Source organism: Pseudomonas sp. Pse35, from assembly GCF_024519715.1.
Classification (GTDB): Bacteria; Pseudomonadota; Gammaproteobacteria; order Pseudomonadales; family Pseudomonadaceae; genus Aquipseudomonas; species Aquipseudomonas paracarnis.
This window is the reverse complement of the sequence record NZ_JALJRP010000009.1, coordinates 1-57,295: the sequence shown is the minus strand read 5'-3', so window position 1 is coordinate 57,295 and position 57,295 is coordinate 1. Positions and strand designations below refer to the sequence as shown.

Sequence of the window (57,295 nt, the reverse complement as noted above, 5' to 3'; positions counted from 1 at the left end):
TCGCCGACTTCGGGACGCGGAGCGTCCGGGGTGGCATTCCCACGCAGAGCGTGGGAACGATCAGCCAGCTCCCACATTGACCGGGTTTGAGCAGGAAGTCAGGCGTAGTAGTCGACGGCGCTGGAGCCGATCACGCTCTGGCTCACGGGCGCTGCCACTTCGGCCACATCCACAGGGCCACCGGCGTCGCCGCTGTCAGCGCGCCTGCCGCTGCTACTGACGCCTCGCGCCTGGCTCTGCTGTTGCTGCTGGTCCTGGCCCCGCGACTGGTCGGAGACATTCACATCCACCTGCCCCATGCCCTGCTGGGCAAACATCTCGCGCAAACGGCCAGACTGGCTTTCCAGCGCTTCACGCACCACCGCATGGCCGCTCATGAAGTTGACCTGGGCCTGCTGGTCCGCCGTCATGTTGACCTTGATGTCCAGGCGCCCCAGCTCAGCGGGCTGCAACTGGATCTCAGCCGACTTGAGGTTGGCGCTGGACAGATACATCACGCGGTTGACCACCTCCTCGGTCCAGCCGCTCTGGTGCATGGCCAGGGGCGCATTGGGGACGGGCGGCAAGGCATTCGCGGTTTTCGGCGTGGCCGCCTGGGTCAGCGCCGCCAGGCGGTTGGCGAAGTCATCCACACGGGTGTCGCTGCTGGCGTTCTTGAGGTCCTTGAGGCCGTCATCGATCAGCGCGCCGAAGGCCTTGTCGCCTCCCTGATCGGTGCTGTCCTTGGTGGCTTGCTGGTCGACCATGTTGGCCAGGCCGGCGGCAAAGCTCTGCGCGGCGGTCGGCTGGTCCTGGGTGGCAGGCGCGCCTTTCTGCGGCGCCTGGCTGCTGGCCGAGACATGACCGCCCTGCTCCATCGCCAGGCGCACGGCCGGCATCGAATCCAGCGGGTCGGCCTCAGGGTCGAAGGCCGGCTGCTTGGGCTCCTCGGTTACCGCGATGAGCGGCTGGGCGTTGTCATCTGCGGCCGTAACGGCAGGCGCTTGTACGGGCACAGGCACCGCCACAGGCGTCAAGGTGGCAACCAGCGCCGGGTCGGCAACCGGTTGCAGTGCCAGGGACGGGTCGGCAGGTGGCTCGCCTTCACTGTCAGCGTGGTCGTCGCTCTTGGCCGGCTTGGCAGGCAAGGGATTGCCGCTATCGGCAACCGCTGGCGCGCTGGCGGCAGGTTTATCGTCGCCGGCGGCCGGTTTGGCGCTGGCATCAGAAGCCTTGTCGCGCACCGGTTTGGCTGGCGCGTCGTCGCTCTTGGCCTGCGGCTTGGCAGCTTGCTTGGCAAACACTTGAGCGAAGCCAGCGCCCTTGTCCCGCGGAGCCGCAGGCGCTACGGCAGGCGTGGCGGCCGGCGCTTGAGGCTTGGCCGCAGCGGCAGCCTGAAGAAGCGAATTGGGAGCGACGGGCATAAGTAAGGGTCTCCACTGCATGGGGTCGGGAATGCAGTCTGTGGAGGTAGAGCAAGAGTCGGGCCAAGTCAGGCCGATAAAATATCAAACCCCAGAAAACCGCTCCCGTTCATGCTCATAAAGCGGCCGAACCAGCGCAAACTCACGATCAATCTGATCCACCAACGCCCCCAAGTCGGAAGCAGACTTGAAGGACTCGGTCTCCAACCGCTCACACAACGTTGCCAACCGCAGCGCCCCCAAGTTGCCACTGCTGCCCTTGAAGCTGTGTGCGATGCGCCCCAACGTCTTGGCGTCGTCCCGCGCCTTGCGCAGCGCTTGCACGCGCTCTTCAGAATCATGCAGAAAGGTGTCCAGCAGCGTGGGGTATTCGCTTTCCATGACTTCCTGCAAACCCGACAACACCTCGGGGTCCATATGAATCTCAGCCACTTGCTCGCTCCTTGATCAAGAATCGGCGGATTATGCCAGAGCCGCCCAACAAAACTCCACGTAGACAGTGCGCCCGCCATCGGACCAGCCTACAGCGCTGCTCAGTTGACGCACCAGGCTCAGTCCCCGACCAGACAGACGGTCGATGTCTAGGGGGCGCGCCAGCTCTTGCTCCACATCAAAACCCTGCCCGCTGTCTTCGAGGCGCAAGGTCAGTTTGCCGCCCTTGTCGGTGGGCACCACCTGCATATGCACGCGCACATAGCCGCTGTCCAACTGCGCCAGGCGCTCATGGCGCTGGCGATAATACTGCGCAAACCCTTGGGCATCGCGCTTGAGGCGTGAGTCCAGGCCCAGCACGCCATGCTCCAGCGCGTTGGAATACAACTCGGCCATCACACTGTAAAGCGCCCCGCTCTGCTCGCGCAGGCCGTGGATCTCCAACAGCAGTTGCAGCAGGTACGGCAGCGGGTTGTAGGTCCTGAGCGTCTGGGCGCGGAATTCGAAACTCACCGACCAATCCAGCGGGCACGACTGGCCGCTGTCGGCATACATCGGTTCTGCCGCCCGCAAGGGTTGGCCCGCCTGCAACGTGATCTCGACCATGCTGACGTCATCGCGCGCCTGGCCGCGAAAGGCCGCCAGGGCCTGCTCGATGTCCTCGAACAGGCGGTCGGGCTCGCGGTTGGCGGCGAACACCTGCTGCAAGCGCTCGGCACCGAACAGTTGATCGTTGGCGTCAGCGGTGTCCAGCACGCCGTCGGAGAGCAGGAATACCCGGTCGCCCAACGCCATGGGCCAGACCTCGGTGCTGTCATCGAACGCCTCTGCCGACAACACCCCCAACGGCAGGTGCCGCGACATCAATGGCGTGCGCCTGCCCGTGGCGACTTCATGCACATAGCCTTCGGGCATGCCGCCGTTCCACACCTCCACCGCACGCCGCTGGGCGCTCAGGCACAGCAAGGTGGCACAGCAGAACATGTCTACCGGCAGGATACGCTTGAGCTTGGCGTTCATTTCCCGCAGGGTCTGCGTGAGGCCATAGCCCTTGGCGGTCATGCCGTAGAACACCTCGGCCAGGGGCATGGCGCCGATGGCGGCCGGCAAGCCATGGCCAGTGAAATCCCCTAGCAGCACGTGCATATCGCCGGACGGTGTGTAGGCCGCCAGCAACAGGTCACCGTTGAACAACGCATAAGGCGATTGCAGGTAGCGGATGTTGGGCGCGGCGTTGATACAACCGGAATGGGCGACCTTGTCGAACACCGCCTTGGCCGCCCGCTGTTCATGCATCAGGTGTTCGTGGTGTTTGGCGATCAGGTCACGCTGTTGCAAAACCGTGGCCTGCAGGCGGCGCAGGCGGTCCATGGCGTTGATCTTCGCCGCCAGGATCAAGGGGTTATAGGGTTTGGGCAGAAAGTCATCGCCGCCGGCGTCCAGGCACTGGGCCAGGGCTTCGCTTTCGCGCAGCGACGTGAGGAAGATGATCGGTACCAGCGCCTCCCCCGCCAGTTGCTTGATCTGCCGCGCGGCTTCAAAGCCATCCATGACTGGCATCAGTGCGTCCATCAACACCAGTTGCGGACGCTCGCGGGCAAACACCTCAATCGCTTCGGCGCCATTGCTGACAGTCAGCACCTGATGGCCCTGGCGGCGGATGATGCTCGCCAGCAACAGGCGGTCGGCGGCGCTGTCTTCGGCGATCAGGATGGTCAGCGCCTCCAGGACCGGGGCCAGGGCGCTCAATTGATATCGAACAGTTTGTCGAAGTTGGAGATGGCGAGGATCTTGCGCACGTCGTTGCTGCTGTTGATCACTCTGACTTCGGCGTCATCACCGCCGGCATGATCCCGTAGCAACAGCAGCATGCCGAGGGCTGAACTGTCCATATAGGTGGCATCCTTGAGGTCGACGATATAGGTCTCGGGGACCTTGTAGAAACGCTCGTAGGCTTCCCGAAACGCCTGGTGGCTGCCGAAATCGAACCGGCCCTTGATTGCGATCGTCAACTTCTTCCCGTCCAGGGATACTTCTGACTCGACTGACATGTGACTGCTTCCTTGTCATTGCACTAGACACAAGGTGTAGCAGTTGAAGAGCATCTGAGCAACACAGTGAATCAACTGTGGGAGCTGGCTTGCCTGCGGTGGCGGCGTGTCAGCCACTGAATCTTTAACTGAACCACCGCTTTCGCAGGCAAGCCAGCTCCCACACTGGATTTGTGGTGCCGGTTAGAACTGTTCTGGGCGGGGAAGGCGCTGGGACAATTCATCGAGCAGTTTTTGCTCGCGCTTGTCTTCGATGGCTCGCGCTTCGTCGATGTAGCGCTGCACCAGCTTGCGCAGCCCCTCGACCCGGGCAAACGCCTGTTGCCAGGCCTCGCGGGCTTTGTCGAGGTTGGTCTCGTGCCAGGCCAGGCTCTGGCGTTGCTGGCCGACGGCGGTTTCAAGCTGATTGAGAAAGCCCTGGTACCCCATCAGCCACTGGCCAGAAACACCCTGGCTGCCGCGCTCGATCCACTGTTGTTGGTACTCGCCACGAAAACGCTCCAGGTCGCCCAGCTTGCTTTGGGCCAACCGCACCTGGCCCTGGAAGTAACCCAGGCGCTGTACGGCGGCTTTCTCGGCCTTTTCGGCCATGTCCACCACCGGGGCCAGGCGTGCGGCGCGGCTGTTGGCCATGGATTAGCCGCCCGGCGCCGGGGCGAAGATGGACTGCAAGTGCGACTGGCTCTCGCCCATGGTGATCTTGTCGTTGAGACCCTGGCGCAGGTAAGTCACCAGTTGCGGCTGCAAGGCGATGGCCAGGTCAGTGTCGCGGTCGCCACCGGCCACATAGGCGCCGACGCTGATCAGGTCACGGCTTTGCTGGTAGCGCGACCACAGCTGCTTGAACTGCTGGGCACGGGCCATATGCTCCGGCGTGACCACCGCCGGCATCACCCGGCTGATGGACGCTTCGATATCGATGGCTGGGTAATGCCCCTCTTCCGCCAGGCGCCGCGACAGCACGATGTGGCCGTCGAGCACGCCCCTGGCCGAGTCGGCAATCGGGTCCTGTTGGTCGTCGCCTTCAGACAACACGGTGTAGAACGCGGTGATCGAGCCACCGCCGGCTTCGGCATTACCGGCACGCTCTACCAGCTTGGGCAGCTTGGCAAATACCGACGGGGGGTAACCCTTGGTCGCGGGCGGCTCACCGATGGCCAAAGCGATCTCGCGCTGGGCCTGGGCGAAACGCGTGAGGGAGTCCATCAGCAACAGGACGTTCTTGCCCTTGTCGCGAAAATATTCGGCGATGCGCGTGCAGTACATCGCCGCACGCAGGCGCATCAACGGTGCATCGTCTGCCGGAGAAGCGACGACAACAGAACGCTTGAGCCCTTCTTCACCGAGGCTGTGCTCGATGAACTCCTTCACTTCGCGGCCCCGCTCGCCGATCAGCCCCACCACGATGATGTCGGCCTCGGTAAAGCGCGTCATCATGCCCAGCAACACCGACTTACCCACGCCAGTACCGGCGAACAGGCCCAGGCGCTGGCCGCGACCGACCGTCAATAAACCGTTGATGCTGCGAATGCCCACATCCAGCGGCACGCTGATGGGGTTGCGCTTGAGCGGGTTGATGGTGGGGCCGTCCATCGGCACCCAGTCTTCGGCCTTCATGCCGCCCTTGCCGTCCAGCGCACGGCCGGCACCGTCGAGTACGCGGCCCAGCATGCTCATGCCCATGGGCAGGCGGCCAGTGTCGGCCAGCGGCACCACGCGGGCGCCGGGAGCGATACCCGCCAGGCTGCCCACCGGCATCAGGAAAATCTTGCTGCCGGAAAAGCCCATCACCTCGGCTTCGACCTGCACCGGGTGGTAGCTGTCGTCGTTGATCACCAGGCAGCGGCTGCCCATGGCGGCGCGCAGACCCTCGGCTTCCAGGGTCAGGCCGACCATGCGCAACAAACGCCCTTCAAGAACCGGCTGGCCCGGCAACTCGGTGGCCTCGGCGTAGCTGCCCAGGCGCTTGGCGAAGCTGGTGCGATCAAGGCGCATCGGTGGCGTCCAGGTCAACGCTCAGGTCAGGCTCGGCGGGATGCAGGGCCTGTTCATGCAGTTGATCAAATAACTTGGCCATGATCTGGCTGATACGGGTTTCCACCGTCGCGTCAATGCGGCTGTGCTCGGTTTCGACACGGCAACCACCGGGCTGCAACGAAGCGTCTTCGACGATGCGCCAGGTTTCTTCATGACGCTCGCGCAGGGCTTTGACCTGTTCGAAATCTTGCGGGTTGATGTACAGCCGCACATTGCCGACGCCCAGGGGCAGCAGCTTGAGGGCTTCACGCATCACGCCTTCGATCTGGCTGGAATCGAGCACCAGCTCGCGCTGGATCACCTGACGAGCAATGTGCTGCACCAGGCCAACCATAGATTTTTCCAGCTGCGAGTCCTGTTCGGCGATAGGGTCGAACAGGTTGCCCATCAGGCGCTCCAGGCTACCCAACTTGGTGGCCAGCGCCGCTTCGGCCTCCTGGCGAACCTTGAGGGTGGTGCTGCGAAAGCCGTCTTTTTCCCCCGCCGCAAAGCCTTCGTTGTAGGCCTCTTGGCGAATGGTTTCCAACTCTTCGAGGGTCAGTGGCTGGACTTCATCCAGTGGCACTTCTTCCATCTCTGCCGGAGGTTCTTCAACCGGTTCAGGCTCGGGCTCCGGCACATGGGGGTCGAAACTGGGCAGCGACCAGATGTCGAAGCCGCCGACATCCCGCGCGCGAATCAGATCGCTGGGAGCCTCATCTTTATTCGACATGCAAGGCGCCTTAGATCATTTCTTCGCCGCCCTTCCCGCCGAGAACGATTTCTCCGGCTTCGGCCATACGGCGGGCAATGGTGAGGATTTCTTTCTGGGCGGTTTCCACGTCGCTGACGCGCACCGGGCCCTTGGCTTCCAGGTCGTCGCGAAGCAATTCGGACGCACGCTTGGACATGTTCTTGAAGATCTTTTCTTTGACGTTCTCGTCCGAGCCCTTGAGCGCCAGCACCAGCACGTCCGAGGACACTTCGCGCAGCAGCGCCTGGATGCCGCGGTCGTCGACATCGGCCAGGTTGTTGAACACGAACATCAGGTCTTCGATCTGGCCGGACAGGGTGTCGTCGATCTCGCGGATCGAGTCCATCAACTGGCCTTCGACCGAGCTGTCGAGGAAGTTCATGATGTCGGCTGCGCGCTTGATGCCACCCAGGGTGGTGCGCGAGGCGTTGGAATTGCCGGAGAACTGCTTCTCCAGAATGGTGTTGAGTTCCTTGAGCGCCGCCGGTTGCACAGTGTTGAGCGACGACACACGCAGGATGATGTCCAGGCGCACTTTATGGTCGAAGTGGCCGAGCACTTCGCCGGCCTGGTCCGGGTCGAGGTAGGCCACGACGATCGCCTGAATCTGCGGGTGCTCGTAGCGGATCACGTCGGCCACTGCCCGCGGTTCCATCCACTTGAGGCTATCCAGGCCGCTGGTGTTGCCACCCAGCAGGATGCGGTCGATCAGGCCGTTGGCCTTGTCTTCGCCCAGGGCCGAGGTGAGCATCTTGCGAATGTAGCTGTCGGAGCCGACGCCCAGGCTGGTCTGGTCGCCGACGATCTCGACGAACTCGCTCATCACCTGCTCGACTTGCTCGCGGTGCACATTGCGCATCTGCGCCATGGCCACGCCCACTCGCTGGACCTCTTTGGGGCCCATGTGGCGCAGCACTTGGGCAGCGTCGGTTTCACCCAGGGACAGCAGCAGCACGGCGGCTTTGTCGACCCGGGACAGCTTGGCCACAGCGGCTCGATCATTCATCTGCGTTAATCCACTCTTTCACGACCTGAGCCACACGGCCCGGGTCTTCTGCCACCAGACTCTTGATTGCGTTCAACTGAGCGTCATAGCCTTCGCTCGGGCTTGGCAACAGGATGCTTTGCGGGCCGCCGAGGCTGACGCGGTCGTTGGCCAGTTCGCCGTCCAGGCCGCCCATGCCACCCAACTCGACGTCACCACCGGCCAGCGCCAGTTGCTTCTTGCCGCCGCCGGTGATGTTGTTGAGCACCGGGCGCAATACGCCGAACACCAACACCAGGATGAACAGCACCCCCAGCACTTGCTTGACGATGTCCCAGAACCACGGCTGGGTGTAGAACGCCGGGTCAGCGATCACTTCACCGCGCTCGGCGGAGAACGGCATGTTGATCACGCTGACGCTGTCGCCACGGCTGGCGTCGAAGCCAACGGCGTCCTGCACCAGGCGGGTGAAGCGCGCCAGTTCGTCAGCCGTCCACGGCGCACGGGTCACCGCGCCGTCCGCAGGGTTGACCTTGACCTGGTCATCGACCACCACCGACACCGACAGGCGATTGATCTTGCCCTGCTGCTGCTTGGTGTGGCTGATGGAACGGTCGAGTTCGAAGTTCTTGGTGGACTGGTTACGCTTGTCCGCAGGGTATGGCGCAAGCATCGGCTGGCCGGTGGCCGGGTCCATGATCTGCTGGCCGTTGGCGTCCAACAGCGGCTGGCCAGGCTGGATCGCGCCAGCCGTGGCGGCGGCGCCACCGGTGGTTTGCGGTGCCGAGGCCGGCGCGGGTGGCTGGTTGCTCAGGGCGCCTGGCACACCTTGGGGGCCATTGCTGGCGGTGCGTTGTTCGCTGGTGGACTGCTCGCTGCGCAGGGCCGGCTGGTCCGGGTTGAACTGTTCGGAGGTGGACTCGACGGCGCTGAAGTCCACGTCGGCCGACACTTCAGCCTTGTAGCGGTCGTTGCCCAGTACCGGTTGCAGGATGTTATGCACGCGCTGGGTGAGCATGCTTTCCATGCGGCGGCTGTAGTCGAACTGCTTGCCGGCCTGGGTCAGCGCGGAGTTTTCGGCCATGTCGGACAGCAGGTTGCCCTTCTGGTCCACCACGGTGATTTGCGACTTGCTCAATTCGGGAACACTGGTTGCCACCAGGTTGACGATCGCCAGTACCTGGCCAGGCTCCAGGGAGCGGCCAGCAAACAGCTCGACCAAGACCGAGGCGCTGGGCTTGCGTTCGTCACGCACGAACACCGAGCTTTTCGGAATCGCCAGGTGCACACGGGCGGCCTTGACGTTATTGAGGCTGGAAATGGTGCGCGCCAGTTCGCCTTCCAGGCCACGACGATAGCGGGTGGCTTCCATGAACTGGCTGGTGCCCAGACCCTGGTCCTTGTCGAGGATTTCAAAACCAATGTTGCTGTCGGACGGCGCCACGCCAGCGGCGGCCAGTTTCATCCGCGCTCGAGCCACGTCATCGGCCTTGACCAGCAAGGCGCCCGAGTTGGGCTCCACGGTGTAGGCGATGTCGGCGGCGGCGAGGGTTTCCATGATCTGCTTGGAATCCATGCCCGACAGGCTGCCGTACAGGGGGCGGTAATCGGGTTGCTGCGACCACAGCACCACGGCAAAACCAATCGCCACGCTGGCGGCCAGGCCCACCATCAGGCCCACCTGACGCAGCATGGTCATTTCCGAGAGGTTTTCCAGGAACGACAGGCCAAACAACGGCGGTTTGCCGTCGGCCTTGGCGGGGAGGTTGTCGGAGACTGCTTCAGCCATGACTTAAATCTCGTCCTTAAACCGGCATCTGCATGATGTCTTGATACGCCTGAACCAGCTTGTTACGCACTTGGGTCAAGGCCTGGAAGGACACACTGGCCTTTTGCGAGGCGACCATCACATCGGTGAGGTCCACGCCGCTTTTACCGATCTCGAAGGCCGTCGCCAACTGGCTGGACGCCTGCTGGGTATCGCTGACTTTATTGATTGCCTGACCGAGCATGTCGGCAAAATTGCTTTGGCCCAATTCCGGCGCTGGCGCGACGGATTTCGGTTGAGCCATGGCGTCCATTTGCATGGCGCGCATATCCAACATCAACCGATTGAACTCAATACCCTGGCTCATGACCTTCTCTCTCCGACGACCCGCAATTTTTTGACACTACGCAGCGGTTACTAGGGGTGGTAGCAACAAGGGTGCCAGCTCTGTGACAACTCGTAAGAAAAGGCGACAAAGCTTGTCGAACTTGTTACCGGTCATGTGGCGAAAAGATACGCTTCCACATCCATACCGGCGTCGCGCATCTGCGCCAGCTTGTAGCGCAAGGTGCGCGGGCTGATGCCCAGGCGTTCGGCCGCTTCTTTGCGGCGGCCACGCTCGGCGCGCAGGGTGTCGATGATCATCTGGAATTCACGGCGGCGCAGGTCATCGCCCAGGGCACCGGCTGATTCCGCCTCGGCGACCACTGGAGCCGGGGCCAGGCTCGGCAACGGCGCAGCGCCATTGCCCATGGCCAGGCAGAAATCCTGGGGCTGGATCAAACCGCCCTGCTGCAAAATCAGCGCACGCTGGATCGCGTTGTCCAGCTCGCGCACGTTGCCCGGCCATGGGTAACTGACCAGGCACGCCTGGGCCTCGGGCGATAAACGCGCCTGGGCATGCTTCATTTTTTTGACGTGGTTGTTCAGCAGGCGCTCGGCCAGGGGAATGATATCCGCCGGGCGCTCACGCAATGGGCGCCAGGCCAGCGGGAACACCGACAACCGGTAGAACAGGTCTTCACGGAAGCGCCCCGCCGCCACTTCACCCGCCAGGTCGCGGTTGGTGGTGGCGACCACGCGGATATCCAGCTGGATCGGCTTGCGTGCGCCCACGCGCTCCACTTCACGCTCCTGCAATACCCGCAGCAACTTGGCTTGCAGGCCCAGGGGCATTTCCGAGATTTCGTCGAGCAGAATGGTGCCGCCGTCGGCTTGTTCGAACTTGCCGGCCTGGGCCGCGATGGCGCCGGTGAACGAGCCCTTTTCATGGCCAAACAAGGTGGCTTCCAGCATGTTGTCGGGGATCGCCGCGCAGTTGATCGCAATGAACGGTTGTTTGGCACGGCCCGATTGCTGGTGGATATAACGCGCCAGCACTTCTTTACCGGTGCCGGACTCGCCGGAAATCAGCACAGTGGAATCACTGCGCGCCACCCGCGCTGCCAGTTCCAGCAATTGCGCGCTGGCCGGCTCAAAGGCAATCGGGCCATCGCCGTCGGCTGCGGGCATCACGCCCAGGGCATGCCGGGCGACCAGTTCGATCAACGCCTTGGGTTCGAACGGCTTGACCAGGTAATCCGCCGCGCCCTGACGCATGGCATCCACCGCCCGCTCCACCGCGCCATGGGCGGTCATCAGCAGCACCGGCAGTTGCGGCTGGCGCACCCGCAGCAGGCCGAGCAACTGGTGGCCGTCCATGCCGGGCATGTTGACGTCGCTGACCACCAGGCTGAAGGTTTCCTGCTCGACCGCCTCCAAGGCTTCCTCGGCAGAGCCGACCGCACGGTAGTCATGGCCCGCCAACAGCAGCGTGTCAGCCAATGCTTCACGCAGGGCGCGATCGTCTTCCACCAATAAAACCTTGATAGCCATCATCCTCTTACTCCGCGCTTGCCGCGCTGGAAAACAGCGGCAAGGTCATCAATGCACAGGTGCCACGCCCCAGGCGCGAACGCAGCTGCAATTGTCCCTGATGGGCACGGGCCACTGCCTTGACCACGGTCAGGCCCAGGCCAGTGCCGTTGGTCTTGGTGGTAAAAAACGGCTCGCCCAGGCGCTGCAGCACCTGCGGGGCGATACCGCTGCCGCTGTCGCTGACGCACAGGCGCAGGGTTTGTCCGCGGCTATACAGGTGCACTTTCAGGCGCGCCCCGGGGCCACTGGCCTGGGTAGCGTTTTCGATCAGGTTGAGCAGCGCGCCCACCAGGGTGTCGCGGTTGCACAGCAATTCGCCCTGGTGGCTGTCGCACTGCCAGCGCAGGTTGGCCTCCTGCACATGGGTCGCCGCTGCCGCTTGCAGCGACTGCATCAAACCGGCAGGGGTAACGCGATCGGTCAGCGGCAGTTCGCCGCGGGCAAATACCAGCATGTCACGTACTTGGTGTTCCAACTCATGCAGGCGCTCCTTGAGGCGCCCGGCAAAGCGTTGGTGGGTGGCCGCTGGTAATTGCTCGTCAGTCAAATGGCTGGCGTAGATCAATGCCGCCGACAACGGCGTACGAATCTGATGCGCCAAGGAAGCGACCATCCGCCCCAGGGACGACAGCCGCTCATGGCGAGCCAACTGATCTTGCAAGTGCCGGGTTTCTGTCAGGTCATTGAGCAGCACAAGCTGGCCCGGCTCGGCGTCCAGGGAACGGGTCGCAATGGACAGCCGGCGCCCGTCCTTGAGGGAGACTTCGTGGCCGTCGTCTTCACGGGGGGCGAAACAGCGGGTGATGACTTCACGCCACAGCTCGCCTTCCAGCGGCAAGCCAAGCAGGTCGCAGGCCGCCGGGTTGGCTTCGCGAACGCGGCCTTGGTCGTCGATGACGATCACGCCACCGGGCAACAGGTCCAGCAGGTTTTGCAGACGGTTGGCCAGGCGTTCTTTCTCGGCCAGCTCCTGCATTCGCTGGGCGCTGACGACCGCCAGTTCGCCTTTAAGCTCGGAAACCCGGGCCTCAAGCAGGCTGTAGGAGTCGGTCAGCTGGTTCGACATCTGGTTGAACTGCGAGAGCGCGTGCTCCAGGCCCTGGCGGGTCGGCGGTTCTACAGGCGAAACCAGCCCCTGGATGGCAGGGGCCGAAGATAGTTGGGCGGCGTGGGGCATGATGCTCTCTCGCTTGGCTGACCGTCAGTTAAACGGAACGTTGCGAGGGCTGTAGCAATACCCGTGCCGAAAAAAATCTACCTATAAATCAAGTAGTTGAAAAACAGGCGTCAATCATCCGCCTGTTCATCACCTTCTTTGCGGCTCATCCCGTACTTGCGCATCTTCTCCACCAGGGTGGTGCGACGGATACGCAGGCGCTCGGCGGCACGGGCGACGATGCCGTTGGCATCGTCCAGCGCCTGTTGGATCAGGCCTTGTTCCAGGTTGCCGAGGTAGTCCTTGAGATCCAGGCCTTCGGGCGGCAACATCGCGCTAGCGCCGAAGTCTGGAGTATGGCCGTTGATTGCCACGCGCTCTTCCATGTCGCTGCGCAGGCTGTCCATCTGCTCGTCCTCGTCGTCGACGTAGCGGAATTTCTTCGGCAACTCGACCACGCCGATCACCCCGTACGGATGCATGATCGCCATGCGCTCCACCAGGTTGGCCAGCTCGCGGACGTTGCCCGGCCAGCCGTGGCGGCACAGGGACATGATTGCCGCGGAGTTGAAACGAATGGAGCCGCGCTTCTCGTGCTCCATGCGCGAGATCAGTTCGTTCATCAGCAACGGGATGTCTTCCACGCGCTCGCGCAGCGGGGCCATCTCGATAGGGAATACGTTGAGGCGGTAGTACAGGTCTTCGCGGAAGCTGCCGACCTCGATCATGCTTTCGAGGTTCTTGTGGGTGGCGGCAATGATGCGCACGTCCACGCTCTGGGTCTTGTTGCTGCCCACGCGCTCGAAGGTGCGTTCCTGCAATACGCGCAGCAGCTTGACCTGCATCGGCAACGGCATGTCGCCGATTTCGTCGAGGAACAGTGTGCCGCCATTGGCCAGCTCAAAGCGCCCGGCACGGCTGGTGATCGCCCCGGTAAAGGCGCCCTTCTCGTGGCCGAACAATTCGCTTTCCAGCAGCTCTGCCGGGATCGCCCCGCAGTTGACCGGCACAAAGGGCCCGTCGCGACGCTTGGAGTGATAGTGCAGGTTGCGCGCGACCACTTCCTTGCCGGTGCCCGACTCGCCGAGGATCAGCACGCTGGCGTCGGTATCGGCCACTTGCTGCATCATCTGGCGCACGTGCTGGATGGCGCGGCTGGTGCCGACCAGGCTGCGGAACAGGTTGGGTTCACGGTGACGGCCGCGCTCGCGGGCCTGGTCGTACATCTCGCGATAGACCTGGGCACGGTGCAGGGAATCGAGCAATTTGCTGTAGCTGGGCGGCATTTCCAGGTTGGATAGCACGCGGCGGCGCTGGTCTTCCGGCAGGTCCACGGAAGAAATATCGCCCATTAGCAACACCGGAAGGAACTCATCCCAGGTAGACAGTGTCTTTAACAGGCCCAGAACTGCGCCAGGAGCGTTTACCGTCCCGATCAATACACAAATGACTTCACGGCTCGACGACAACGAGCTGACCGCCTGCTGCCAATCGTGGCTGCCGCAGGGCAAATTTTCTTCACCGAGAAAATTTAAAATCACCGCTAAATCGCGGCGGCGGACGCTATCGTCATCGATCAGCAGAATTTTGGTTTCACGCCACATGCAATAGCAACTTCCCTAGTAAAACTTCCTGCCCCGGAATGAGGGCAATCAAGACGTCTGTAAGATTTCTTACCTTCTAGACGTCTGAAATCTGAAAACAGCACTAGTTAAGTCAAAAATGATGACATAGTCAAATATATGACGCGCCGTTCGGATTAACTGCGCCCTTTCAACCGAACAGATGGTAAACCTTTGACGCATTTTTCGCTTGGTTGATCTGCGACATCTCTTCGAAAATCGCCTGGCGCTCGCCGGTCGTCACCTCAAGCAACTGCTGGTAAACCGCCAACAGGCTTTCCAGCTTTCCACGCAGCGCATCCTCATCCACCGGCGCTTCGCTGAGCACCTGATCGATCACACTGCGGCAGCCCAGGTCGAGCTCGCTGATGGCATCCCAGTTGCGCGCAGCCAGCGCGTCGACCAGGGCTTCACGGGTTTCATCAATGCGTTGCAGTGCGTGGCTCATGACGAGTTCCTCAAGGCCCGTGGCCTTATTCTGCTGCGCCTTGTGGCGCGCCGATAGCATCCCAGCCTTCTTTTACGGTAATCATCAAGCGAGCGACTTCGTCGATGATCTCGGCGTCGTTTTGTTGGTTAGCCTCCATTAACCGGTTGGTCATGTACACATAAAGGCTTTCCAACTGCTGAACATAAGCCGGGTTATCACTCTTTTCAGCATCCAGGCCATCGCGCAGCCCGATAACGATGTCGATGGCCTTGCCGAGCATCAAACCCTTCTGTGCGATGTCACCACGCGCCAGGGCGCCCTTGGCCTGGGACATGCGATCCAGGCCGCCTTCCATCAGCATCTGCACCAGGCGATGCGGGCTGGCTTCGGAGATCTGTGCGTGGGAATTGACCTTCTGGTATTGGCGAAGGGCTCGCATGGGGTTCATGTTTCTACCTCGTGACAGGCGACAGCGAAAAGGATTCTAGTAACCAATATGTCGACTGGGCCGCAAAAAGCTTTAACACCGGTCGTCTTTCGGTACGAAAAGGCCAGGCAGGTTGCCTGGCCTTTTGCGTGAGTGGCGATCAGTTATTGGTTTTAGGGTTGTTCAAGGCATTGAGCGTGGTCATGACGCTGGTGCTTTGCTGGCGCAGTTGGGCAACCAGGGTGTCCATGGCGTTGTATTTGGCGGAGAGGCTGTTGGTCAGCAGTTCCATGCGCTCGTTCAGGGTTTCCTGCTGCTTTGCGATGTCCTTGAGGCTATCGGTCAACGAGGTAGAACGCGTTGCCAGAACCCCGGTAGTAGCTTTGGCAAAATCATCTGTTGCACTTTTCATGCGTGCCAACATGCCGTCTTTGCCGGTGAACATACTGTTGATATCGGCTGCATTGGTCTTGACGGCAGCGTCCCACTTTTTGTCATCGATTGTCAGCAAGCCGGTGGTAGAGCTTGTGCTCACGCCAAATTGAGCCAACGACTTGAAAGTACCAGTCCCCGAAAGCGTGTTGAATTCATTGCGGATCGCCGCCTGGAGCGAACGCATGGTCGAGTCACCGGTCAATGCCGCAGCCGTCGTGCTGCCATCAAGATTCTTGGTGACCTTGGTTTCGGCATTCATTGCGGTGATCAAAGCATTGTAGGTATCAACGAAGCCTTTGACCCCGGACTTGAGCGCCGTGTTGTTGGTACTGACGGTGATCAGCGTAGCGTTTTTATCGCCAGAGGTGCCCGTCTTGTAAGTCGAAGGCGCCACCAGCTTGATGTTCACACCACTGAGCGCTCCCTCAATACTGTTGGTCTTGGACACAGACGCAACACCATCAATGCTGTACAGCGCATCCTTGGGCAGATCGACGACCGTTGAACCCACATCCAGGCCGGAGGTGCCAGAAAGCGTAAGGTCGGAACCGGTACCCATGGTGGTAGAGGTCAGGATCAATCGGGAACCATTGGAGTCGGTCTGGATGTTGGCACTCAGCCCGGAAGTACCAAACTGGGTATTGATCGAATCCCGCACCTGCTGCAAGGTCGCGCCGGCTGGAACATTGACGCTGTAATCCTTGCCCGATTGAGAGATGGTCAAGGTGGTCGGCTTATCCGTAGCGTTCACCACGGCAGAGGTGCCGCCAGAGAAGTTCTTGCTGGATAATTTGGAAGCCTGGGCCAACTGGTCAACGATCAGTCGGAAGCTGCCGTTCGAAGCCGTATTATTGGCAGTCATGGTCGCCGTTTTTTCATCCGAGGACGAGCCGGTCAAACCAGTGAAACTACTGTCTTTGGTCATGGAGTCTAACGCACTACGAAACGCATCCAACGCCGCCTGAATCTTGCCGATCGAAGACAGCGTGGTGGTCGCCTTCTGGGACGCGGTATTGATCTGCGTCTGCTTGGGCACCTTTTCGGCGTCCACCAAGGACTTCACGATCGCTTGCGTATCGATGTTCGAACCGATACCACTTACCGTTGAACCCGCCATCATCTATCTCCTGTTCGGTGGCTGCCGTTATCTTGACTTATTACACCTCAAGACCTGACAGCAACAAATTTCATGCCAGCTCACACCTTGTCGTCAAACAACACGTTGCTTGCGCTGGAAAGGTTCTGTGCCAGTTTCAACGCCGTTTCCGACGGAATCTGACGGATCACTTCACCGCTGTCGGTGGCAATGACCTTGACCACGACCCGATGGGTCGAATCGTCAATGGAAAAATCCAGGCTGCGCTGGGCAGCCTGGACGAATTCGCGAATATCGGTTACTGCTTTTTCCAGGTCCGCGCGCTCAGGCTCTTTGCCTGTTGCCGCCACTTCCTGGGGCTTGCTGCTGCTTTGATCGGCGGTCACCTTGGGAGGCGCGCCTTGAGGGGCAACCGGCGGATAAGACTGGTTCAGCTTTACACTCATGTCCATGTCCAATCTCCTCTAAACCGAAAAAACGGAAGGGCACGTAAACGCGCCCTTCCGTTAGTTACCAAGCGCGCTGATTACTGAAGCAGTTTCAGTACAGCGGATGGCAGTTGGTTAGCCTGCGACAGGATCGCGGTGGAAGCCGACTGCAGGGTTTGTTGCTTGGTCAGTTCGGCGGTTTCGGAAGCGAAGTCGACGTCCTGAACGGTGGAACGTGCAGCGGTGGAGTTCTTCTGAATGTTCTGCAGGTTGTCTGCAGTGGTAGTCAGACGGTTCTGGGTAGCACCCAGACCCGAACGAACGCTGTCGATGGTGCCGATGGCCTTGTCGATAACCGACAGAGCGTTTTGAGCCATATCAGCGCTGGTCACGTCAGTATTGGCGATGGTGGTTTTGGTGGAAGCCGCAGTGGTGGCCGCAGCCGCACCGAACAGACCGCCAACACCAGTGCCCGACAAGGAGTAACCCTTGGAGGAATCGAGCGATACTTGGCCGGTGGCAATCATCGCAGTGGTATCAGACAGAGCAGTGCCGGTGGCAGCGAAGGCACCAGAACCATCCTTGGCCTTAATGGTGATCGCGCCAGCACTGGCAGCACCAGCTGCGACAGCACCAAACTCGATGTTCTCACCGGTGTCGGACTTGACCGAAAGCGTCTTCTTGGCTTCGTCAAAGTTGACACTGATACCCAACTTGGCGGCGTTGGACTTCAGCTGATCAGCCAAGCCAGCCTGGCTTGTTACACCAGTCATGGTGACAGTCTGACCATTGACGGTCATCGAAAAAGTCGCTGCAGCGGCAGGAGTAGCACCTGCAAACGCAGCAGCATCAACATCGAGCTGAACTTCGGTGCTTGCAGTGGCAGTCAAGCCGCCAATTGCGCCGTTCATTTTGCTGGCGATGCTTTGTGCCGAAGCGCCGACCGGAACAGTAATCGGGCTGCTCACTTGGCCGTTACCGGTGATAGTGATATCGCCAGTTGCGCTGCCAATACCGGTAGCCGAAGGCGTGATCGCTACACTTTTGATCTGCTGCGAACCAATGTTGTTAGCCGCAACGTTTTCCAGGCTCAGGTTGATAGTTTCGTTGGCGTTGGCGCCAACCTGGATAGCCTTGGTACCGTACGAACCGTCCAGCAGCTTCTGGCCACCGAAAGTAGTGGTTTGCGAGATACGGGTCAGTTCCGAAGTCAGGGCCTGGTATTCGTCGTTGTTCGACTTACGGTCGTCGGCGCTCAGGGAGCCGGTAGCCGAGGACAGGGCCAGGGTACGCATTTTTTGCAGGATGTCGGTCGAAGCCTGCATCGCGCCTTCAGCGGTCTGAGCGATGGAGATGCCGTCGTTCACGTTTTTTACAGCTTGGCCCAGGCCGTTGATTTGGCTGGTCAGGCGGTTAGCGATCTGCAGGCCGGCAGCGTCGTCTTTAGCGCTGTTGATACGCAGGCCGGAAGACAGGCGCTGCATGGAAGTGGCCAGGGCGCCGCCAGCTTTGTTCAGGTTGCCCTGAGTCGTGATGGAAGCAATGTTGGTGTTTACTGTTAAAGCCATGACGAAATCCTCGTTGGATGGATACTGCGGCTTCCGGCCCTGGCAACCGCCGGGTGTGGCCTGAGAACCTACGTAATAGTTATCGTCGTGGTAGCCGGTTGCTTGAGGGTTTTTTTGATTTTTTTTACTAGCCCTGTGCCAGCCCTTGTATTTCAACGGCTTACGCAGGCATAAAACCTCGGTTTCATTGGCTTTTCTGGCGCCAATAAAAAACGCCGATGATCATTCGATCATCGGCGTTTTTCATGAAGCCGCTAAAGCATCACGGACGATAGAGAATCGCCGAGCCCCACGACAGCCCCACACCAAAACCGCTGATTGCCACGCGCTTCCAGGCGGCGTCCATCACGTGCTTTTCCAGCAGCAACGGAATGCTCGATGACACAGTATTGCCGGTCTCGACCATGTCCTTGATGAACTTGTCCACCGGCGCTTCTTCAAAGCGACGCGCCACGGCGTCGACGATGGCCGCGCTGCCCTGGTGAATGCAGAACGCATCAATGTCATCTGCCTTGAGGTCCGACTCATTGAGCAGCTCGTGCAAGTGTGCCGGCACCTTGAGCAAGGCGAAGTTGAACACCTGGCGGCCGTTCATGAAGAACACACCATCGCTGACCTTCAAGTGCGGCGCGCCGGAACCGTCGGTACCGAACTTGGATTTGCCCAGCAACCACGGCGCGTCCTCGCCCATCCAGGTGGCGGTGGCGGCATCACCGAACAGCATGGTGGTGTTGCGGTCTTCCGGGTCGACGATCTTGGAATACGGGTCGGCGGTGATCAGCAGGCCGTTTTTCAGGCCGGCGGCTTCCATGAAGCCTTTCATCGCGTAGATGCCGTACACGTAGCCGGAGCAGCCCAGGGAAATATCGAAAGCGGCAACGTGAGTCGGCAGGCCCAATTTGTCCTGGACGATGGCGGCGGTGTGGGGCAAGCCCTCTTCATCGCCGTTCTGGGTGACGACGATCAGCGCGTCGATGGACTCGCGCTTCAAATCCGGGTTGTTGGCAAACAATGCATTGACTGCTTCGACGCACAGGTCGGAAGTCTCCTGTGCAGCTTCCTTGCGCGGCAGGAACGCCGAACCGATCTTGCCGATGATGAACTCTTCATCCTTGGCGAATTTGGCACCCTGGGCGTAGTTATCGATCCCGTCTGCCGGCACGTAACTGGCGATGCTTTTTATGCCAATCATTGTGGCTTCCCAATACTAAATAGCTGGAGAACACCCCTCGGACTACGCCGGGAGTGCTGACAATAAAGGGGATAACCCCATGAAAATCTCGCTGAAAGCCGCCCGATAAAGGCCCTGTGACGACTTATCCTTTTCACACGATACAGTGAAGATGCGCTTTATGACTCACAGGTCACTCAATTTTGCGCGCTTTGTGCAAAAACCGGCAACATTTCCAGGCCAGAAACGACAACGGCCTCCCCTGTCGCCAGGGGAGGCCGTTGTTCATTGCGACGATTACATGCGACTGAACAGGTTCAGTTGGGAGATTTTAACGAACGCCAGTTGCGAGGCCTGCAACATGGTTTGCTGCAACGTGAGGTTGATCGCCGCTTCGCCCATGTCAATGTTCGCCAGATCGCTCATGGTGCTTTTGTTTGCAGTGCCGATACTGATGTTTTCCGCCGACTGGATATCCAGTGCAGCTTCGCGGGCCCCGATGGAACCGCGCACGTTGTCGACCTGGGCCCGTGAATTGGCAAAATTACTGATGGAAGCGTCGAGCGCATCCTTGAGCTTGACCATCGCAGCCGGGTTGCCGTCGGCCGGTTGCTCCAGCGCCTTGCGCAGTTGGCTCAGGGTATCCAGCGCATTCTGGGTCTTGGCAGTGCTGGCAGCGACCGCAAACTGATCGCCGGCTTGCGGTGTGCCGCTGACATCAAAGGTCACGCCTGCTGCCGTCACGGTCGTACCGCCACCGGTGTCGCCGGTTGCGATCGCTTTGCTGTCGGCACTGTAGGGCTGGGCATAGACTTCATACGCCGTGCCACTGGTGAACTTGATCACCGCCCCGCTGTTAGCCGGGAACGTACTGGCATAGGTGGCCGGGTTGCTCACCTGCGCATTCGTCAGCTGCGCAGTGGAGGCATTACTGGGCGTGCGCGAAACACTGAAGGTGTCGGGCTTGGCAGCCAGGCTGAACGAACGGTCCTTGACCAGCGCATCGGCGTCCGGCCCCGTCGCCATATCCTTGAGATCCACCGCAATATCAAAATTCACGCCGCGCAGGCTCACGGTGGAGCCGCCTTCCTTGGTGGAATCAAAGGTGCCGTTGCCAGGGATTTCCGACGTGATGTCGTTGCCGTTCTTGTCGGAGACCTTGTACTGAGTGCTGCTGGTAAAGGTCAGCTTGTAAGGCTCGCCATCGGCGAATTTATTCGTGTAATCCGAGCCTGAAGTCACCAGGCCGGCCGACACTGAGACTTTATGATCATTGGGCACTGGCGCCGTCGCCGGCGGCACGATTGCAGGTGCGATCCAGGTCGCCTGAGTGCGGCCCGAGTTAACGGCACCGTCCATGATGCTCTTGCCGGTGTCACCGGCACTGACTCTCAGGGAATCGGAAACCTGCAGGCTCAGCGGCGTTTCATCACCCTGATAGGTGTAGGTGCCGTCGCTGTTACGGCTATAGGGCGGCGTCGAGGTCTTGGAGCCGGAAAACAGATAGTTGCCCGAGGAATCCTTGCTGTTAAGCAAGCCCAGCACCTGGTCTTCAAGCGCACCGATCTGGCCGGCAATCGACTTGCGGTCGGCATCGCTGCGCGAACCGCCCGCTTCAATGGCCAAGGTACTGGCCGCCTGCAGTGCCTCGTTGATTGCACCCAATACGCTTTCCTCGTTGGTCAACGAGTTCTTCAAACTGGTGATATTGCCGTTGAACTGCCCGAGCATGTCCTTCTGCTGTTGCAGCAACAACAACCTCGCCGCCGCCACCGGGTCATCCGCTGCGGTCTGCACGCGCACACCGGAACTGGCCTGCTCCTGGGCCTTCACCACGCTGGAATAGTTGTCCGTGTACTTGGCGGCACTGGTTTCAAAATACTGTGCAGTGGAAATACGCATCGTCCCAGACTCCCTTAAAGACTATTGATCAGCGTGCTGAAGGTTTCTTGCGCAGCCTTGATGATCTGCGACGAGGCGGTGTAGTACTGCTGGAATTTGATCATGTCGCCCGCCTCTTCATCGAGGTTGACCTGGGACACGGAGTTGCGCGCATCCTGGTTGGCCTTGAGCAAGGCGCCCGTGGCCGTGGTGTCGGTATTGGCCGACGCGGCCTTGGCCCCGACGGTAGACACCAGGCGACTGTTGGCCGCCACCAGGCTCACTCCGCCGCCACTGCCATCGGACAGGCCGACGGTAGCTTTGGTTTGCAGGTCGAGCAACGCCTGGGCGTTACGGTTATCCGACTTGCCCGAGGCGTTGAAGGAAAACGTAGTGCTGTCGCCAGCGGCGGGCGACCCGGCGACCGAGGTATCGAACTTGAAACTTTTGGCCGGCACCAGCAGCGTGCCGTTGGCATCCCGCATCGGTACATCGACCGTGATTTTGTTACCTTGGCCCGGCACGATGGTGCCGGTGCCAATCGGGTTGCCCTGGGCATCGTTGAGCGTGTAGCCCTGGGTGCCGTCGGCGGCCGGCTTGCCGAATACCATCTTCACAGGCATCGAGTGCTCAATGCCGGTACGCAGTTGCGCGGTATCGGCGCCACCATGAATATCGATAGGCAGGGTCAGGGTCGGCGGTGTAAAGGTGCCGGTACCCTGGTTGGTCTTGCTGCCCTCGCCCAGCAATGGCCCGGCGAACGCGATTTTATTGGCGTCCGTCAAAGTCGTGCCGATGTTGGTCGCACCGCTGGCGGTAGGGCTGACTTTGAAACTATCGCCCGCCGCCATCGGCCCCTTGCCATCCAGCGCCAGGGTGAACCCATCGATCACCGGCGGCGGCGCGGTATTGGTGTCGAACGCGCCCATGGCCTTGCCGTCGGAACGCACCACCGTGTAGTTGTTGCCGCTGGTAAAGGTCACTTTGTAGTCGTAGGTCGACAGCTTGCTGGTGTCCGCAATGGTCACATTCAAATTGCCGGAGCCCGTGCTGTTGCCCAGCGCGCCCTGACTGCGCTGGGCAATGGCCGCCGCGCTGTTGATGTCCTTGAACAGCGATGAGCCGAAGTCACCGTTCAAGTCCAGGCCCTGCCCCAGTTGGCTGTTGATGGTATCGGCTGTCGCCAGGGCAATACGCCCCAGGTCATTGATGGCTGGCATCAGGGCATCACTGCGATAACGCAACAGGCCGCCGATGCTGCCCCCACTGAGCACGTTGCCCAGGTCGATCGCCGTACCGCCGCCAGCATTGAGCGCAATGGTGTACTGGCTTGGGTCGCTAGCGCTCGGCACTGCCGAGAGGGTGTTGGACCGGTCGCCCAATACCAGGGATTGGCCCGTGCCGGTGCTGACGCTGAACACACCATTCTGTTCACTGGTGGTCACACCCACCAGTTCATTGAGCGAGCGCACCGCCTCGTTACGGGCATCCAGCAGGTTGGCCGGGGCGCTGTTGCTTGAGCCCTGGGCCTGGGTGATCTGCTTGTTGAGCGAAGCAATCGAGGAGGTCAACTGGTTGACCTGGTCACTCATGGTGCTCAACTGGCCATTGATCGACTCTTTCTGTTGAGTCAATTGGCTGGAGATGGCGTTGAAGCGGTTACTCAGGGTCTGGGCGCTGGTCAGCAACACTTGGCGGGCAGACACGTCGCTGGGGTTGGCCGCGGAGGTCTGCACAGCGGCAAAAAACGCGCTGAGCACCGAAGACATGCCGGTTGTCTTGTCCGACAAGGTCTTGTCGATGGCGCTGGCCTGGCTGGAATAAGCCTTGGCATCGTTATTGAGCGCCGTGCTGTTCTGGTAGGCCGCATCCAGGAACTCGTTATAAACCCGACGCACATCCGCCAGCGTGGTGCCGCTGCCAATGTACACACCGCCGTACGGGTTGTTGGCACTCGCATTCTGCGTGGTCTGCTGGCGCGAATAACCCGAGGTGTTGGCGTTGGCGATGTTATTACTCAAGACCGACAACGATCCTTGAGCGGCATTGAGCCCTGACATCCCGATACTGAGCAAACTCATGGTTCAGACCTTATAAATGTGTGGTTGCGCCAGCGGCAGCGTAGTTCTGGTAACTGTTCATGTTTTTTGCGATCTGCGAAATCTTGCTGGCGTAATCCGGGTCGGTTGCATAACCGGCTTTTTGCAACTCGCGTACAAACTGTTCCGGGTTGTCGGCTGATTTCACAACTTCTTTATAGCGATCATGGCTTTGCAGCAGGGTCACGAGGTCGTGGAAGCTGTCCTGGTAGGAGCTGTAGGAACGGAATTGCGCCGTTTCCTTGACCATCGCCCCATCGCGAAACTCGCTGGTGATCGCCCGGGCCTGACCGCCCTGCCAGCTCTGCCCGGCCTTGATGCCAAACAGGTTGTGGCTGCTGCTGCCGTCCTCGGCGCGCATGACTGATTTGCCCCAACCGGTTTCCAGTGCCGCCTGGGCCACCAGGTACTTGGGGTCGATACCAATCCGTGCGGCAGCGGCCTTGGCCATCGGCAACATGGTGGCGACAAATTCATCCTGGGAGCTGAAGGCTTTCTTGGCCGGCGCCAGCGGTGGCTGGGCAATGGCGCGGCCGTACACCTGCATGCGCCCGCTCGGCACGGCAAAGCTACGCGAGCTGCTGTTGATGACCGTGTCGTCGGCAGCGCTGTTACGCAGGGGCGCGGCTTTGGCTTCGACCGGAGCGTTCGGTACGATGCCCGCCAGCAGGCGGTCGGCCAGCTTGCTGGGCAAGGCGATACGACGCTGGTTCATCAGTTCCATGTCGTTGGCATGGGTGCTGGCGCCCTCAGGCACGGCCACGCGATACGCCCACAAAGGCCGCTGGCCATTGGAGCGGCCCAACGGGCCTTCGGCCTGGGTACCGGCGGCAATCTCGGTCGGCACATCGACTTTCTTCACCGGCGCATCCGCCGCCGGGCCTTGCAAGGTGGCGGCCTGGGCCTCCACCGGCTTGTTCTTCTGCATCTGGCGCATCAGCACATCGGCCAGGCCGATACCGCCACCTTCGCGGGACATCGACACCGCCAGTTGCTGGTCGTACATTTCCTGGTACTGCTTGGCGGCCGGGGTGTTCAGCGGGTTGTCCTTGCCCAGGGCCTCGGTGGCCGAACGCATGGACTTGAGCATCTCGTTCAAAAACAGCGACTCGAATTCCTGCGCCACTTTGCGCAGGTTGCCTTCGCTGTTTTTGTCGTCGCCCACCTTGAGCTGGTTAAGCCGGTTCAGGTCGGAGTAAGACCCCGAGTCCGCCGTGCTGCTGATACCGCTCTTGCGCATATCCATGGCCATGGCCTCAGATCACGATCAGGTCGGCTTGCAACGCGCCGGCCTGCTTCAAAGCTTCGAGGATCGCCATCAAGTCGCCGGGCGCAGCGCCCACCTGGTTCACCGCACGGACAATCTCGTCCAGGGTGGTGCCGGGGCCGAACTTGAACATCGGCTTGGCTTCTTGCTGGGCATTGACGCGCGAACGCGGCACCACGGCAGTCTGGCCACCGGACAACGGCCCAGGCTGGCTGACGATCGGGTCTTCGGTGATGGTCACCGTCAGGCTGCCGTGGGTTACCGCCGCTGGCGAGACCTTGACGTTCTGCCCGATCACGATGGTGCCGGTGCGCGAGTTGATGATGACTTTCGCTACGGCCTGGCCTGGGTCCACTTCAAGGTTTTCCAGGATCGATAGGTAGTCCACGCGCTGGCTTGGGTCCAAAGGCGCAGTGACGCGAACCGAGCCGCCGTCGATGGCCTGGGCCACGCCAGGGCCGAGCATGTCGTTGATCTTGTCGACCACGCGCTTGGCGGTGGTGAAGTCGGAGCGGTTGAGGTTCAAGGTCAGGCTGTTGCCCTGGTTGAAACCACTCGGCACGGTGCGTTCAACCGTGGCGCCACCGGGGATACGCCCGGCCGACGGCACGTTGACGGTGATCTTCGAACCGTCGCGGCCTTCGGCGTCAAAACCGCCGACCACCAGGTTGCCCTGGGCGATGGCGTAGACGTTGCCGTCGATACCTTTGAGCGGCGTCATCAGCAAGGTGCCGCCGCGCAGGCTCTTGGAGTTACCCATGGACGACACGGTGATATCCACCACCTGCCCCGGCTTGGCGAACGCGGGCAGATCGGCGCTGATCGACACCGCCGCGACGTTCTTCAACTGCACGTTGCCCGAGCCTGGCGGTACCTTGATGCCGAACTGGGAGAGCATGTTATTGAAGGTTTGCAGGGTGAACGGCGTCTGGGTGGTCTGGTCACCCGTGCCGTTGAGCCCCACGACCAGGCCATAGCCGATCAACTGGTTGGAGCGCACGCCGGAAATACTGGCGATGTCCTTCAGGCGCTCGGCCTGGGCCACAGCACTCAAGGCCAGCAAAAGCGCCATCGCCATCAGCTGTTTGAACTTCAAAATGGCCACCTAGAAAGGGAACAGCGGGCTGAGGAAGAAGCGGTCGAACCAGCCCGGCTGGCTCGCATCGGCAAACGAACCGGTGCCCGAGTAGGTAATGCGTGCATCGGCAATGCGCGTCGACGGCACGGTGTTGTCGGTGGAGATGTCATCGGCGCGGACCATGCCGGCGATGCGCACCAGCTCGTCGCCGGTGTTGAGGGTCATCCACTTTTCACCGCGCACGGCAATGATGCCGTTGGGCAATACATCGGCGACGGTCACGGTGATCGAACCGGTCAGGCTGTTGCCCTGCCCGGCCGCGCTCTTGCCGTTGGTGGCGCGGTCGCCGCTGTAGCCGGCGTCCAGGCTCAGGTCACCACCGCCCAGCGGGTTGTTGGTGTTCAGGCCGCCGCCAAACAGCGAGGTCAGGCCGATGCTGGTCTTGCTGTTCTTGCCGATCTGCGAGTTGGCGTTCTTGCTGGCCTGGGTCTTCTCGTTCAGGGTGATGGTGATGATGTCACCGACCCGGAACGCCTTGCGGTCGCTGTACAGGTTCTGCTCGAAACCGGCCTGGTAGATCGAGCCATTGTTGGCCGCCGCAGGCAGCGGTGTGCGTGGCAACACCGGCGCGTAGTACGGGTCATTGGGCTTTGGCGTGGGGGCGACACAGCCCGCAAGCACGGCGATCCCACTCAATGCCAACACACAAACATAGCGATTCATGACCCTAACCTCACGGTGTTGCAGGCCCCCTCAAGGGCGCCCCATAGACTTGATTACAGATTCTGCGTAACGAACGAAAGCATCTGGTCGGCGGTGGAAATCACCTTGGAGTTCATCTCGTAGGCGCGCTGGGTGGTGATCATGTTGACCATCTCCTCAACGGTGCTGACGTTGGAGGTTTCCAGGGTGCTTTGCAGCGTGGTGCCGAAGCCGTTCAAGCCAGGGGTGCCGATTTGCGGCGCGCCACTGGAGGCGGTTTCCAGGAACAGGTTGTTGCCCATGGCCTGCAGGCCGGCCGGGTTGATGAAGTCGGCGGTTTGCAGGTTGCCGATCACCTGGGACGCTGGGTTGCCAGCGACGGTGATGGACACGGTGCCGTCGTTGCCGACGGTGAAGGTCTTGGCGTCGGGCGGCACCACGACAGCGGGCTCCAGGGCGAAACCGTTGGCGGTCACGATCTGGCCGTTGGAGTCCAGGTGGAAGGTGCCGTCACGGGTGTAAGAAGTGGTGCCATCCGGTTGCAGCACTTGAAAAAAGCCCCGGCCGTTGATCGCCATGTCCAGGGGCTGGCCGGTTTGCTGCAGGTTGCCGGCGCTGAAGTTTTTCTGGGTGCCGACGATCTGCACACCGGTACCCAGTTGCAGGCCCGACGGCAATTCGCTGTCCTGGGTCGATTGGGCGCCCGGTTGCTTCTTGATCTGATAGAGCAAGTCCTGGAACTCGGCGCGATCACGTTTGAAGCCCGTGGTCGACACGTTTGCCAGGTTGTTGGAAATGGTCGTCAGGTTGGTGTCCTGGGCGGACAGGCCTGTCTTGGCAACCCATAGAGCCGGAAGCATGCTGTTCTCCTTCGTGCGCCGGATGGTTGGCGCTGCATTGCAAATTAGTTAATGGGCTTGGATCAGCTCACCTGCATGACGCGCGTCATGGCCTGGTCGTCTTCTTTTGCGCTGTTCATCATCTTGATGTGCAGCTCGAACTGCTTGGCCAGCGCCAGCACTGCGGTCATTTCTTCCACGGCATTGACGTTGCTCGCCTGCAGGAAACCCGAGGTCAGCCGCACGTTCGCGTCGGCCTGGGCCGGTTGGCCATCCTTGGTGTGGATGGTGCCGTCCAGGCCCTTGGTCATGTTCTTGAGGTCAGGCTGGACCATCTTGATACGGTCCACTTCCGCCATCACCCGCGGACCTTCGCCCATGGCACGGATGCTGATGGTGCCGTCCGAACCGACTTCGATTTTCTGCTGGGGCGGCACGGCGATCGGGCCACCGTTGCCCATGATCGGCATACCGTTGCCGGCACGCAGCACACCCAGGGCATCCACGTTCATGCTGGCGCTGCGCACGTAGGCTTCGCCGCCATCGGGGGTCTGCACAGCCATCCAGCCGTCGCCGCTGACGGCTACGTCCAGGTCGCGACCGGTCTCGATCATCGCGCCCGGTGAAAAGTCGGTAGCCGGACGTTCGGTCATGGCAAACGCCCGCGCCGGAAAGCTGTCACCGAACACCGGCATCGAACGCGCCTGCTCCAGGTCGCGCTGGAAACCGTTGGTGGAAATGTTCGCCAGATTGTTGGCATGGGCCTTCTGCGCCAGTGCATTCTGGCTGGCGCCGGTCATTGCCACATAAAGGTACTTGTCCACGCTCTATCCTCTTTCTGACGGACGCTTGCCGCCCACCGCTGTACTGAGGAGGCTTAAGCAATTTGCGAACCAACTTTTTAAAAGAGGCGCAAACCCAGGCGCGGCGGGGGTTTCGTGGAGGCGTGTGAAATTGGTAGGGGAGAAACAGTCGAAAAAACGGCGGACTACTGCCGCCTGCGGCAAACACCGGCCTTAAATCCGGTACAGATCAAAGCCGGCTTGCCTGCGATAGCGGTGGTTCAGTGACAGACTCATTGACTGACATGCCGCCATCGCGGGCAAGCCCGCTCCCACAGGGGATTGATGCCGGGCGCTGATGCCGTGGGCACTACCCAATCAATGTGGGAGCTGGCTTGCCTGCGATAGCGGTGGTTCAGTGACAGACTCATTGACTGACACGCCGCCTTCGCAGGCAAGCCAGCTCCCACCGTTTTAACTGCGATCGGCCTTGAGCACTTCGTAATCACGCAGTTTGTTGGCAATGGTGGTGTGTGACACCCCCAGGCGCTTGCCCAACTGGCGACTGCTCGGGTGTTCGGCGTACAGGCTTTCCAACACCGCCTTTTCAAAGCGCCCGACGATATCCTCCAGGCTCCCCTCCAGGGAAAAATCACCCAGCGGCTGACGCACGCCATAATCGGGCAAGCGAATATGCTCAACCTTGACCGTGCCGCCTTCGCACAACGACACCGCCTGGAACAGCACGTTTTCCAGCTGCCGCACATTGCCCGGCCAGTGGTAATGGCTGAGCTTGTCCCTGGCCGCAGGTGCCAGCTTGGGCAGTGGGCAACCGATTTGCCGACTGGCCTGGTCGAGAAAGTGCTCGACCAACGGTGCGAGGCCATCCAGGCATTCGCGCAACGGCGGGATATGCAACGACAGCACATTCAGCCGGTGATAAAGGTCCTGACGAAACTCACCCCGGGCGCAGAGTTCCGACAAATCTACCTGGGTCGCGCAGATCACCCGCACGTCCAGGTACACCTCCTCGTCGCTGCCCACCCGGCGAAAACAACCGTCCTGCAGAAAGCGCAGCAGCTTGACCTGCAAGCGCGCGCTCATTTCTCCCACGCCATCGAGAAACAAGGTACCGCCCGCCGTCAGCTCAAGCAGGCCCAACTTACCTTCCGCCCGCGCCCCTTCAAATGCGCCGGGGCCATAACCAAACAGTTCGGTCTCGGCCATCGACTCGGGCAACCCCGCGCAGTTGAGCGCCATCAACGGCGACTGCCCGCGCGGGCTGGCCAAGTGGCAGGCCCGGGCCAACAGCTCCTTGCCGGTGCCGGTTTCGCCTTCTATTAATAGCGGCGCATCCAGCGGCGCCATGCGTCGCGCTTCACGTACCACTGCGGCCATGACCTTAGAGCTCTGGAAGATGCTGTCGAAACCGCGCAGCTCTTGCTTGCGCACGTTATAGATACGCTCACCGACACGGTCGGCACGGTGCAGGGTGAGCACGGCGCCGGCCATGGCTTCACTGTCATCGTGCTCGGAGGATTGCAGGGGCGCGATGTCCGCCAGAAATACGTCACCCTTGACCTTGACCCGCATGCCATTGATTCGCGATTTGCTGGCGCGCACCAGTTCCGGCAGGTCGAAATCCTCGGCGTAACGCGACAGGGGAATCCCCGGCACTTCATCTACCCGTACGCCAAGCAACTGCGCCGCCGCACGGTTGGCGGCCACGATGGAGCCGCCCATATCAATGGACAGCACCGGGAATTCCAGGGCGCCGAGCAATGCGTTGAGTTCCATATGCCGCCGCTCGCTGGGCATCAGCCCTACCCGCTTGACCCCGAACACTCCGGCAATCGCCTCGAACTGCGGGCGCAACGCCTGGAACTGCATGTTCACCAGGTTGGGGCAGAACAGGTAGATGGCATTGCCGTGCTCGCCGCCGACTTCGCCCTTGGCGACGTTGACGCCGTACTCCACCAGCAGGTTGAGGATGTCCCGCAGGATGCCGATGCGGTTTTGGCAGTGCACTTTGATACGCATGGAAAGACTCGAAAAGGGAGTAGGCGCCGCGGCTTTTTGTCGCTGGGCGCAGATAGTCGTCAAGATTATGTGACAGCGCGGTGGCTTTTCCCAGCCCATAGCTGCGACGAGCGGGCCTGTCGTAACGAATACTTTACGATAATCGGTAATTTTTCCTACACAAGTCCGTTAAGGCTGATGGAATCCGGCGCCTATCCGGTTATCAATAGGAGCATCCCAGGACATAACAAGAACGAATGCCTAACAGGAGAGCCGTATGAAGCAGACGCACTACGTGGCCCGCGAGCCCGATGCGCAAGGTTTTATCCACTACCCGCCAGAAGAACATGCGGTGTGGAACACCCTGATCACTCGCCAATTGAAAGTGATCGAGGGCCGCGCCTGCCAGGAATACCTGGACGGTATCGACAAGCTCGGCCTGCCTCTGGACCGCATTCCCCAGTTGGGCGAAATCAACAAGGTGCTGGCCGACACCACCGGCTGGCAAGTCGCCCGCGTGCCGGCGCTGATCCCCTTCCAGACCTTTTTTGAATTACTGGCCAGCAAGCAGTTTCCGGTGGCGACTTTTATTCGCACCCGTGAAGAATTGGACTACCTGCAAGAGCCGGATATTTTTCACGAGATCTTTGGCCACTGCCCGCTCCTGACCAACCCCTGGTTCGCTGAATTCACCCACACCTACGGCAAGCTCGGCCTGGCGGCCACCAAGGAGCAACGGGTGTACCTGGCGCGCCTGTACTGGATGACTATCGAGTTCGGCCTGGTGGACACGCCCCAGGGCCGGCGTATCTACGGTGGCGGCATTCTGTCGTCGCCTAAAGAAAGTGTGTATTGCCTGTCGGACGAGCCTGAGCACCAGGCCTTTGATCCGTTGGAAGCGATGCGCACCCCCTATCGCATCGACATCCTGCAGCCGTTGTACTTCGTCTTGCCCGAACTCAAGCGGCTGTTCGACGTGGCGCAGGAGGACATCATGGGCATGGTGGAGCGCGGTATGCAGTTGGGTCTGCACGCACCGAAATTCCCACCCAAGCCCAAAGCCGCGTGAACCTTGCGTTTTAAGGCCAGGTGAGTCTGTTCCCTGGCCCCGCGTTGCTTTAGGGTAACGCCACTGACCTTCAATCATTCGAATTCAGGACACCTTCCATGACCACCTTGAACCAAGCCCACTGCGAAGCCTGCCGCGCCGATGCCCCGCAAGTCAGCGATGAAGAACTGCCGGTGCTGATCAAGCAGATCCCTGACTGGAACATCGAAGTGCGCGACGGCGTGATGCAGCTGGAAAAGGTTTTCCTGTTCAAGAACTTCAAATTCGCCCTGGCCTTCACCAACGCCATGGGTGAAATCTCCGAAGCCGAAGGCCATCACCCAGGCCTGCTCACCGAGTGGGGCAAAGTCACCGTGACCTGGTGGAGCCACTCCATCAAGGGCCTGCACCGCAACGACTTCATCATGGCCGCGCGCACCGACGAAGTGGCCAAGACCGCCGAGGGCCGCAAGTAATGCATTTCGATGCCATCGACCGCGTGCCCGGCGACCCGATCCTAGGGCTGATGGACCTGTATACCCAGGATGCCAACCCGAACAAGTTCGACCTGGGCGTAGGGGTCTATAAGGACGACCAAGGCCTCACGCCGATTCCTCACTCGGTGAAACTGGCGGAACAGCGCGTGGTCGACACGCAAGTGACCAAGACCTATATCGGTGGCCATGGCGATGCAGCCTTCGGCAGCCTGATCAGCCAACTGGTGCTAGGCGCCGACTCGGCCTTGCTGCGTGACCGCCGCGCTGGCGCCACACAAACCCCAGGCGGCACCGGCGCCCTGCGCTTGAGTGCCGACTTTATCGCCCACAGCCTGCCGGGCCGTGGCGTGTGGCTGAGCAACCCGACCTGGCCGATCCACGAAACCATTTTTGCCAAGGCCGGGCTCAAGGTCAGCCATTACCCTTACGTGGGCAGCGACAACCGCCTGGATGTGACGGCGATGCTGGCAACCCTGTCCAGCGTGCCCAAGGGCGACGTGGTATTGCTGCACGCGTGCTGCCATAACCCGACCGGCTTTGACCTGTCCCAGGATGACTGGCGCCAGGTGTTGCAGATCGTGCGGGAACGCCAGTTGCTGCCACTGATCGACTTTGCCTACCAGGGCTTTGGCGATGGCCTGGAGCAGGACGCCTGGGCGGTGCGCCTGTTTGCCGCCGAGCTACCGGAAGTGCTGATCACCAGCTCCTGCTCGAAGAACTTCGGCCTGTATCGCGACCGCGTGGGTGCATTGATCGTCTGTGCGGCGGATGCTGAAAAGCTCACCGATGTGCGTAGCCAACTGGCGAATATCGCTCGCAACCTGTGGTCGACACCGCCGGATCACGGTGCCGCCGTGGTGGCGACCATCCTCGGTGATGCACAGTTGAAAAAGCAGTGGAGCGAGGAAGTCGAGGCCATGCGTTCGCGGATCGCTCAGTTACGCTCCGGATTGGTGGAAGCGCTTGCGCCCCATGGCCTGGCCGAGAAATTCGCACATATCGGCGCGCAACGTGGGATGTTTTCCTATACCGGCTTGAGTGCCGAGCAGGTCAAGCAACTGCGCGAGAAGCACAGTGTGTATATGGTCAGTTCGGGGCGGGCTAACGTGGCTGGGGTTGATGCGACGCGCTTGACGTTGCTGGCTCAAGCCATCGCCGACGTTTCCAACTGAAGAAACAGGATTACGTGTGGGAGCTGGCTTGCCTGCGATGGCGGTGGTTCAGTTGCAGATTAATTGCCTGACCCGCCGCCATCGCGGGCAAGCCCGCTCCCACATTTGAATCGTGGGGTGTCAGGTAGATCAGCGTCGGCTGTCAGGCCGTCACGGGAGCAAGCTCCCTCGCCACAGGTTCAGCCAGCGACCATTTCAGCCTTTAGCAGTGCCTCTTTGGCCTGCGCATCCGCCAACCGATACAACTCGATATGCCCATCCCAGTGCTCGATCAAGGCCGTGCACGACTCCACCCAATCCCCGCAGTTGAGGTAATCCACCTCGCCCACCTTGCGAATCTCGGCATGGTGAATATGCCCGCACACCACCCCGTGCAATTCCCGCTTGGTCACCTCGTGGGCAATCGCCTCTTCGAAATCGCTGATAAAACTCACCGCCGTCTTGACCTTGTGTTTCAGGTACGCCGACAGCGACCAATAACCGTAGCCATACCGCGCACGCCAGTGGTTCAGCCAGCGGTTCAGCGTCAGGGTGAACTCGTAGGCCGAGTCGCCGAGGAAAGCGAGCCAGCGGTGATAGCGCGTGATCACATCAAACTGGTCGCCATGAATCACCAGCAAATGGCGGCCATCGGCGGTGACGTGCACAGCCTCATCGACCAATTGGATATTGCCCAGGATCAGCTTGGAATAGCGACGCAGGAACTCGTCATGGTTGCCGGTGACATAGATCACCTCGGTGCCACGCTTGGCCATGGTCAGCAAGCGGCGGATCACGTTGGTGTGGGCTTGAGGCCAATACATGCCGCCGCGCAGTTTCCAACCGTCGATGATGTCACCGACCAGGTAGACCTTGTCGGCATGGTAGCCCTTGAGAAAGTGCGACAGGTGTTCGGCCTGGCAATCCCGAGTGCCCAGGTGCACGTCGGAAATCCACAGGGTTCGCACCCGTTGCTTGCGGCTGGGCTTGGTGAACTCGGCACGGGTCATGGGTATCCCTCGACGCTGTTTTGGCGAGCTTGCGCCTTGGCGATTAATAGCCCATGACAAGCGTGCGTCAGTCTGATGACAGCGCCTGAGGCCCGCCAAGCGTTGTAGACTGACGGCTTGCCGCCCTGGAGACCGCGATGAGCCCGACCCTCACGCTACGCCACTACCTCGAAGCGCCCATTGCCCACAGCCATGACCATGCGCAGTTGGTGTTCGGCCTTTCCGGGCACCTGGACCTGGAAGTCGATGGCCGTGGCAGCCAGGTACGCGAAAGCAGCGTGATGGTGCTGCCCTTCTCCGCCCACCACGCCTGCATCAGCCGCGATGGCAGCCGCTGCCTGGTGCTGGATGTGCCGACCGAGCACTGGGTGGTGCAATCCTTGGGCGAACATGCCGATGCCAGCCGCCGCTTGCTCGACCAACCCGCGCGCCTGGCGCTGGATGCCCGGCAACACCAGTTAGTGCAGTGGCTGGCACAAAGCCCGGTGCACGACCCGCTGATCGTCCAGCAAGGCGCTGTGTTGTTACTGGCCAGCCTCAACCACCCTCAAGCTCAACCGCTGCCTGGCCGGCGTCTGCCTTATGCCGCGTTCAATAGCCATATCGAGCGCCATGCGGCGCGTCCGCTCCAGGTGGCCGACCTGGCGCGGATTGCCGATTTGTCCGTGCCGCGCCTGCATGCGCGGTTCATGGCGGAGTGCGGGCAAACGCCGATGGACTATCTACGCAGTCGCCGCTTGCACTTGGCGCTCAGGCTTTTACGCGAAACCTCCCTACCCATCGGCGAGATTGCCGAGCGCGTCGGCTACGCCTCGCAAAGTGCATTTTGCGCCGCCATGCTTCGGGCGTTTGGCGCCTCGCCCGGTGCATTGCGTCGAGCGGGCTAGCAAGAGTCTTGCGCTAAAAATCACCCCACCCGCGACAGACGCCCACCCGCCAACCCTCTAGACTGCGAGGCTGTCACCCCCTGTTGGATCAAGGATCGCAATGACTCCCCGCTCAGCCCTCGGCGCCCTGCATATCGGCGCATTGATGTTTGGCCTCACCGGCGTGTTCGGCAAGCTGGCGGCGGCCTCCCCCGCCATCATCGTATTTGGCCGGGCGGCGTTTGCCGTGCTGGCGCTGGCGGTATTTGCGCGCTTTGCCAGCAACGCTCCCTGGAAAAAACTGGAGATGCGTGACTGGCGCCGGCTGCTGGTCAGCGGCGTGTTGTTGGCTGCCCATTGGGTGACGTTCTTTATCGCCGTCAAAGTCGCCGGCGTGGCCGTGGCGACCTTGGGGTTCACCGCCTTTCCGGCCTTTACGGTGATCCTTGAGGGGCTGATTTTCCGCGAGCGTATTCGGGCCAATGAAGTGCTGCTGGTGGTGCTGGTCACCGTTGGCCTGGTGCTTGTGACCCCGGATTTCAATCTCGCCAGCGAAGCCACGGGCGGCCTGCTGTGGGGCATCGCCTCGGGCCTGTTGTTCTCGTTGTTGTCGCTGAACAATCGCGCCAGTTCCGGGCGCATTCCAGCGGTACAGGCCGCGCTGTGCCAGAACGTCGTGGTCGCCGCGTGCCTGCTGCCCGTGGCCGCGCCGGGGTTGGCGGATGTGCGAGGGATAGATTGGCTGTGGATCGGGCTGCTGGGGGTGTTTTGTACCGGCCTCGCCCACAGCCTGTTTGTCGCCAGCCTTGCCGTAATCAAGGCGCGCACCGCTTCGGTGGTGTTTGCGATGGAACCGGTCTACGGCATCACCGTGGCCTGGCTGTTGTTTGCCGAAACCCCGACCCTGCGCATGCTGCTGGGCGGCGCCTTGATCATCGTCGCCATCGTGCTCTCCGGCCTGATGGGCAGCGCCAGCCAGGCCAAGCAACCGGCGCCGGCCTGACTTCAGACGGTACGGTCGTTATGCCCGAGGTCGCGCTGGGGGTCGATCTGGTCGCGCACTCGCTGCTTGAGCACCTTGGCCTCGGGAAAACCGCCATCGGCCTTGCGCTCCCAAATCTGCACGCCATCGCAGGTAATGCGAAAGGCCCCGCCGGTGGCCGGTTCCAGTGCCACGCGCCCCAAGTCATCGGCAAAGGTGCTGAGTAGCTCCTGGGCCAGCCACGCGGCGCGCAGCAACCACTGGCACTGGGTGCAATAGGTGATAACGATCTCGGGTTTGCATGCAGACATCATTAAGCGGCTCCTGGCGTAACAGGCTCAGCGAATCGGGTGGCTATAATAGCGGCCTTTGTCGCCCAGCCACGAGATTGATGATGCGCCGCCTGCTGTCTTGCCTGTTCCTGTGCCTTGTCCCCCTACTTGCCGACGCGGTAGAAGCCCCCCGCCCGAAAATCGGTCTGGTGCTGTCCGGCGGGGCTGCCCGTGGCCTGGCGCATATCGGTGTGCTCAAGGCGCTTGAAGAGCAAGGTATTCATATCGATGCGATTGCCGGCACCAGCATGGGCGCGGTGATTGGCGGGTTGTACGCGTCAGGCTACAAGATCGACGAGCTGGAGAAGTTGGCGCTGGGTATCGACTGGCAGCAGGCCCTGTCCGACGCGCCACCACGTGAAGACGTACCGTTTCGGCGCAAACAGGATGACCGGGATTTCCTGGTCAAACAAAAACTCAGTTTCCGCGACGATGGCAGCCTCGGCCTGCCGCTGGGCGTGATCCAGGGCCAGAACCTGGCACTGCTGTTGGAAAGCATGTTCGCCCACAGCAGCAACACACGTAATTTCGACAAGCTGCCGATCCCATTCCGCGCCGTGGCCACCGACATCACCACCGGCGAAAAAGTGGTGTTCAGCAAAGGCCACCTGCCCCAGGTGATACGCGCCAGCATGTCGATCCCCGCGGTGTTCGCCCCGGTGGAGCTGGATGGCCGCCTGCTGGTAGATGGCGGCATGACCGACAACATTCCGTTGGATGTGGCGCGGGAGATGGGCGTCGATATCGCCATCGTGGTCGACATCGGCACCCCGCTACGCTCGCGCAAGCAATTGGCAACCGTGGTGGATGTGCTCAACCAGTCCATCACCCTGATGACCCGGCGCAACTCCGAAGAGCAGCTCAAGGCCCTGAACCCCAAGGATGTGTTGATCCAACCACCGCTGGCCGCTTATGGCGTCACCGACTTTGGCCGCGCCAAGGACATGATCGACGCTGGCTACCGCGCCACCCGTGCCCTCGACGTACGCCTGGCACACCTGCGCCCTGCCGAACCCATCGACGCCGACCTGGTAGCCGCGCGCACGCCGGGCGAACGCACCCCGGTGATCACCGCGATCCAGGTGGAGAACGACTCCAAGGTCAGCGATGACGTTATCCGCTACTACATTCGCCAGGGCCTGGGAGAACCTTTGAATCTGGGCCGCCTGCAATCGGACATGGGCACCCTGTACGGCCTGGATTACTTCGAGCAGGTGCAATACCGCGTAGTGAAAAAGGGCCAGGACAACACCCTGGTGATCAGCGCACGCGGCAAGCGCAGCGGCACCGACTACCTGCGACTGGGCTTGAACCTCTCGGATGACATGCGCGGTGATAGCGCCTTCAACCTCGGCGCCAGTTACCGTGTGAACGGCATCAACCGCCTCGGCGCGGAATGGCTCACACGGGTGCAGATTGGTGATCGGCAGGAGCTCTACAGCGAGTTCTACCAGCCCATGGACACCGGCTCACGCTACTTTGTGGCCCCCTATATCAGGGCCGAGGCACAGAATGTCGAGCTGATCCTGGACAACGACCCCATCTCCGAATACCGCCTGGAACGCTATGGCTTTGGTTTGAATGTGGGCCGGCAGATCGGCAACAGCGGCGAGATCCGCTTTGGCGTGGGCGAAGCCTGGGGCAAGGCGGACGTGCGCATTGGCGACCGCGACCTGCCGAGCGTGAGCTTCAGCGAAGGCTTCTATGAACTCAAATATTCCTTCGACTCCCTGGACAACGTGTACTTCCCCCACAGCGGCGAAGACATCGGCCTGGCCTTTCGCGAGTTCGAACCCGGCCTGGGCTCCGACCAGCGCTACCGCCAGTGGGAATTCAAGCTGGACAAGGCCATGAGCCACGGGCCGGACACCTTGATACTGGGCGGTCGTTACGGTCGCACACTGGATAATTCGGATGTGGTGATTTCCAGCTTCCTGCTGGGGGGCGCACGGCAATTGTCGGGCTTCCGCCAGGATGCGATTTCGGGACAGAACATCAGCCTCATGCGCGCGGTGTACTTCCGCAGGCTCACCCCCCGTTCTTACCTGCCGCTGGACTTCCCGTTGTACCTGGGTGCATCCCTGGAACGGGGCCGGGCGTGGAACAACGATAACGAGTTCGACAGCGGCTATATCAACGCCGCGAGTATTTTCCTGGGGTTTGATACACCACTGGGGCCGCTGAATTTCAGCTATGGGTTCAATGATGATAATCAGAAGGCGGTGTACTTGAACCTGGGCCAGACGTTCTAGGAAAGGATTGCCAAGGACTTTTGTAGGAGCGAGCTTGCTCGCGAAAAACCCACAGACGCCGCGTTTATTCAGGAAGCCCGCGTTATCGTTGGCGTTTTTCGCGAGCAAGCTCGCTCCTACATTTTGCAGATCAGGACTTTTCCAGGTTCGCCAGGATGTGCTCATGCACCCGCATGCACACCCGCAGGTCTTCTTCATTTACGCCCACGAACAATTCATGGCGCAACGCCGTGGCAATGGTTTCGATCTGGTCGATCAACGGTTGGGCGGTGTCGCACAGCAGGATACGTTTGGCACGACGGTCTTCCACTACGGCCTGGCGTTGCACCAGGCCCTGGCCCTCGAGGCTGTCGAGCAGACGAGCCAGGGTGGGCCCTTCCACGCCGACACTTTGGGCCAATTCACGCTGGGTGGGTGCTTCGACAAAACGGGCCAGGTGCAGCAGCACCAACCAGCGCGCCTGGGACAAGCCCAGCCCCGCCAGGCGGCGGTCCAGTTCGGCGCGCCAACCTCGCGACATTTGCGCCAACTGCATGCCAAAACGGTGTTGATCGGTTAACGGCATAAAAAACTCGTGTTTAAGACTGAAAATAAAGTATGGCTAATTATTAGTCAGCTAAGCATGAGCCCTGCCCATAGGCAAGGCCCGCTATGTACTGATTCGTTACATTGTCGTAATTGGCACACTAAATTTCGAATTCAGACTGCAAAGCGGCACGCACGCAGTACAAAACGCCTTCCGGAACACGCCCGGTAAACAACGGCGCAATTTCGGTGACAGCTGGCAATTCGCCTTCTCCATCGAGAAAGGCGTCCTGGATTTCACCGAGCAAATCCTCAGGTAAATCAAGGGCCTGCTCCAGGGACAATTGCTGCTTGCCGATGGCTTCGGCAAGCAAGGTGTACACGTTTTTTTCCGAGCATTGCAGTTGGCCTGCGATCTGGATCGGGGTCATGCCGGCACGGGCCAGGCTGATCAGTTCGTGGCGAATATCGGCGATTTCCTTCGGCGCTTCGGCCTGACCGCCGAGCACTTCCAGGAAGGCCTGGCCGTAGCGCTCCAGTTTACGCGCGCCCACACCGCTGACCCGGGCCATCTCGGCCATGGTGGTGGGCTGCTCGCGGAGCATCTCCAGCAGGGTGGAGTCGGGGAAGATAACGTAGGGTGGCACGCTGTGCTCCTGCGCCAGTTTGCGCCGCAGGGTGCGCAAGGCTTCCCATTGTTCGCGCTCTTCACCCCGCACCAGTTGGCTGGCCTGGCTGGTGCTGCTGCTTTTGGCGGTGGTCTGCGGCTTGAGGTCACGGCGCAGTTCCAGGCTCACTTCGCCCTTGAGCAACGGCCGGCAACTGTCATTCAGCCGCAGCCCGCCGTAGCCTTCGATATCGATGTCGACAAGCCCACGGGCAACCATCTGGCGAAACAGCGAACGCCACTCACCTTCGGCGCGAGCTTTACCGACACCGTACACCGAGAGTTTTTCGTGGCCGAAGCTGCGGATTTTTTCGTTGTCCTTGCCCAGCAGAACATCCACCAGATGGCCCACGCCATAACGCTGGCCGGTGCGATAGATCGTCGACAACGCCTGGCGCGCCGGTTCGGTGGCGTCCCAGGTTTGCACGCCGTCGATGCAGTTATCGCAGTGGCCGCAGGGCTCAGGCATGTCTTCGTCAAAATACGCCAGCAGGGTCTGGCGGCGGCAGCGGGTCTCTTCGCACAACGAAAGCATGGCATCGAGCTTGTGCTGCTCCAGGCGCTTGTGGCGCTCGTCGCCCTCGGAGTTCTGCAGCATCTGCTTGAGCATCACCACGTCTTGCAGGCCGTAGACCATCCAGGCATCCGCCGGCAGGCCATCGCGGCCGGCACGCCCGGTTTCCTGGTAATAAGCCTCAAGGGACTTGGGCAGATCCATGTGCGCCACGAAACGCACATTGGATTTGTCGATGCCCATGCCAAAGGCAATGGTCGCCACCATGATCAGGCCTTCCTCGTTCAGGAAGCGTTTCTGGTGCGCTGATCGCGTTTCATTGGGCAGCCCGGCATGGTAAGGCAGCGCCGGGTAGCCTTGTTCACAGAGGAACGCCGCGACCTCGTCGACTTTCTTGCGCGACAGGCAATACACAATGCCCGCGTCACTACGCCGCTCGGACAGGAACGCCAGCAACTGCTTGCGCGGCTGCTCCTTGGGCACGATGCGGTAGAAAATATTGGGCCGGTCAAAACTCGACAGGAAGCGCTCGGCGTTCTGCAAATGCAGGCGCTCGACGATCTCTTCGCGGGTGCGCTTGTCGGCGGTGGCGGTCAGGGCGATACGCGGCACATCGGGAAACAGTTCTGCCAATTGGCCAAGCTGCAGGTATTCGCGGCGGAAATCGTGGCCCCATTGCGACACACAGTGGGCTTCGTCGATGGCGAACAGAGCGATCTCAAGGCTCTGCAAAAAGGCCAGCATGCGTGGCTGCACCAGGCGCTCCGGCGCCAGGTAAAGCATTTTAACCTCGCCACGCTTGATGCGTGCAGCCAGGTCGCGCTGCTGCTCGGCGCTGAGGGTGGAGTTCAACGACGCGGCGGCGACACCGAGTTCTTCAAGGGTGGCGACCTGGTCGTCCATCAACGCAATCAGCGGCGACACCACCACGGCCAGGCCATTGCGCAACAGCGCCGGCACCTGGAAGCACAGCGACTTGCCGCCACCGGTAGGCATCAGCACCAGGGCATCGCCGCCACTGGCCACGCGCTCAATGATCGCACCCTGGCGGCCACGAAAACTGTCGTAGCCGAAGATGTCCTTGAGGACGCGTTGAGCCTGCTCGAGCATGTAAAACTCCAAAATGGTGCCGAAATCCCTCAATACAGGCTGGCCGAAAATATCCGCGCTCACGAAAAATAATCCGTAAGCGAAGTTTTCCCGGATTGGCGCTGGGCCTGCAGGGGCATCACAAAACGCGGCAGTATACCCGAGCGTTATCCACCAAAGGGCGCGACTGACGAATAGACGCACCAGGCTAAAACCGGGCAAATATGCCGTGCGGCTGGCCTGGGCGCTCAAGAAAGCCTAGAATTCAGCATCGTTTATTCCCAAGGTAGCCCTTCAATGTCCTTCGCTGAGCAACTAACCCGCCTGCAAGCCTTCCTCGACGCCGATGAGCTGCATGACGAGGCGCTGGACTACGTGGCCGCCCACGGCTACCTGACCGCCCTGTCGATCTGCTCCGACCCCGTCCCGGACCGTGAATGGATCGACGCGCTGTTCGCTGAAGAGCCTCATTACAGCGACGCCGCCCATCGCGAAGAAATCGAATCCACCCTGATCGCCCTCAAGGCCCACATCGCGCGCCAACTGGCCTCCGACGAAGAGTTCGAGTTGCCGTGCGAGCTGGACCTGGGCGACGATCCGGATGACTCCGACCTGCGCGGCTGGTGCATCGGTTTCATGGAAGGCGTATTCCTGCGCGAAGCCGCCTGGTTCGAAACCGCCGAAGAGGAAGTCAGCGAAATGCTGCTGCCGATCATGGTCGGTTCGGGCCTGTTCGAAGAGGAGGCAGAGTTCTCCGACATCGCCGCCGACGCCAACCTGATGGACGACATGATCGTGCAGATCCCGGAAGCCCTGACCGCGCTGTACCTGCTATGCAACGCGCCTGACGAAAAACCGGCGATCCTCAAGCCACGTCACCACTGAGTCGCTTGCCCGTGGAACCCATGGGCAACCGTCCACTGCTCCTGCGCTATGCGCTGCTGGCCATCGGCTGGCTAAGCGTAGCGCTGGGAGTCATCGGTATTTTCCTGCCGGTACTGCCGACCACACCCTTCCTGCTACTCGCCGCCGCCTGCTTCGCTCGCAGCTCCCCGCGCTTCTACCACTGGCTGGTGGAACACCCGCGCCTGGGGCCCTGGGTGCGCGATTACCTGGACGGCAATGGCATCCCGCTCAAAGGCAAGGTCTACGCCATCGGCTTGATGTGGCTGAGCATTTCGATTTCCTGCTACCTGGTACCACTGCCATGGGCACGGGGCTTTATGCTGACCAGTGCGGTGCTGGTGACGATCTACATCCTGCGCCAGAAAACCCTGCCGCCACGCTGAGCGCCGCCTGCGACATTCGATCCCACACGACCTTGGTCGACACTGACTAACACCAGGCATCATGCGAGACTGTCCAACCGGGCCTGGAATGCCCGGGTGTTCTTATGCTCGGAGTTACCATGACGCTGTCCAGCGGGCTGATCGCCGCCGTTGCCCTGGCCTATATGGCCACTATGTTTGCCATCGCCTTTTACGGTGACCGCCGCCATGCGCCGCTGCCGCCGCGCGTGCGTGCCTGGGTGTATAGCCTGTCGCTGGCGGTGTACTGCACCAGTTGGACCTTCTTCGGCGCCGTAGGCCAAGCGGCCGAACAGCTGTGGGCATTCTTGCCGATCTACCTGGGACCTGTGCTGTTGCTGGTGCTGGCACCCTGGGTGCTGCAAAAGATGATCCTGATCAGCAAGCAGGAAAACATCACCTCAATCGCCGACTTTATCGCCGCCCGCTACGGCAAATCCCAGTCCCTGGCGGTGGTGGTGGCGTTGATCTGCCTGGTCGGCGTGCTGCCCTATATCGCGCTGCAGCTCAAAGGCATCGTGCTGGGCGTGAACCTGCTGATCGGCGCCGGCCCCGACACCACCGGCACCCGCGCCCAGGACACGGCCTTGATTGTGTCGCTGGTATTGGCGCTGTTTACCATCGTGTTCGGTACACGCAACCTCGACGCCACCGAACACCACCGCGGCATGGTGCTGGCGATTGCCTTTGAGTCGCTGGTCAAGCTGTTCGCTTTTCTCGCCGTCGGTGCGTTTGTCACCTACGGCTTGTACGACGGTTTCGGCGATCTGTTCAGCCAGGCCATGCTCGCCCCGCGCCTTGAGGAATACTGGAAAGAGACCATCAACTGGCCTTCGATGGTGGTACAGACCGGCGTCGCCATGATGGCGATCATCTGCCTGCCCCGACAATTTCATGTGACGGTGGTGGAGAACATCGACCCCCAGGATTTGCGTCTGGCCAAGTGGGTGTTCCCGGCTTATTTGATCCTCGCGGCACTGTTCGTGGTGCCCATCGCCCTGGGCGGCAAGATGCTGTTGCCCGGCTCGGTGCTGCCGGACTCCTATGTGATCAGCCTGCCAATGGCCGAGGCCCATCCTGCCCTCGCCGTGCTGGCATTCATTGGCGGTGCATCGGCGGCCACTGGCATGGTCATCGTAGCGAGCATCGCCTTGTCGACCATGGTTTCCAACGACATGCTGCTGCCCTGGCTGTTGCGCCGATCCAGCGCCGAGCGGCCATTCGAAGTCTTCCGTCACTGGATGCTGTCGGTTCGCCGGGTGAGCATTGTGATCATCCTGCTGCTGGCGTACGTGAGCTACCGCTTGCTGGGCTCCACCGCCAGCCTGGCGACCATCGGCCAGATCGCCTTTGCCGCTGTGACCCAACTGGCCCCGGCGATGCTCGGCGCCCTCTATTGGAAGCAGGCCAACCGGCGTGGGGTGTTTGCCGGTTTGGCCGCCGGTACTTTCCTGTGGTTCTACACGTTGGTCTTGCCAGTGACGGCGAAAAGTCTGGGCTGGTCGCTCAACCTTTTCCCCGGCCTGACATGGATGCACTCCCACCCGTTCGGGCTGTCGGTCACCTCGCTGACCCTGGGCACCGTGTTCTCCCTGGCAGGTAACTTCACCCTCTTCGTGTGGGTGTCGATGCTGTCGCGCACACGGGTTTCCGAGCACTGGCAGGCAGGCCGTTTTATCGGCCAGGAAATCAGCCAGCGTGCGAGTGCGCGCTCCATGCTGTCGGTGCAGATCAGCGACCTGCTCAGCCTGGCGGCACGCTTCGTCGGGGAAGAACGGGCCCAGCAGAGTTTTATTCGCTTCGCCTATCGCCAGGGCAAAGGCTTCAACCCCAACCAGAATGCTGATAACGATTGGATCGCCCACACCGAACGCTTGCTGGCCGGCGTACTCGGAGCCTCATCGACGCGGGCGGTGGTGAAAGCGGCGATTGAAGGGCGGGAAATGCAACTGGAGGACGTGGTCCGTATCGCCGACGAAGCCTCGGAAGTGCTGCAGTTCAACCGCGCTCTGTTGCAAGGTGCCATTGAGAACATCACCCAGGGCATCAGCGTGGTGGACCAGTCGCTCAAGCTGGTGGCCTGGAACCGGCGCTACCTGGAACTGTTCAACTACCCGGACGGCTTGATCAGCGTCGGCCGGCCCATTGCAGACATCATTCGATACAACGCCGAGCGCGGCCTGTGTGGCCCCGGTGAAGCGCAAGTGCACGTGGCGCGTCGCCTGCACTGGATGCGCCAGGGGCGTGCGCACACCTCCGAGCGCCTGTTCCCCAATGGCCGGGTGATCGAGTTGATCGGCAACCCGATGCCCGGCGGCGGGTTTGTCATGAGCTTCACCGACATCACCGCGTTCCGCGAAGCCGAACAAGCGCTGACCGAGGCCAATGAGGGCCTGGAGCAGCGGGTGACCGAGCGCACCCATGAACTGTCGCAACTGAACGTGGCCCTCACCGACGCCAAGGGCGTGGCCGAATCCGCCAGCCAGTCAAAGACGCGGTTCCTGGCGGCCGTGAGCCATGACCTGATGCAACCGCTGAACGCTGCGCGGTTGTTTTCCGCCGCCCTCTCCCACCAGACCGATGGCCTGTCCGGCGAGGCACGGCAGTTGGTGCAGCATCTGGATAGCTCACTGCGCTCGGCCGAAGACCTGATCAGCGATTTGCTGGACATTTCGCGCCTGGAAAACGGCAAGATCAACCCACAACGCCAGCCCTTTGTTCTCAACGAGCTGTTCGACACCCTGGGAGCAGAATTCAAGGCGCTGGCCCAAGAGCAACACTTGCGCTTCCGCTGGCGCGGCAGCCGTTTGCGAGTGGACAGCGACATCAAGCTGCTGCGGCGGATTTTGCAGAATTTTCTGACCAATGCCTTCCGTTATGCCGACGGCCCGGTGCTGCTGGGCGTACGTCGTCGCAAGGGCGAACTCTGCCTGGAGGTCTGGGATCGCGGGCCTGGTATTGCGCCCGATAAACAAAAGGTGATCTTCGAAGAGTTCAAGCGCCTGGACAGTCACCAGACCCGTGCCGAAAAGGGCCTAGGGCTGGGCCTGGCGATTGCCGACGGCCTGTGCCGCGTGCTGGGCCATCGCCTGAGCGTGCGCTCCTGGCCGGGCAAAGGCAGCGTCTTCAGCGTGTGCGTACCGCTGGCCCGTAACCAGACCAGCGTGCAACCCAAGGCGCCCGCAGAAACCGGCCTGCCCTTGAGTGGCGCACGCGTGCTGTGTGTGGATAACGAAGACAGCATCCTGATCGGCATGCGCAGCCTGCTCACGCGCTGGGGCTGTGAAGTCTGGACGGCCGCCAATCAGGCCGAATGCGCGGCATTGCTGGCCGAGGGCATCCGCCCGCAACTGGCGTTGGTGGATTACCACCTGGACCACGGCGAAACCGGTACCGAGTTGATGGGCTGGCTGCGTGCGCAACTGGCCGAGCCGATTCCCGGCGTAGTGATCAGTGCCGATGGACGACCGGAGATGGTTGCCGAGGTGCATGGGGCGGGGTTGGATTACTTGGCCAAGCCGGTGAAGCCGGCGGCGTTGCGGGCGCTATTGAGCAGACATTTGCCCCTGTAACGGGGTTGTATTCGATCTATTTGTGGGAGCGGGCTTGCTCGCGAAAGCGGTGTGTCAGTTTTAGATGTGTTGACTGACACTATGCTTTCGCGAGCAAGCCCGTTCCTACAATTTAGCCCCGTATTTATTCCGGGAGATGCGCCACGCCATCCGAATCGGTCATCGCCCGCTCCAGCAGATCCGCCGGCAAGCTCTTGCTGGCGCGGGCACCGAGCAACCTGAGTTGCTCGGTACGGCTGACCAGGTTCCCACGCCCATCCGTCAGCTTGTTGCGCGCCGCGCTGTAGGCCTTGTCCAGCTGTTGTAGCCGGTTGCCCACTTCGTCCAAGTCCTGGATAAACAGCACGAACTTGTCATACAGCCAACCGGCACGCTCGGCAATTTCCCGTGCGTTCTGGCTCTGGCGCTCCTGCTTCCACAGGCTGTCGATCACGCGCAGGGTGGCGAGCAAGGTCGTGGGGCTGACGATTACAATATGGCGGTCGAAGGCTTCCTGGAACAGGTTGGGCTCGGCCTGCAATGCCGCAGAAAAGGCAGCCTCGATCGGTACGAACAGCAGGACGAAATCCAGGCTGTGCAAACCCTCCAGGCGCTTGTAGTCCTTGCCGGCCAAGCCTTTGACATGATTACGCAGGGACAGCACGTGTTGCTTCAAGGCGGCCTGGCCAATCACCTCGTCATCCGCCGCAACGTACTGTTGATAGGCGGTCAAGCTGACCTTGGAGTCGACCACCACCTGCTTGTCGCCCGGCAACATGATCAGCACGTCGGGCTGGAAACGCTCGCCATCCGGGCCTTTGAGGCTGACCTGGGTCTGGTACTCACGGCCCTTCTCCAGGCCCGCGTGCTCCAGCACCCGTTCAAGAATCAGCTCACCCCAGTTGCCCTGGGTTTTCTGGCCCTTGAGGGCGCGAGTCAGGTTGGTGGCTTCGTCCGACAGACGCAGGTTCAATTGCTGCAGGCGCTCAAGCTCTTTGGCGAGGGAAAAGCGCTCACGGGCTTCGTTCTGATAGCTTTCTTCGACACGCTTCTCGAAGGACTGGATACGTTCCTTGAGCGGGTCCAGAAGTTGGCCCAGCCGCTCCTGACTGGTTTCGGCGAAGCGTTGCTCACGCTCGTCGAAGATCTTGCCGGCCAGCTCGGCAAATTGCGCACGCAGCTCGTCCCGTGAGCCTTGCAGGTCGGTGAGTCGTTGCTGATGACTCTCTTGCTGCTCGCGCAATTCGGCGCTCAGGGCAGCGGCCAAGGCGTCAAGGCGACGCAGTTCGGTTTCCTTGGCGCTGCGGTCGAGGTTCCAGGCGTGCGCGGCATCGCGGGCGTTATCGCGGTCGATCTGCAACAACTCGACTTCACGGCGCAGCGCCGCCAGGTCGGCTTGTTTGGCGGCATTGGCCTGGCTGAGGTCACTGATCTCATCGCGACTGGCGTCCAGTTGCGCGGCGAGCCCTTCCTGGGCCAGTTGCGCGGTTGCCAGGCGTTCTTCCAGCAGCTCCCAACCGGTGGTGCGTGCGGTCAGACGCCGCTGGAGTTGCCAGCACAGCGCCAGTAGCGGCACGGCTGCACCCACAAGACCCAAGGCGATACTGGTCCAGTCAAACACCATAGCCATTTCTGCCATCACCGAAAAAGATCAAGGTTAACCAAGCCTAAGGCCGGAGGACAGCTCAGTCTTCGACCTGGCCCAGTTCGCGCTGGGCGCGACGGTCGCCGGCGCGAGCAGCCGAACGCAACAAATCGTGGCCGATGCGCCGGTCACGGGCATTTCCGCACTCGCGGCACATCAGTTGGCCAAGACGGCTCTGAGCGGCCACCACGCCTTCGCGGGCGGGCTGCTTGAGCAAGCGTCCGGCGAGATGCTTGATATTGGTGCTCTGCCCCAGGCGCGGGCTGTCGAGCAGCCACAATGCGACCTTCAAGGAAAAACGCTTGGGTGCGGTAACAGTTTGGGGCGTGTCGGTAACAGAAGGTGATACTGAGCGAAACTTCATAAAGCACTGTGGGGCAGAACGGAAGGCGCGCCACTCTACTCTTTTTTTCGTACAGGTAAAGCTGAAAAAACCGTGCACGCCCGTCCTAGAGCAAGCGCTCGGGACAATCCACAGAAGCTGTGGATAACTCAGTGGACAACCCCCCTAGAACAGGCGCAAAGCCCCATGGAACGGGGGCCGCAGTCAAACTGACGATTTTTTCACCAATAAAAAAAAGCGAGATTTTTCATTGACTTAAATTTTGATTACAGGCAAATGGGCGCACTTGCACACCAGTGACAGCAGGGTTACACCCTTGGCCACAAATGTGCACAAGTCCCGATCGACTGGTTATATCGGCGGCGTTTTTTGATTCAACACCGGTTAAACATGTTACTGACCGGGCAAACCCGAGGGCTTTTCAAATCCGCCTCGGCTCGCCACACTGCGCCACCGACAATGCAAACCAGTAGGGCCGATGAAAGGAATTCTGTTATTCGCCGGGCTGCTACTGGCCATCTGCGCGACCTCCCTGGGAATCAATGCCGCGCTCCCCTCTCCGGACGGCGCACTGTTCGCCATTGCTATCTTGCTGTCAGCAGCCTTTACCGCCGTGGTCCTGTGCATCGAACTCAGTGACGGAAAGATCAATGACATGCGCGAAGTGATCCACATGATCGAGACCGGCCAGTCCTTGCGATTGACGCTCGCCGCCTATGGGCTGGGGTGCGCCCTGGCCGCGTCCATGACCGTACTGGTCTATCGCGAGTTGCTCGGCGGCTGATCGAGGTTTTTTTGCAATCGGCCTTCCCTTCCCTGTTTCAATCCGTTACTATCCGCGGCGTTAGTACCAAGCTGAAAGTCAATTCTGGTCGAATACGTCCCCTGAACCACATGGGATCGGCCACCTCGATGGTTTCCAGGTATTCCTTGCGACGACACTGCCTTTGAACAAGCAAAGGGTGGCGCGAAGTTCCAATACTCTGACCGAACCAACCTGCAAATTGATCAGGATCTTCACCCCGGGCCCAGAACCTTTGCCCCTGTTGTGTTGCCTGCCCTCCTAAGTACCTACCTGCCAGCCCAAGCGCGCCTAATTCCATAGCGCTTCAAACTGGCTGCTTTGTTCCAGTCGGGTTCTTCGTTTGATCAATGGTGATCAGCGTTACTGGAACGTTTTAACGTTGCACGGTTCTTATCCGTGTCATTTGTAGGAACACCAATAATATGAACGCTCAAATCCACACTCAGGATGCCATTCGCGCCCTCACCAACGCTTTTGCCCCAATGAACTGCCTGATCATGGCTGCTCGCAAAGGCTGCTTCAGCTTCACCCTGGTCAACGAACACGGCATCGCTCGTCACAGCGAACGCCTGTACCCCGATCAATACTCCAGCGCAGAACCGCTGCAGGCCGTGATTGATCGTACCCGTCAGGCACTGACCGCCTGATCGACCCGCGTCGCTGAAACCTCAAAAACCCTGTTTGAACAACAGGGTTTTTTATTGCCTGGAATTTGGCCTTGAGTCCGTGGTGCTAAGTACAAATCGATATAAACGTTATAACCGATTGCAGAAGATGTTTTAAAAACAGTCCTTTACATCAGGAATATGACACTACACTTCAAGTCAAGCGGCATGATCCGCTTCCGACGGGCCTGAGATCCGATTCATTGCTGCCAAGCTCCCCTTCTCAGGCTCGTCCACTCTTTGCAAGGACTGAGGCTCGTATGGGTATTGCCGCCAGTGAATTGTGTCGTTATGTGATCCGGCCGACGCTGATGTACCTCGGCCGTCACAGCGCGACAGCCGAATCCCTGCTGCTGGGCATTGCCGCCAGCCAGTCAGAACTGGGCTCGGCGCTGCATGACCGGCGCGGCCATGGCCTTTACAGCATCACCGAACCACGTCATCGCGCCCTCTGGGATGACTACCTGGCCCTGGACCCTGAACGCGCCAGCCTGGTGCGCGGGCTGGCCAGCCAACATGCGTTCCTCAGCGCGCCTCAGTTGGAGTTGACGGTGAACCTGCGCTACGCCACGGCCATCGCCTGGTTGCTGGTGGAACAACAGCGCGCTGCCCTACCCGCACCCGGCGATGTGCTGGCCATGGCGCGTATCTGGAAAGAAATATTCCATCCACAAGGCCGCCTGGGAGATTTCACCCAAGCGTGGCAAACCTGTGTAAGCCCCATGAAACAGGCAGCTTGCTGACCGGGCAAATTGCAAGATTCGGCAAAAAACGGCAATTTTGGTCGGATTGTCCTACAAAACCGCTCTATCTCCTGCATTACAGCCTATAGCGCGATGTGAAATTTATTGATACTTTCCGCAGCGGTGATCACACGGAGTTCTAATAATGAAAAAAGTAATGCTCAAGACCACACTTAGCCTCGCCGTTGCCATGGCATCCTCCCAATTGTTCGCCAGCGGCTTTGCCCTCAACGAACAGAGCGTCAGCGGGATGGGTACCGGTTTCGCAGGTCGCTCTTCTTCTGCCGATGATGCGAGCACTGTGTTCGGTAACCCTGCCGGTATGGCACGCCTGGAAGGCCAACAGATCACCGGTGGCGTTGCAGCCATTGATGCCTCCACCGATATCAGCAATGTCAGCGGCCGCTCCGCTGGCAGCAACAAAGGCGATATGGTGCCTTTCACTGCCGTGCCTTTCGGTTTCTACACCAATAAGCTCAACGACCAGTGGGCTGTCGGCTTCGGCGTCTATGCGCCGTTCGGCCTGGTAACCGACTACGAAAGCGGCTTCCAGGGCCGTGGCTTTGGCAGCAAGAGCGAAGTGAAAGTCATCACCTTGCAACCGACCGTAAGCTACGCCTTCAACGACCGCGTTTCCGTGGGTTTTGGCCCGACCATCAACCGCATCGCCGGCACCCTGGAATCGGACCTGACGCTGAACCCTCGCGCGCCAGACACCAATATCAAGATCAAGGGTGACGACACCGCGCTGGGCTTCAACATCGGCGTACTGGTCCAAGCCACCGATACCACCCGTGTCGGCCTGACCTACCACTCCAAGGTCAGCTACAAGCTGGACGGCCACACCGAAGTCACCGCACCGACCGCGACCTCGCCGTTCCTGCGCAGCAACCGCTATGACGCCTCGCTGAAAATCGACACACCTGAGTCCTACGACCTGTCCGTCACTCAAGACCTGACCGACGCGTGGAAACTCTATGCCGGTGCAACCTGGACACGCTGGAGCCGCCTCAAAGACATCACCGTCAAGAACGAAGGCGTCAGCGGCGCTACTGGCGGCGCGCTTGCCCCAGGCCTGGTCAGCACAATCAAGGAAGACCAGAACTGGCACGACACCTGGGCCTACGCCGTGGGTACTTCGTACCAGCTCACCAAGCAAGTGGTACTGCGTACCGGCCTGACATTCGACCAGTCGCCTACCAACAACACGGATCGCTCACCGCGCATCCCGACCGGCGACCGTACTATCTTCAGCCTGGGCCTGGGCTACCAGGTCATGGATAACATGACCATCGACCTGGCCTACTCCTACCTGAAGGAAGAGGACGTCAAGATCTCGCGCTCCAACCAATTGGCCAGCTACAACGCCAAGTATGAAAACAGCGCCAACGGTTTCGGCTTGGGCATGACCTACAAGTTCTAACCGCAGTCGTATAAAAAAGCCCCGCTCTCCTGTGAAGGAGGCGGGGCTTTTGTTTGGCTGGCGGTCAGGGTTTGGAAGCCAATGCCTGTTCCACCGCCTTGATCAGCTCCGGACTGTCCGGCTTGGTCAGGCTGGAAAAACTGGCAACCAGATTGCCCTGGCGATCCACTACATACTTGTAGAAGTTCCACTTGGGCGCGGCGTCGGCCTGCTGTGCAAGCACCTTGAACAGGTGCACCGCATCCGGCCCCTTGACCTTCTGCGGCTCGGTCATGGTGAAGGTCACGCCATAGTTCACGTAGCAGACCTTGGCGGTTTCTTCCCCGGTCTTGGCTTCCTGTTTGAAGTCATCGGACGGCACGCCGATCACTTCCAGACCTTCGCCCTTGTAGCGCTGATACAACGCTTCCAGGCCCTTGAATTGCGGGGCAAAGCCGCAGAAGCTCGCCGTATTGACGATCACCAAGGGTTTGCCAGCGAATTGCTGGCACAGGTCGATGGATTCCTTGGCCCGCAGCTTGGGCAGTTGGCCCTCCAGCAACGGTGGGCAACTGGCGGCCATCGCCACGCTACCAATAGCCATCAGGACGGGTACAGCGAGCCAGCGCATCTGCATGTCAAAAGTCCTTGAGTCAGTTCAGACCCACAACTTAGCAGATCGCCATGCCCAGTTGCATCAACGCCAGGCCGCCCCGTTGCCAACCCCACCAGGCCAGCAGCAACAACCCCAGCCCCACAGCCAACAGCATAAGACGCGCTGTCATGCTCATGCCGCCTCCATCTGCGCCTGAATACGCGCCACCGGCCGCTCACGCACCGGCCAATTCAGCGCGGCGGCGAGCAGGCTGAGTAAAATTGCCACCTGCCAGATCAAATCGTAGCTGCCGGTTCGATCATAGACCACCCCGCCCAGCCATCCGCCGAGGAACGAGCCAAGCTGGTGGAACAGGAACACAATCCCGCCGAGCATCGAGAGGTTGCGCACCCCAAACAGGGTCGCGACGGTGCCATTGGTCAGCGGCACCGTGGACAACCACAAAAAGCCCATCGCCATGCCAAACAGATACGCCGTGACTTCGGTGACCGGCGCCCACAGGAACAACACAATCACTACCGCCCGCAACAAGTACAAGCCGGTGAGCAGACGCGGCTTGGACATGCGGCCACCGAGCCAACCCGCCGTGTAGGTGCCAAATACGTTGAACAGGCCAATCAAGGCCAGCACCGTGGTGCCCACCGTGGCCGGCAGGTGCTGGTCGACCAGGTACGCCGGCAAGTGCACACCGATAAACACTACTTGGAAACCGCACACAAAAAAGCCGAAGGACAGCAGCCAGAAGCCGGAGTGGGAGCAGGCCTCTTTCAGCGCTTCGCCCAGGGTTTGCTGGCCCACCGTGACCGCCAGCGGCCGGTCCTTGAGCATGGCGACCAGCGGCAGGATCAACGCCACCATCAAGCCCAGCGCCAGCAAGGCGGCCGACCAGCCCAGCCAACCAATCAAGCCGAGGGTGCCGGGCACCATGGCGAACTGGCCGAACGAGCCGGCGGCGCTGGCAATGCCCATGGCCATGCTGCGTTTTTCTGGCGCAACGGCGCGGCCAACCACGCCGAGAATCACCGAGAACGAGGTGCCGGACAGGCCAATGCCAATCAGCAAACCTGCGCTCAACGACAGTGACCACGCGGAGTCGGACATGCCCATCAGCACCAGGCCGACGGCGTACAAACCCCCGCCGACAAACACCGCCTTGGTCGCGCCGAAACGGTCGGCCAAGGCCCCGGTAAATGGCTGCGCCAAGCCCCAGATCAGATTCTGCAAGGCGATGGCAAAGGCAAAGGTTTCACGCCCCCAACCGAATTCGCTGCTCATCGGCGCCAGGAACAGGCCAAAGCCATGCCGTACGCCCAAGGACAACGCCAGGATCAGCGCACTCCCTAAAAGGACCCAACCACTGGTGCGCCACATCGAGGTCATTTCTTATTCTCCGTTCGCGGGTATATACCCGCTTGTAGTCGAACAAACCGCCGTTCAGGCGAGTTCATCCAGCAAGGCCAACAACATTTCGCGCTTTTCGGCGCCGAGCTTATCAATCAGTTTCTGTTGCGCCGCTTCCCAAGCCGGTAACGCGGCAGTCAGCCGCTCTTGCCCTGTGGCAGTCAACACCACCAGGCGATTGCGTAAATCGTCACCCTCCACCAACTGCACCAGCCCCTCACCTTCCAGGACGCGCAGGTTGCGCCCCAGGGTGCTGCGATCCAGACCCATGGCGTCCGCCAGGCTGGAAATGCTCGGTTGATCGAGGCGCTGCAGGTTGCACAGCAAAGAATACTGGGCAACGTTGATCCCGAAGCCGTCGAGAGCGCCGTCGTAGTGCCTGCTGACGCCACGGGCAGCGCGTCGCAGGTTGGTGCATAAACATTGGGAGGCAAGCATAGAGCGTGTATATACCCGGAGTTAATCAATTGCAAGAAAGCGTTACAGCGCCAGCCCGACCAGCACCGCGACTTCAAGCAGCTCCAGCAGTGCGCCAGCAGTGTCGCCGGTGGTACCGCCCAGACGCTTGACCATCAACTGGCGCAGCCACACGAAACACAGTGCCGCCAGCAACACCGCGATGCCGCCGCTGAAACCACCGATCAGGATGCAGGCCAACCCGCTGAGGATCAGCACCTGTTGGCCGACAATTCGCGGCAGATGATCTGACAGTGCCTGGCCCAATCCGCCCGCCCGCACATAGCGCGTGCTGAGAAACAGCGCCAGCATCGAAGCGCGTCCGATCAGGGGCGCCAGGATCAACGCGGCGCCATTGTGTTGTTCGATCAATGCCACCAGCGCGCTGAACTTGAGTAGCAGCACCAAGCCCAGGGTGACCACCGCAATCGGGCCGCTGCGCGGGTCTTTCATGATGCTGAGGGTGCGCTCGCGGTCGCCAAAACCACCCAGCCAAGCATCGGCGCTGTCGGCCAGGCCGTCCAGGTGCAGGCCACCGCTGAGCAACACCCAGGCTGTGAGCAGCAACGCGGCGTGCAACAGCAACGGGGCGCCCTGCAACACCTGGTTGAGGCCCCATAACAGCACGCCGAACAGCAACCCAACCAGCGGATAAAACAACAACGAACGGCCCAGTTCTTGAGGTTGCGGCATGCCCGGCAAGCGAATGGGCAGGCTGCTGAGAAATTGCAGGGCGATCCAGAACGGCAGCATCGTCAGAGTCCTTCCTTCAACACACCATCGGCTTCAACCTGCAGGCCGAACAAGGCACCGTGCCCCACTTCAACATTCAGCAGTTGCTCACGGGGCAACCCTCGCGCCTGAGCCAGCAGCAGGCGCATCACACCGCCATGACTGACCAACAGCACCCGCTGGCCCGCGTACGCCTGATGCAGCCGGGCGACAGCGCCAAGCACGCGCTCGGAAAACTGGATGACAGGCTCACCCTCCGGCGGCGTGAAGCCATAGGGGTTGGCCCAGAACAAGCCCAGCCCTTCGGCATCGGTATCCATCAACGCGGCCGCACTCTGCCCTTCCCAGGCGCCGAAGTGAAGCTCCTGCAAGTCAGGCTCCAGACTCACCGGCAAATCAAGTTGCGTCCCCAGCTCCCGGGCGAACAGAGCGCAGCGTTGCAGCGGCGAGCTGATCAGCCGATCCCAGGGCCCTTGCCCCACCACTGCGTCGCGCATCTGCTGCCAGCCGTTGGCGGTCAGCGCATCGTCCAGGCTGCCACGCAGGCCGCCGCCCAGCTCGGTTTCGCCGTGGCGCAGCAGGTCCAGGCGCAAGGTCATGCGGGGCGATCCGCCACGGCGGCTTCGGCGAAGGTCGCCATCTGCCCGTGCAGCGCGCACGCCAGGCGCAACAAGGGCACCGCCAACGCCGCGCCGCTGCCTTCGCCCAGGCGCAGGCCCAGTTCCAGCAACGGTTGCGCATCGAGGCTGCGCAGCACATGGCGATGACCCGGCTCGGCACCCCGATGGCCGAACACCAGCCATTCGCGGCATGCCGGGTTCAAGCGCACCGCCACCAGCGCGGCCACGCTGCAGATGAACCCATCCACCAGCACCGCCATGCCTTCCTGGGCGCAGGCCAGGTAGGCGCCAACCAAGGCAGCAATTTCAAAACCGCCGAGATTGAACAGGGTTTGCAACGCATCGCCGCGCTGACCGGCGTGCAACGCCAAGGCGCGCTCGATGACCGCGACCTTATGGCTGACCCCTGCGGCGTTCAAACCGGTACCAGGGCCTGTAAGGTCAGTGACCTGGCAATCCAGCAATGCGCAGGCCAAGGCACTGGCGGCGGTGGTGTTACCGATGCCCATCTCGCCGCCGATAAACAGCTGCGCGCCGCCTGCCAGGGCGCGGTGTGCGCTGTCTCGCCCGGCTTGCAGGGCCAGTTGCCCCTGAGACTGAGTCATCGCCGGGCCATGCACGAAATTGGCCGTGCCCGCGCCGATATTCAGGTGACGAACGCCGGGCAAATCCAGGGACGGCGTGACCGTCCCAAGGTCAACCACTTCCAATTGCGCTTCCAGTTGCCGCGCCAACACACTGATTGCCGCACCACCGGTGACAAAGTTTTGCAGCATCTGCCCGGTCACCGCCTGGGGAAATGCCGACACGCCTTCAGCGACCACGCCGTGATCGCCGGCAAAAATCACGATCCACAGGTGATCCACCGACGGTTTGACCTGGCCCTGCAAACCCGCCAACCGCACCGCCAGGGCCTCCAACTGGCCGAGGGAGCCAGCGGGCTTGGTCAACTGCTGCTGACGCGCCAGCGCCTGTTCGTGGGCTGTGGCATTCACCGTCTTGCAGGGGTTGAGCCACCAGGAGTCGGTCATAACGCAGTACCTTTCAAAGTCAGGGGCAGGCCGGCAACCGTCAGCACAACGCGCTGACATTGCTCGGCCAAGGCTTGATGCAGCCAACCGGCTTCATCCACATAACGGCGAGTCAATTCGCCCAGCGGCACGACACCCAGACCGGTCTCGTTGCTGACAAAAATGATTTCTCCCGGCAGCGAAGCCAGGGTTTGCAACAGTTGATTACGCTCGCACGCAAGGCGCGCCGGGTCTTCGAGCATCAGAAGATTGGTGAGCCATAAGGTCAGGCAATCCACCAGCAGGCAGCGATCAGTGGCGGCGTTTTCGCGCAGCACGCGCGTCAGCTCGATGGGCTCCTCAACCAGGCCCCAATTGTCGGGGCGACGCTGGCGGTGCAAAGTGACACGCTCGTTCATCTCACCATCGAGCGGCTGGCTGGTGGCGATATAAATGACGGCAAGCCCGCTCTCTGCGGCAAGCTTTTCGGCCAGGCGGCTCTTGCCCGAACGGGCGCCGCCGAGGATCAATTGATACATGCAAAGGCCCCTGGCAAACGATGTGGCGAGGGAGCTTGCTCCCGTGACGGCCTGACAGCCGACGCTGATCCAGCTGACGCACCGCGACCCAAATGTGGGAGCTGGCTTGCCTGCGAAGACGGCCTGACAGTCAACACAGTTGGACCGTGTACATATCCATTTCTGCGGTAACGGCCACTTAGGGTTCCGCTTTTACAGCGG

Annotated in this window: 53 protein-coding genes; 13 read left to right on the top strand and 40 right to left on the bottom strand. The window is 61.0% G+C overall.

What is annotated here, in order from left to right:
• Nucleotides 1–98: 98 nt before the first annotated feature.
• The 27 genes from OC445_RS10565 to OC445_RS10435 form a co-directional block, all read right to left on the bottom strand.
• Nucleotides 99–1,403 carry a flagellar hook-length control protein FliK gene (locus OC445_RS10565; protein WP_054898639.1) on the bottom strand — a complete coding sequence of 435 codons (1,305 nt, stop codon included), beginning with the start codon at nt 1,401–1,403 and terminating at the stop codon, nt 99–101.
• A gap of 84 nt (nt 1,404–1,487) precedes the next feature.
• Nucleotides 1,488–1,835, bottom strand: coding sequence for an Hpt domain-containing protein (locus OC445_RS10560; RefSeq protein WP_014719347.1), 348 nt, complete (start codon nt 1,833–1,835; stop codon nt 1,488–1,490).
• Nucleotides 1,836–1,865: 30 nt separating this feature from the next.
• On the bottom strand, nt 1,866–3,584 hold the full coding sequence (locus OC445_RS10555) for a fused response regulator/phosphatase (protein ID WP_262020149.1): 1,719 nt from the start codon (nt 3,582–3,584) through the stop codon (nt 1,866–1,868).
• Nucleotides 3,581–3,886 carry an STAS domain-containing protein gene (locus tag OC445_RS10550; RefSeq protein ID WP_034126788.1) on the bottom strand — a complete coding sequence of 102 codons (306 nt, stop codon included), beginning with the start codon at nt 3,884–3,886 and terminating at the stop codon, nt 3,581–3,583. The genes OC445_RS10555 and OC445_RS10550 overlap by 4 nt, the downstream gene beginning before the upstream one ends.
• Before the next feature lie 183 nt (nt 3,887–4,069).
• Complete coding sequence (fliJ, locus tag OC445_RS10545; protein WP_034126787.1) at nt 4,070–4,519, bottom strand: flagellar export protein FliJ; 450 nt, start codon at nt 4,517–4,519, stop codon at nt 4,070–4,072.
• A gap of 3 nt (nt 4,520–4,522) precedes the next feature.
• Nucleotides 4,523–5,881 carry a flagellar protein export ATPase FliI gene (gene fliI / locus OC445_RS10540; protein WP_054898641.1) on the bottom strand — a complete coding sequence of 453 codons (1,359 nt, stop codon included), beginning with the start codon at nt 5,879–5,881 and terminating at the stop codon, nt 4,523–4,525.
• Nucleotides 5,871–6,635: a flagellar assembly protein FliH gene (gene fliH, locus OC445_RS10535; protein ID WP_014719350.1), complete on the bottom strand. Its 765-nt coding sequence runs from the start codon at nt 6,633–6,635 to the stop codon at nt 5,871–5,873. Before fliH ends, fliI begins: the two co-directional genes overlap by 11 nt.
• Nucleotides 6,636–6,645: 10 nt before the next feature.
• Nucleotides 6,646–7,662 (bottom strand): flagellar motor switch protein FliG, encoded by a 1,017-nt coding sequence (fliG, locus tag OC445_RS10530; RefSeq protein ID WP_003192957.1) that lies wholly within the window; start codon nt 7,660–7,662, stop codon nt 6,646–6,648.
• On the bottom strand, nt 7,655–9,430 hold the full coding sequence (gene fliF / locus OC445_RS10525; RefSeq protein WP_014719351.1) for a flagellar basal-body MS-ring/collar protein FliF: 1,776 nt from the start codon (nt 9,428–9,430) through the stop codon (nt 7,655–7,657). Before fliF ends, fliG begins: the two co-directional genes overlap by 8 nt.
• A 16-nt stretch (nt 9,431–9,446) precedes the next feature.
• Nucleotides 9,447–9,776, bottom strand: a complete 330-nt coding sequence (fliE, locus tag OC445_RS10520) for a flagellar hook-basal body complex protein FliE (RefSeq protein WP_003192959.1) — start codon at nt 9,774–9,776, stop codon at nt 9,447–9,449.
• Nucleotides 9,777–9,907: 131 nt separating this feature from the next.
• Nucleotides 9,908–11,284 (bottom strand): sigma-54-dependent transcriptional regulator, encoded by a 1,377-nt coding sequence (locus OC445_RS10515; protein ID WP_032897832.1) that lies wholly within the window; start codon nt 11,282–11,284, stop codon nt 9,908–9,910.
• Nucleotides 11,285–11,291: 7 nt separating this feature from the next.
• A complete protein-coding gene (locus OC445_RS10510) occupies nt 11,292–12,503 on the bottom strand; it encodes a sensor histidine kinase (RefSeq protein WP_054898642.1) in 1,212 nt (403 codons plus the stop codon).
• 110 nt (nt 12,504–12,613) lie between these two features.
• Complete coding sequence (locus tag OC445_RS10505) at nt 12,614–14,086, bottom strand: sigma-54 dependent transcriptional regulator (RefSeq protein ID WP_034126784.1); 1,473 nt, start codon at nt 14,084–14,086, stop codon at nt 12,614–12,616.
• A gap of 169 nt (nt 14,087–14,255) precedes the next feature.
• A complete protein-coding gene (locus OC445_RS10500; protein ID WP_034126783.1) occupies nt 14,256–14,552 on the bottom strand; it encodes a flagellar protein FliT in 297 nt (98 codons plus the stop codon).
• 25 nt (nt 14,553–14,577) lie between these two features.
• A complete protein-coding gene (fliS, locus tag OC445_RS10495) occupies nt 14,578–14,982 on the bottom strand; it encodes a flagellar export chaperone FliS (protein WP_054898643.1) in 405 nt (134 codons plus the stop codon).
• A 139-nt stretch (nt 14,983–15,121) separates the two neighbouring features.
• Nucleotides 15,122–16,513 carry a flagellar filament capping protein FliD gene (gene fliD / locus OC445_RS10490; RefSeq protein ID WP_054898644.1) on the bottom strand — a complete coding sequence of 464 codons (1,392 nt, stop codon included), beginning with the start codon at nt 16,511–16,513 and terminating at the stop codon, nt 15,122–15,124.
• A gap of 80 nt (nt 16,514–16,593) precedes the next feature.
• Nucleotides 16,594–16,944 (bottom strand): flagellar protein FlaG, encoded by a 351-nt coding sequence (locus tag OC445_RS10485; protein WP_054898645.1) that lies wholly within the window; start codon nt 16,942–16,944, stop codon nt 16,594–16,596.
• A gap of 74 nt (nt 16,945–17,018) precedes the next feature.
• Nucleotides 17,019–18,488 (bottom strand): flagellin, encoded by a 1,470-nt coding sequence (locus OC445_RS10480; protein WP_054898646.1) that lies wholly within the window; start codon nt 18,486–18,488, stop codon nt 17,019–17,021.
• A 262-nt stretch (nt 18,489–18,750) separates the two neighbouring features.
• Nucleotides 18,751–19,680 carry a ketoacyl-ACP synthase III gene (locus tag OC445_RS10475; RefSeq protein WP_054898647.1) on the bottom strand — a complete coding sequence of 310 codons (930 nt, stop codon included), beginning with the start codon at nt 19,678–19,680 and terminating at the stop codon, nt 18,751–18,753.
• A 276-nt stretch (nt 19,681–19,956) separates the two neighbouring features.
• Nucleotides 19,957–21,561, bottom strand: coding sequence for a flagellar hook-associated protein 3 (locus OC445_RS10470; protein ID WP_034126777.1), 1,605 nt, complete (start codon nt 21,559–21,561; stop codon nt 19,957–19,959).
• 14 nt (nt 21,562–21,575) lie between these two features.
• Nucleotides 21,576–23,621 (bottom strand): flagellar hook-associated protein FlgK, encoded by a 2,046-nt coding sequence (gene flgK / locus OC445_RS10465; RefSeq protein WP_262020148.1) that lies wholly within the window; start codon nt 23,619–23,621, stop codon nt 21,576–21,578.
• 10 nt (nt 23,622–23,631) lie between these two features.
• On the bottom strand, nt 23,632–24,891 hold the full coding sequence (gene flgJ / locus OC445_RS10460; protein ID WP_262020147.1) for a flagellar assembly peptidoglycan hydrolase FlgJ: 1,260 nt from the start codon (nt 24,889–24,891) through the stop codon (nt 23,632–23,634).
• A 4-nt stretch (nt 24,892–24,895) separates the two neighbouring features.
• Nucleotides 24,896–26,005 carry a flagellar basal body P-ring protein FlgI gene (locus OC445_RS10455; protein ID WP_161793221.1) on the bottom strand — a complete coding sequence of 370 codons (1,110 nt, stop codon included), beginning with the start codon at nt 26,003–26,005 and terminating at the stop codon, nt 24,896–24,898.
• A gap of 6 nt (nt 26,006–26,011) precedes the next feature.
• Nucleotides 26,012–26,707, bottom strand: coding sequence for a flagellar basal body L-ring protein FlgH (flgH, locus tag OC445_RS10450; protein ID WP_034126774.1), 696 nt, complete (start codon nt 26,705–26,707; stop codon nt 26,012–26,014).
• Nucleotides 26,708–26,760: 53 nt separating this feature from the next.
• Nucleotides 26,761–27,546, bottom strand: coding sequence for a flagellar basal-body rod protein FlgG (flgG, locus tag OC445_RS10445; protein ID WP_003192986.1), 786 nt, complete (start codon nt 27,544–27,546; stop codon nt 26,761–26,763).
• Nucleotides 27,547–27,608: 62 nt separating this feature from the next.
• Nucleotides 27,609–28,349, bottom strand: a complete 741-nt coding sequence (locus OC445_RS10440) for a flagellar basal body rod protein FlgF (protein WP_262020146.1) — start codon at nt 28,347–28,349, stop codon at nt 27,609–27,611.
• A gap of 432 nt (nt 28,350–28,781) precedes the next feature.
• Complete coding sequence (locus tag OC445_RS10435) at nt 28,782–30,347, bottom strand: sigma-54-dependent transcriptional regulator (RefSeq protein ID WP_198790847.1); 1,566 nt, start codon at nt 30,345–30,347, stop codon at nt 28,782–28,784.
• Between the two features lie 256 nt (nt 30,348–30,603).
• Between OC445_RS10435 and phhA the strand changes: the two genes are divergently transcribed.
• The 3 genes from phhA to OC445_RS10420 all read left to right on the top strand — a co-directional run bounded on the left by phhA (nt 30,604) and on the right by OC445_RS10420 (nt 33,043).
• The gene (gene phhA / locus OC445_RS10430; RefSeq protein WP_003192992.1) at nt 30,604–31,395 is read left to right on the top strand and encodes a phenylalanine 4-monooxygenase; all 792 of its coding nucleotides are present in this window, start codon (nt 30,604–30,606) and stop codon (nt 31,393–31,395) included.
• 98 nt (nt 31,396–31,493) lie between these two features.
• Nucleotides 31,494–31,850, top strand: coding sequence for a 4a-hydroxytetrahydrobiopterin dehydratase (locus OC445_RS10425; RefSeq protein ID WP_003192995.1), 357 nt, complete (start codon nt 31,494–31,496; stop codon nt 31,848–31,850).
• Nucleotides 31,850–33,043: an amino acid aminotransferase gene (locus OC445_RS10420; protein WP_198790848.1), complete on the top strand. Its 1,194-nt coding sequence runs from the start codon at nt 31,850–31,852 to the stop codon at nt 33,041–33,043. The genes OC445_RS10425 and OC445_RS10420 overlap by 1 nt, the downstream gene beginning before the upstream one ends.
• A gap of 179 nt (nt 33,044–33,222) precedes the next feature.
• On the opposite strand, the gene OC445_RS10415 is transcribed toward OC445_RS10420, so the two are convergent.
• Complete coding sequence (locus tag OC445_RS10415; protein WP_014719368.1) at nt 33,223–34,032, bottom strand: UDP-2,3-diacylglucosamine diphosphatase; 810 nt, start codon at nt 34,030–34,032, stop codon at nt 33,223–33,225.
• A 137-nt stretch (nt 34,033–34,169) separates the two neighbouring features.
• Here OC445_RS10415 and OC445_RS10410 point away from each other — a divergent pair, with 137 nt between their 5' ends.
• Nucleotides 34,170–34,919 carry a helix-turn-helix domain-containing protein gene (locus OC445_RS10410; RefSeq protein ID WP_096143468.1) on the top strand — a complete coding sequence of 250 codons (750 nt, stop codon included), beginning with the start codon at nt 34,170–34,172 and terminating at the stop codon, nt 34,917–34,919.
• Nucleotides 34,920–35,019: 100 nt separating this feature from the next.
• Complete coding sequence (locus OC445_RS10405; RefSeq protein WP_054898654.1) at nt 35,020–35,901, top strand: DMT family transporter; 882 nt, start codon at nt 35,020–35,022, stop codon at nt 35,899–35,901.
• 2 nt (nt 35,902–35,903) lie between these two features.
• Here OC445_RS10405 and OC445_RS10400 read toward each other — a convergent pair whose 3' ends face one another.
• The gene (locus OC445_RS10400; protein ID WP_014719371.1) at nt 35,904–36,191 is read right to left on the bottom strand and encodes a SelT/SelW/SelH family protein; all 288 of its coding nucleotides are present in this window, start codon (nt 36,189–36,191) and stop codon (nt 35,904–35,906) included.
• An 83-nt stretch (nt 36,192–36,274) separates the two neighbouring features.
• Here OC445_RS10400 and OC445_RS10395 point away from each other — a divergent pair, with 83 nt between their 5' ends.
• Nucleotides 36,275–38,464 (top strand): patatin-like phospholipase family protein, encoded by a 2,190-nt coding sequence (locus tag OC445_RS10395; protein WP_034126768.1) that lies wholly within the window; start codon nt 36,275–36,277, stop codon nt 38,462–38,464.
• A 130-nt stretch (nt 38,465–38,594) separates the two neighbouring features.
• Here OC445_RS10395 and OC445_RS10390 read toward each other — a convergent pair whose 3' ends face one another.
• Nucleotides 38,595–39,029 carry a MarR family transcriptional regulator gene (locus tag OC445_RS10390; RefSeq protein ID WP_003193007.1) on the bottom strand — a complete coding sequence of 145 codons (435 nt, stop codon included), beginning with the start codon at nt 39,027–39,029 and terminating at the stop codon, nt 38,595–38,597.
• 121 nt (nt 39,030–39,150) lie between these two features.
• Nucleotides 39,151–41,280, bottom strand: coding sequence for a DNA helicase RecQ (gene recQ, locus OC445_RS10385; protein WP_014719373.1), 2,130 nt, complete (start codon nt 41,278–41,280; stop codon nt 39,151–39,153).
• Nucleotides 41,281–41,556: 276 nt separating this feature from the next.
• Between recQ and OC445_RS10380 the strand changes: the two genes are divergently transcribed.
• The 3 genes from OC445_RS10380 (at nt 41,557) to OC445_RS10370 (ending at nt 46,138) form a co-directional block, all read left to right on the top strand.
• Nucleotides 41,557–42,144 (top strand): YecA family protein, encoded by a 588-nt coding sequence (locus tag OC445_RS10380; protein WP_034128344.1) that lies wholly within the window; start codon nt 41,557–41,559, stop codon nt 42,142–42,144.
• Between the two features lie 20 nt (nt 42,145–42,164).
• Nucleotides 42,165–42,548 carry a YbaN family protein gene (locus tag OC445_RS10375; protein WP_019818414.1) on the top strand — a complete coding sequence of 128 codons (384 nt, stop codon included), beginning with the start codon at nt 42,165–42,167 and terminating at the stop codon, nt 42,546–42,548.
• 119 nt (nt 42,549–42,667) lie between these two features.
• The gene (locus tag OC445_RS10370; RefSeq protein WP_057976928.1) at nt 42,668–46,138 is read left to right on the top strand and encodes a PAS domain-containing hybrid sensor histidine kinase/response regulator; all 3,471 of its coding nucleotides are present in this window, start codon (nt 42,668–42,670) and stop codon (nt 46,136–46,138) included.
• Nucleotides 46,139–46,262: 124 nt separating this feature from the next.
• On the opposite strand, the gene rmuC is transcribed toward OC445_RS10370, so the two are convergent.
• Nucleotides 46,263–47,627, bottom strand: coding sequence for a DNA recombination protein RmuC (rmuC, locus tag OC445_RS10365; protein WP_169918249.1), 1,365 nt, complete (start codon nt 47,625–47,627; stop codon nt 46,263–46,265).
• A 175-nt stretch (nt 47,628–47,802) separates the two neighbouring features.
• Nucleotides 47,803–48,126: a hypothetical protein gene (locus OC445_RS10360; protein ID WP_034128342.1), complete on the bottom strand. Its 324-nt coding sequence runs from the start codon at nt 48,124–48,126 to the stop codon at nt 47,803–47,805.
• 457 nt (nt 48,127–48,583) lie between these two features.
• Here OC445_RS10360 and OC445_RS10355 point away from each other — a divergent pair, with 457 nt between their 5' ends.
• The 4 genes from OC445_RS10355 (at nt 48,584) to OC445_RS10340 (ending at nt 51,741) form a co-directional block, all read left to right on the top strand.
• Nucleotides 48,584–48,889, top strand: a complete 306-nt coding sequence (locus OC445_RS10355) for a hypothetical protein (RefSeq protein ID WP_034128341.1) — start codon at nt 48,584–48,586, stop codon at nt 48,887–48,889.
• Between the two features lie 443 nt (nt 48,890–49,332).
• Nucleotides 49,333–49,557, top strand: coding sequence for a hypothetical protein (locus OC445_RS10350; protein WP_034128340.1), 225 nt, complete (start codon nt 49,333–49,335; stop codon nt 49,555–49,557).
• A gap of 278 nt (nt 49,558–49,835) precedes the next feature.
• Nucleotides 49,836–50,318: a hypothetical protein gene (locus OC445_RS10345; RefSeq protein WP_198790849.1), complete on the top strand. Its 483-nt coding sequence runs from the start codon at nt 49,836–49,838 to the stop codon at nt 50,316–50,318.
• Between the two features lie 145 nt (nt 50,319–50,463).
• The gene (locus OC445_RS10340) at nt 50,464–51,741 is read left to right on the top strand and encodes an OmpP1/FadL family transporter (RefSeq protein WP_003193026.1); all 1,278 of its coding nucleotides are present in this window, start codon (nt 50,464–50,466) and stop codon (nt 51,739–51,741) included.
• 64 nt (nt 51,742–51,805) lie between these two features.
• Here OC445_RS10340 and OC445_RS10335 read toward each other — a convergent pair whose 3' ends face one another.
• The 7 genes from OC445_RS10335 to cobU form a co-directional block, all read right to left on the bottom strand.
• Nucleotides 51,806–52,357: a glutathione peroxidase gene (locus tag OC445_RS10335; RefSeq protein WP_034128338.1), complete on the bottom strand. Its 552-nt coding sequence runs from the start codon at nt 52,355–52,357 to the stop codon at nt 51,806–51,808.
• 150 nt (nt 52,358–52,507) lie between these two features.
• Nucleotides 52,508–53,716, bottom strand: coding sequence for an MFS transporter (locus tag OC445_RS10330; RefSeq protein ID WP_410055953.1), 1,209 nt, complete (start codon nt 53,714–53,716; stop codon nt 52,508–52,510).
• 54 nt (nt 53,717–53,770) lie between these two features.
• On the bottom strand, nt 53,771–54,175 hold the full coding sequence (locus tag OC445_RS10325; protein ID WP_034128336.1) for a MarR family winged helix-turn-helix transcriptional regulator: 405 nt from the start codon (nt 54,173–54,175) through the stop codon (nt 53,771–53,773).
• 42 nt (nt 54,176–54,217) lie between these two features.
• A complete protein-coding gene (locus OC445_RS10320) occupies nt 54,218–54,946 on the bottom strand; it encodes an adenosylcobinamide-GDP ribazoletransferase (RefSeq protein ID WP_054920193.1) in 729 nt (242 codons plus the stop codon).
• 2 nt (nt 54,947–54,948) lie between these two features.
• On the bottom strand, nt 54,949–55,524 hold the full coding sequence (gene cobC / locus OC445_RS10315) for an alpha-ribazole phosphatase family protein (RefSeq protein ID WP_034128334.1): 576 nt from the start codon (nt 55,522–55,524) through the stop codon (nt 54,949–54,951).
• Nucleotides 55,521–56,576 carry a nicotinate-nucleotide--dimethylbenzimidazole phosphoribosyltransferase gene (gene cobT, locus OC445_RS10310; RefSeq protein ID WP_198790850.1) on the bottom strand — a complete coding sequence of 352 codons (1,056 nt, stop codon included), beginning with the start codon at nt 56,574–56,576 and terminating at the stop codon, nt 55,521–55,523. The genes cobC and cobT overlap by 4 nt, the downstream gene beginning before the upstream one ends.
• Entirely contained in the window at nt 56,573–57,094 is a 522-nt protein-coding gene (cobU, locus tag OC445_RS10305) for a bifunctional adenosylcobinamide kinase/adenosylcobinamide-phosphate guanylyltransferase (RefSeq protein WP_198790851.1), read from the bottom strand. Before cobU ends, cobT begins: the two co-directional genes overlap by 4 nt.
• Between the last annotated feature and the right edge of the window lie 201 nt (nt 57,095–57,295).

Bases quoted from the DNA above. Each gene is read 5' to 3' on its own strand.
- OC445_RS10415 (WP_014719368.1), bottom strand. From the start codon at position 34,032: ATGACCCGTGCCGAGTTCACCAAGCCCAGCCGCAAGCAACGGGTGCGA.
- OC445_RS10395 (WP_034126768.1), top strand. From the start codon at position 36,275: ATGCGCCGCCTGCTGTCTTGCCTGTTCCTGTGCCTTGTCCCCCTACTT.
- OC445_RS10345 (WP_198790849.1), top strand. From the start codon at position 49,836: ATGGGTATTGCCGCCAGTGAATTGTGTCGTTATGTGATCCGGCCGACG.
- fliG (WP_003192957.1), bottom strand. From the start codon at position 7,662: ATGAATGATCGAGCCGCTGTGGCCAAGCTGTCCCGGGTCGACAAAGCC.
- OC445_RS10370 (WP_057976928.1), top strand. From the start codon at position 42,668: ATGACGCTGTCCAGCGGGCTGATCGCCGCCGTTGCCCTGGCCTATATG.
- fliF (WP_014719351.1), bottom strand. From the start codon at position 9,430: ATGGCTGAAGCAGTCTCCGACAACCTCCCCGCCAAGGCCGACGGCAAA.
- fliS (WP_054898643.1), bottom strand. From the start codon at position 14,982: ATGAACCCCATGCGAGCCCTTCGCCAATACCAGAAGGTCAATTCCCAC.
- OC445_RS10480 (WP_054898646.1), bottom strand. From the start codon at position 18,488: ATGGCTTTAACAGTAAACACCAACATTGCTTCCATCACGACTCAGGGC.
- phhA (WP_003192992.1), top strand. From the start codon at position 30,604: ATGAAGCAGACGCACTACGTGGCCCGCGAGCCCGATGCGCAAGGTTTT.
- OC445_RS10330 (WP_410055953.1), bottom strand. From the start codon at position 53,716: ATGACCTCGATGTGGCGCACCAGTGGTTGGGTCCTTTTAGGGAGTGCG.
- cobU (WP_198790851.1), bottom strand. From the start codon at position 57,094: ATGTATCAATTGATCCTCGGCGGCGCCCGTTCGGGCAAGAGCCGCCTG.
- OC445_RS10360 (WP_034128342.1), bottom strand. From the start codon at position 48,126: ATGAAGTTTCGCTCAGTATCACCTTCTGTTACCGACACGCCCCAAACT.
- OC445_RS10375 (WP_019818414.1), top strand. From the start codon at position 42,165: ATGGGCAACCGTCCACTGCTCCTGCGCTATGCGCTGCTGGCCATCGGC.
- fliE (WP_003192959.1), bottom strand. From the start codon at position 9,776: ATGAGCCAGGGTATTGAGTTCAATCGGTTGATGTTGGATATGCGCGCC.
- cobC (WP_034128334.1), bottom strand. From the start codon at position 55,524: ATGACCTTGCGCCTGGACCTGCTGCGCCACGGCGAAACCGAGCTGGGC.
- fliJ (WP_034126787.1), bottom strand. From the start codon at position 4,519: ATGGCCAACAGCCGCGCCGCACGCCTGGCCCCGGTGGTGGACATGGCC.
- OC445_RS10390 (WP_003193007.1), bottom strand. From the start codon at position 39,029: ATGCCGTTAACCGATCAACACCGTTTTGGCATGCAGTTGGCGCAAATG.
- OC445_RS10550 (WP_034126788.1), bottom strand. From the start codon at position 3,886: ATGTCAGTCGAGTCAGAAGTATCCCTGGACGGGAAGAAGTTGACGATC.
- OC445_RS10505 (WP_034126784.1), bottom strand. From the start codon at position 14,086: ATGTGGCGTGAAACCAAAATTCTGCTGATCGATGACGATAGCGTCCGC.
- flgH (WP_034126774.1), bottom strand. From the start codon at position 26,707: ATGAATCGCTATGTTTGTGTGTTGGCATTGAGTGGGATCGCCGTGCTT.
- fliI (WP_054898641.1), bottom strand. From the start codon at position 5,881: ATGCGCCTTGATCGCACCAGCTTCGCCAAGCGCCTGGGCAGCTACGCC.
- OC445_RS10340 (WP_003193026.1), top strand. From the start codon at position 50,464: ATGAAAAAAGTAATGCTCAAGACCACACTTAGCCTCGCCGTTGCCATG.
- OC445_RS10325 (WP_034128336.1), bottom strand. From the start codon at position 54,175: ATGCTTGCCTCCCAATGTTTATGCACCAACCTGCGACGCGCTGCCCGT.
- OC445_RS10420 (WP_198790848.1), top strand. From the start codon at position 31,850: ATGCATTTCGATGCCATCGACCGCGTGCCCGGCGACCCGATCCTAGGG.
- OC445_RS10485 (WP_054898645.1), bottom strand. From the start codon at position 16,944: ATGGACATGAGTGTAAAGCTGAACCAGTCTTATCCGCCGGTTGCCCCT.
- OC445_RS10350 (WP_034128340.1), top strand. From the start codon at position 49,333: ATGAACGCTCAAATCCACACTCAGGATGCCATTCGCGCCCTCACCAAC.
- OC445_RS10510 (WP_054898642.1), bottom strand. From the start codon at position 12,503: ATGCCCCACGCCGCCCAACTATCTTCGGCCCCTGCCATCCAGGGGCTG.
- fliD (WP_054898644.1), bottom strand. From the start codon at position 16,513: ATGGCGGGTTCAACGGTAAGTGGTATCGGTTCGAACATCGATACGCAA.
- OC445_RS10475 (WP_054898647.1), bottom strand. From the start codon at position 19,680: ATGATTGGCATAAAAAGCATCGCCAGTTACGTGCCGGCAGACGGGATC.
- OC445_RS10515 (WP_032897832.1), bottom strand. From the start codon at position 11,284: ATGGCTATCAAGGTTTTATTGGTGGAAGACGATCGCGCCCTGCGTGAA.
- flgG (WP_003192986.1), bottom strand. From the start codon at position 27,546: ATGCTTCCGGCTCTATGGGTTGCCAAGACAGGCCTGTCCGCCCAGGAC.
- OC445_RS10380 (WP_034128344.1), top strand. From the start codon at position 41,557: ATGTCCTTCGCTGAGCAACTAACCCGCCTGCAAGCCTTCCTCGACGCC.
- cobT (WP_198790850.1), bottom strand. From the start codon at position 56,576: ATGACCGACTCCTGGTGGCTCAACCCCTGCAAGACGGTGAATGCCACA.
- OC445_RS10335 (WP_034128338.1), bottom strand. From the start codon at position 52,357: ATGCAGATGCGCTGGCTCGCTGTACCCGTCCTGATGGCTATTGGTAGC.
- OC445_RS10435 (WP_198790847.1), bottom strand. From the start codon at position 30,347: ATGCGTATCAAAGTGCACTGCCAAAACCGCATCGGCATCCTGCGGGAC.
- recQ (WP_014719373.1), bottom strand. From the start codon at position 41,280: ATGCTCGAGCAGGCTCAACGCGTCCTCAAGGACATCTTCGGCTACGAC.
- OC445_RS10400 (WP_014719371.1), bottom strand. From the start codon at position 36,191: ATGTCTGCATGCAAACCCGAGATCGTTATCACCTATTGCACCCAGTGC.
- OC445_RS10405 (WP_054898654.1), top strand. From the start codon at position 35,020: ATGACTCCCCGCTCAGCCCTCGGCGCCCTGCATATCGGCGCATTGATG.
- OC445_RS10355 (WP_034128341.1), top strand. From the start codon at position 48,584: ATGAAAGGAATTCTGTTATTCGCCGGGCTGCTACTGGCCATCTGCGCG.
- OC445_RS10470 (WP_034126777.1), bottom strand. From the start codon at position 21,561: ATGCGTATTTCCACTGCACAGTATTTTGAAACCAGTGCCGCCAAGTAC.
- OC445_RS10565 (WP_054898639.1), bottom strand. From the start codon at position 1,403: ATGCCCGTCGCTCCCAATTCGCTTCTTCAGGCTGCCGCTGCGGCCAAG.
- OC445_RS10410 (WP_096143468.1), top strand. From the start codon at position 34,170: ATGAGCCCGACCCTCACGCTACGCCACTACCTCGAAGCGCCCATTGCC.
- fliH (WP_014719350.1), bottom strand. From the start codon at position 6,635: ATGTCGAATAAAGATGAGGCTCCCAGCGATCTGATTCGCGCGCGGGAT.
- OC445_RS10500 (WP_034126783.1), bottom strand. From the start codon at position 14,552: ATGAGCCACGCACTGCAACGCATTGATGAAACCCGTGAAGCCCTGGTC.
- OC445_RS10425 (WP_003192995.1), top strand. From the start codon at position 31,494: ATGACCACCTTGAACCAAGCCCACTGCGAAGCCTGCCGCGCCGATGCC.
- flgJ (WP_262020147.1), bottom strand. From the start codon at position 24,891: ATGGCCATGGATATGCGCAAGAGCGGTATCAGCAGCACGGCGGACTCG.
- flgK (WP_262020148.1), bottom strand. From the start codon at position 23,621: ATGAGTTTGCTCAGTATCGGGATGTCAGGGCTCAATGCCGCTCAAGGA.
- OC445_RS10320 (WP_054920193.1), bottom strand. From the start codon at position 54,946: ATGCTGCCGTTCTGGATCGCCCTGCAATTTCTCAGCAGCCTGCCCATT.